The organism is Rhodanobacter sp. FW102-FHT14D06, assembly GCF_043950705.1.
Lineage (GTDB): Bacteria > Pseudomonadota > Gammaproteobacteria > Xanthomonadales > Rhodanobacteraceae > Rhodanobacter.
The window spans coordinates 1,933,691-1,990,488 of record NZ_CP170722.1; the positions used below are offsets into that span (position 1 = coordinate 1,933,691).

The window sequence follows — 56,798 nt, forward strand, 5'->3', positions numbered from 1 at the left end:
CCCTTGAGCACGTTCAGCGCCTGCGCCAGCGCGTAATCGCTGGTGGCCAGCCTGGCGTCGGCGGCGCTGCCGTCGTCGTCGATGTCGGTCGCCGTGGCTGCCTTCTCGTTGGCGAGGTGGTTGGGCAGATCCGCCTCGGAGCTGATCAGCACCGGCGGGTGGTCGGCCTGGCTCACCGCGAGGTCGGCCAGCGCGATGTCCGGCTTGATTCCCTCGGCCTGGATGGAGGTGCCGTTGGGCGTGTAGTAGCGCGCCGTGGTGATCTTCACCGCATGGTCGGCATCCAGCGGCAGCACGGTCTGCACCACGCCCTTGCCGAAGCTGCGCTGGCCCATGGTCAGCGCGCGGTGATTGTCTTTCAGTGCGCCGGAGACGATCTCGGCGGCCGAGGCGGTGCCGTGGTTGGTCAGCACGATCATCGGCGCGCCGTCCAGCAGGTCGCCGGGGTGGGCGCTGAAGCTCATGTTGGCGTCGGGCAGCCGCCCGCGCGTGGTCACGATGACGCCGCTGTCGAGGAAGTCGTCGCCGACGGCCACGGCCGCGGTGAGCAGGCCGCCGGGGTTGTTGCGCAGGTCCAGCACGGCGCCCTTCTGCGGGCCGTTCCTGGTGACCAGCTCGCCCAGTTTCTTCTGCAGGTCGGCGGCGGTGTCATCCTGGAACTGGCTGATGCGGATGTAGGCGTAGCCGGGTTCCAGTTCGCGCACCTTGACGCTGCTGACCGAGATCAGTTCGCGCACCAGCGGCATGTCGACCAGCTTGTCGCTGCCCTCGTGCATGATGGTGAGGGTGATCTTGCTGCCCGGCTTGCCGCGCAGCCGCTGGAACATCTCGTTGACGTTCTGCGGGTCGACCAGCTTGCCGTCGATCTTGACGATGTTGTCGCCCGGCTTGATGCCGGCGCGCGCGGCGGGCGTGTCGTCGATCGGCGAGACGATCCTGAGCCCGCCATCCACCTGCAACACCTCGATGCCCAGGCCGCTGTACTGGCCGGAGGTGTCCTCGCTGAGCTGCTGCAGGCCCTCCTTGTCGAGGTACTCGCTGTGCGGGTCGAGCCCGGCCAGCATGCCGGTGATGGCCGCCTTCATCAGGGTCTTGTTGTCGACCTTCTCGACGTAGGCCTGGCGCACCATCTGGTAGACGCGACTGAAATTGCGGATGTCCTGCAGGTCCACCGGATCGGCCGCGGCGGTGCTGCCGGCGCGCGCCGGTTCGCCCGCGCTGGCCGCGCTGGCGGGGGTGGTCTGCGCCTGACCGGCGCCGACGGCCAGCAGCGACAGGAAGGCCATGCAGGCGGCCGCTCTACGGTGGGAACAAGGCATGCAGTTGACTCCGCTCGACGGAAAGACGGCGCGCCGCAGCGCCGCCGAAGTATGGCAGGAGGTGGGACCGCCGGATCGCGCAACAATTCACCACGCCGTGCGGCGGTGCCTCAGCCGTGCTTGCGCAGCCAGCTGGCCGGGTCCACCGGCTGGCCATTCTTGCGCAGCTCGAAATACACGCCGGTGTTGACGCCGGTGACCGCGCTGGCGGTGCCGATCGCCTCGCCGGCCTCGACCTCGTCGCCAACGCCGTGCAGCAGGCTTTCGTTGTTGCCGTACATGCTCATCCAGCCGTTGCCGTGGTTGAGGATGAGCAGCATGCCGTAACCGCGCAGGAAGCCGGCGTAGATCACCCGCCCGCGCGCCACCGCGTGCACCTCGCTGCCGGCGGCGGCCTTGATCAGCACGCCGTTGCCGAACGGGTTGACCGCACCGCTGGCCGGCCACGGCAGCTTGCCGCGGATGTCGGCCGAGCGCGACGGCGGCGGCTGGCCGCGTTGCGGCGCGGCGGCCTCGTCGATGGCCTTCTGCAATTTGTCGAGCAGCTGGTTGAGCGATTGCGCGTTCTGTTTCATCGCGGCCAGGCGCTGCGCCTGGTCCTTGTACTTCGCGTCGGTTTCCGCGGCCAGCTTCTGCCGCACCGCGCGTTGCCGCGCCAGCTGCTGCGCCTGCTGTTCGCGCAGGGCCTTCGTCGCCTGCAGCGTCTGCTGCTGGGCCGCGATCGAGCTTTCCAGTTCCTGCAGGCGGGCCAGGTCGCCCATCAGTTTCTCCACGCGCTGCACGCGATCGCGCTGGAAATACTGCGAGTAGACCAGCGCGCGGGCGATCCGCGCCACGTCCTCGTCGCCGAGCAGCAGGCGCAGGTCCGAGCCGTGGCCCAGGGTGTAGGTGGCGCGCAGCAGGTCGGCGATCGCGGCGCGCTGGTGCTGCAGTTCGCCTTGCAGCGTGTCGCGCTGCTGTTGCAGCTCGTCGAGCTGCTTTTGTCCCGCCGCCAGTGCGGCATCGGTCTCGCGCACGGCCCTGGCTGCGGCGGCCAGCGCATTGGCCTGCTTCGCCAATTCCGCGTTCATGCTGTCGCGCCTGGCCGCGGTGTCGGCCTGCTCGGCGGCCAGCGCCTCCATCTTGCGGCGCAGGTCGGCCAGCTTCTGCCTGGCGGCGGCCTGTTCGGCGCGGCTCCCGTGCTGGCCGGCCGGCGCGGCGGGTGCGGCGTACGTCACGCCGAGGCAGGCAACGATGAGCAGCGCGCCGAGCACGCGGCGGATCGAACGGGATGGATTGCGCATCGGTCGATTATCACCGAGCCCGCGGCGCGGGGCGAGCGTGCCGGCGACGGTGCTATGTTGGCGCGACATCTGCGGCGCCACGGTGCGGCGCCGACGAAACGTCGAGAGAGGGTGTGGGTGCATGTGCGTGATCGCGTTTGCCTGGCAAGTCCATCCACGCTGGCGCCTGTTGCTGGCCGGCAACCGCGACGAGTTCCATGCGCGACCCAGCGCCGCGCTGGCGCGCTGGGACGACGCGCCGATCCTCGCCGGGCGCGATCTGCAGGCCGGCGGCAGCTGGCTCGGCGTATCCGATGCGGGGCGTTGCGCGGTGGTGACCAACGTGCGTGATCCGCGCGACCCGCAGCTCGGCGCCTCGCGCGGCCTGCTGATCCGCGACTACCTGACGGGCGCCGAGGATGCCGCCGCGCATGCGGAGCACCTGCTGCGCGTGGCTGCGGACTATCGCCCGTTCAACCTGCTCACCTTCGATGCGCAGGCGGCGTTCTATCTCGGCAACCGGCCGCAGCCGGAGGCGCAGGCGGTCATGCCCGGCGTGCACGGCCTGTCCAACGCCGACTTCAATACGCCGTGGCCGAAGACGCGCGCGCTGATGCAACGCCTGCAGCGCTGGATCGACGATGGCGACGACACCGACTTCGCCGCGCTGTTCGCCGCGCTGGCCGACGAGCAACTCGCGCCGGACGAGCATTTGCCGGACACCGGCGTCGGCCTCGAGCAGGAGCGCCGGCTCTCCAGTGCCTTCATCCGCGGCGCCGATTACGGCACCCGTGCCAGTACCGTGGTGGCGATCGACCATGACGGCGCCGGCGTGATCGCGGAGCGTCGCTTCGGTCCGCACGCGCGCTACCTCGGCGAAACCTTGCTGCGTTTCGGTGGCCGATTGCCGGCCTGAGCGGACAGCGTTCACCTACGCAGCCCGGCGGCGCAGCCGGCTGGGTGGGCCGCCGGGCGGCGGGCAGGCTGGTCCCCTGGTCCGGGTCGAGGGGATGGGCATGCGCAAGGGATGGCTTCTGCTGGCGGCGATCGTGCCGCTCGCCCACGGCGTGCACGCGGGTTGCCCGGACTGGCCGCCCGCGCGGGCGCAACAGGAGTTGCTGGCGCTGCACGATCGCCTCGACGGCTGGAACCACGCCTATCGCGTCGAGGGCGCCGCGCCGGTGGACGATGCGGTGTACGACCAGGCCTTGCAGCGGTTCGAGCAATGGCGCCGCTGCTTCCCCGGGCAGGCGCCGGCGGCGCTGAACCACCTGGGTGATGCCGGTGGCCGGGTCACTTCGCCGGTGGCGCAGACCGGCCTGGCCAAGCTGCCCGATGCCGCGGCCCTGGCGCAATGGATGCGCGCGCGTGGCGACCAGGATCTGTGGGTGCAACCGAAGGCGGACGGTGTCGCGGTCACGCTGCTCTACGTCGATGGACGCCTGCGCCAGGCCAGCAGTCGCGGCGACGGTTTGCACGGCTCGGACTGGACCGGACAGGCGCGGCGGATCGCCGCGATCCCCAGGTACCTGCCGCATGCGCCGGCGCGTGTGGTGCTGCAGGGCGAGCTGGTCTGGCGCCTGCCCGGCCACGTGCAGGCCACGGACGGCGGCCTCAACGCGCGTTCGGCGGTGGCCGCGGCGATGGCGCGCGATGAGCTCGGCGATGCGGCCGCGCACATCGGCCTGTTCGTGTGGGATTGGCCCAGCGGCCCGCCCGACATGCCGGCGCGGCTGGCAGGATTGCAGGCGATGGGGCTGGCCGACAGCGTGCGCTACACGCAACCGGTCGCCTCGCTGGCCGAGGTGGAGCGCTGGCGTGAGCAGTGGTATCACCACGCGATGCCGTTCGCGGCCGATGGCACCGTCGTGCGCCAGGGCCGGCGGCCAGCCGCCGCGAGCTGGCGTGCCGCGCCGCCGGAGTGGGCGGTGGCATGGAAGTATCCGGCTGCCTCCGCATTGGCCGAGGTGCGCGCGGTGGAATTCACCGTCGGTCGCAGCGGCCGCATCACGCCGGTGCTGCAGCTTGAACCGGTGCAACTGGACGACCATCGGGTGCAGCGCGTCAGCGTGGGCTCGCTCAAGCGCTGGCGCGAGCTCGACATCCGTCCCGGCGACCAGGTCGAGGTGGTGCTCGCGGGCTTGACCATTCCGCGCCTGCAGTCGGTCGCCTGGCGCGCGCTGCAGCGCGCGCCGGTGACGCCGCCGGACCCGCGCATGCACGGGCCGCTGACCTGCTGGCAGGCCACGCCGGGTTGCGAGCAGCAGTTTCTCGCCCGGCTGGCATGGCTCGGCGGCCACCACGGACTGCAGCTGGAAGGGTTGGGCGAGGGCACCTGGCGGGCGCTGGTCGACGCGGGCCTGGTACGTCATCTGCTGGACTGGATGAGTCTCGCGCCGTCGCAGCTGGCCGCCGTGCCCGGCCTCGGCGCGAACCGCGCGGCCGCGTTGGCGCGGGTCTTCGCCAGTGCGCGCGAGCGTCCGTTCGCGCGCTGGCTGCAGGCGCTGGGCGTGCCGGCCGGACAGGCGCGCGGAGCGGCCGACTGGCCGACGCTGGAGGCGCGCGGAGCAGACGATTGGCAGGCGCGGGAGGGCGTCGGTGCCGGCCGCGCGAACCAGCTGGTGGCGTTCTTCGATTGCGCCGAAGTTCGCGAGCAGGCCGCGCGCCTGCATGCAGCCGGCGTGCCCGGCTTCTGAAGCTCAGCTCTTCAGTTCGCCGTCGTGGTAATACCAGCGGCCGTCTTCGCGCACGAAATGGCTGGTCTCGTGCTGCCGCTGCGCGCGACCGCCGCCGAGGCGATAGCGGGCGACGAATTCCACCGTGGCGTGGTCGGCATCGATCATCTGCTGGCGCCGCACCTCCAGCCCCAGCCAGGTCGGCGCAGGTTGCTGCGCGGCCAGCCGCAGCGAGGCGGGCCGGGTGTCGGCGTGCCAGCTGGCCAGCAGGTAATCCTCGCGCTTGAGCACGTAGGCGCTGTAGCGCGAGCGCATCAGCTGCTCGGCGCTGGCAGCGGGGGCGCCGTCGTGCAGCGGGCCGCAACAGGCGGTGTAGCCGGCGGGGTTGCCGCAGGGGCAGGGGGTCAGCGTGTCGATCGACTTCATGCGGCCTTTGTACCTGCTTCGGCCCCGACTTGCAGGTTCAGCCGTGCATGCGCTGCCATACGCGGCAGCGGTTGTGCGCCGGCATCGCGACGTCGAGCAGCAGGTGGAAGCCCGCGGCCTCGGCCAGCGCGTCCACCGCCTCGGCGTTGCGGATCGCCATGTGCGCGCCGCGCGTGCGCAGCCAGGCGTCGAACGCGGCGTTGCTGGCGCTGGTGTAGCGGCCATGCTGGTTGAACGGCCCGTAGATCGCCAGCACCGCATCGGCGGTGGTGACCGCGGGCAGCCGGGCGAACAGCCGCTGCACTTCCGCCCAGCTCATGATGTGCAGCGTGTTGGCACTGAACACCGCATCGAAGGGGCCGGCCGGCCAGTCGCCATTGACGTCCAGCTCCAGTGGCGGCGGCGTATTCGGTAATGCCGCCTCATCCAGCCAGGCGCAGATGCCCGGGAGATTCTCGGCGCGGTCGGAGCATTGCCAGCTCAGCCAGGGCATCGCCGCGGCGAAATGCACCGCGTGCTGGCCGGTGCCGCTGCCGATCTCCAGCAGGTGCCGGCATCCGGCGACGTGCCGGCGCAGCACGCCGAGGATGGATTCGCGGTTGCGTTCGCACGCAGGCGAGTGGGGTTTGTCCACGCCCGCGTCGCGCTCAGGCGGGGCGACCGCGCAGCACGCGCGCCGGCAGCATCAGCAACGCGCCGAGGAAGGCGAACACCGCGCTCACGGTGATGCCGACCAGCCGCAGCGGCAGCAACACCAGCCACACGATCGGGTACAGCACCAGGGCGAGCAGGGCGATCGGCCAGCAGAACACCAGCAGCAACAGCCAGAGCAGGAAACCGACCATGCGTTGATCCTCCGCAGGGGTGGGGACGCCGGCCACTGTAGCGCAGCGCGCGGCGCGCGCGCAGATGACTCCCGACACCCCCCGCCGCGATTCAGGCCATCGGGCTCACGCCGATCAGCCACAGGTGCAGCCACAGCACGAAGGCGAGCCAGAGCGCGCCGCCGATCACCACGGTGAGCACGTCGCCCTGCACCGTGCCGGCAGCGTAGACGGCGGCTTCGCGGCGATCGCGCCGGCGCGAGACGGCGAACAGCACGACCGCCCACAGCAGGAACGCGCCGAACAGCACCATGTCGTGCAGCATGCCGGTGGCCAGCAGGTGGCCGAATGCCCACACCTTCACCGCCAGCACCTGCGGGTGATGCAGCTTCGCCTTGAAATGGTTGCGCGGCACCCGCGCCGCGATGAACAACACGAACGCCACCAGGGTGAACAGCGCATTGAGATGACGCAGCCACAGCGGCGGCACATACAGCAACACCGGTTGCTGGCGCGCCAGTCCGAAGCCCCAGCAGAGCAGTACGAAACCGGCGATCGCCACCGCGGCATACAGCGCCTTCCAGCGCATCAGGCCCATCCGCGCGATCTTCCGCCCCCGCCAGTCGTCGGCGAAGATGCGCAGCGAGTGGATGCCGAGGAACAGCACGAGGCCGAGAATCAACACGAGCATGGCGGGATGACTCCGATGGCGGCGACGAAGGTCGAGGATAGGCCAGCGCGGCGCCGCGGCCCAGTGACATCCGTCAGGCGACGGGTTCGACGTGCACGACCAGCGCCACCGCATTTGGGTGCAAGGTCATCGATGCCGCGCCCGACGAAGGTCGCCAGGCATCGCCTGCTTGCAGCGTACCGTCGACGCAGTCGATGGCGCCGCGGGCGCAGTACACCAGCACGGTGGCGGCGCCCGTCGCGTACGCTCCGGTATCCCGCCACACTTCGATGCCGCCGCGCGCGCGGCCGCGGCGCAGCATCAGGTTGAAGTCGCGGGTGGGGCCGCCGGCCAGTGCCACCTCGACCTTCGCCTCGCCGGGAAACGCGAACGGCACAAACGGAGCTGTCAGCGCGTGGCTGCGGCCGTCATCCAGCGTCATGGTGAAGCCGGCCCCGTCGAGAAGCGCGATCTGCCGGTCGATGCCGGGAAACGCGGAGAACGGCGCGGCGCTGTCGACCTCGGCGAGGCTGACGCGCCACAGGAAATCGTCCATGCCGGCGGCGGACGGCTGGACGGCTATTTCGCGGGTGCGGCCCAGGCCGTTCTTCCACGGCCGCAGCGGGCAGTCGGACAGGCGGACGATCATGCGGTTCTCTCGATGACGCGCTCGAACGGCGGCAATGCGCGCAGCATGCCGCTGCCGTAGCGCTTGGTGACCACGCGGCGGTCCAGCAACACGATGCGGCCGTGGTCGGTTTCGCTGCGGATCAGGCGGCCGCAGTACTGGGTGAGCAGGCGGGTAGCCTCGGGCACGCTGACCTCGATGAACGGGTTGCGGCCGCGCGATTCCAGCCACTCGGCGTAGGTCGCGCCGACCGGGTCGGTGGGCACGGCGAACGGCAACTGGGTGATCACCACCGTCTCGCACAGCTTGCCGGGCAGATCGAGGCCTTCGCCGAACGAGGCGAGGCCGAACAGCGTGCTGCCCTTGCCGGCCTCGATGTCGGCGCAGTGCTCGGCGACCAGTTGCGACTTGCCCAGCGACCCTTGCGCGCGGACCTTGCGCACGTGCGCGATCGGCAATTTCTGCAGCACGCGGTCGAGTTTCGCGCGCGAGGTGAACAGCACCAGGTTGCCGGCGTCCCAGTCGAGGTGGTCCGCCAGCCAGGCGCTGATTTCCTCGGCGTGCGCCTCGCGCGCGTCGGGAAGCGTGTGCATCGCGGGCACTTCCAGGCGTGCCTGCGCGGCGAGGTCGAACGGCGAGGGCAGGCTCAGCGTCACCGCATCGTCGGGCAGGCCCACGGCATCGGCGAAGCCGCGGAAGTTGCCGCCGGCACTGAGCGTGGCCGAGGTCATCACCACGCCGCTGGCGTTGTTCCACAGCACGTTGCGCAGCAGGCCCGCGGCGGAGACGGCCGAGGCATGGCAGACCAGTTGCTGGTCCGCGCCCAGGGTGACCCAGCGCGCCAGCGGCGGGGCGTTGTCCGGATCGTCGCTGGACCACGCGCGCCAGCAGGCGGCCTGCCGGCCGATGCGCTCCAGCGCGATGCCGAGCTCGCGCGACAAGGCCTCCTGGGTCGGTCCGCCGTCGGTCATCTCCACCACGGCGCGCCGCACCGCGGTGAGCCAGCGCTGCACCTCGCCGGTGAGCAGGTCGAGCGCGCGCGCATGCTCCACCCACGGCTCCGGCAGCTGGCCCAGCGAGCCGCGGTACATCGGTTCGGCCTCGGCCGGGTCGGGCAGCCAGGCGAGGCGGATTTCCTTCTCCAGCTCCTCCAGCGTGTTGCTCAGCTCCTGCAGCTTCTCGTCGCCCTGGTCCAGCGCGAGCTTGCCCAGGCGTTCCTTGTCGGTCAGCGAATAGGCCGCATGCACCTGCCGGCCGAGCCGGCTCAACTGGCGCACGGTGGCGGTCATGAAGACTTCGGCCGCGCCGCGTTCGATCGCCTTGCCGGGCACGTGGTGGCCTTCGTCGAAGATGTACAGCGTCTCGTCCGGGCGCGGCAGGATCACGCCGCCCCAGCTGTCGTCCTCGCCCGGCATGGTGAGATCGGCCAGCACCAGATCCTGGTTGGCCACGATGATGTCGGCGTCGTCGACCGCGCGGCGCGCGGCGAAGAACGGGCAGTTCATGAACTGCCCGCACTTGCGCCCGGTGCAGCCGCCGGCGCTGGTGGTGATCATCGGCCGCAGCAGGTCGCTGACCGGCTCCGGCGCGCTGTCCATGTCGCCGTTCCATTCGCCGCGGTCGAACGCGTCGCGCAGCTTGGCCAGCGACTGCTTGTCGCGCGGTTGCGGCGGCTTGTTCCACAGCAGCAGGTCGGCCTCGAAACCGGCCAGGCCAAGCTGCGCGTCGTGGATGCTGTTGGCCGCCATCAGCAGGTTGCGCGGGCACAGGTAGCGGCCGCGGCCCTTGGCCAGCGCCACCTTCGCTTCGATGTCGTTGAGTTTCAGGTACAGCGGAATGTCGCGCTGCACGAGCTGTTCCTGCAGCGCCACGGTGGCGGTGGCGATCAGCAGCTTCTTCTTCTGGAAGCGCGCCACTTCATGGCCGGCGACCAGGTAGGCCATCGACTTGCCGGTGCCGGTGGGCGCCTCGATCACCGCCACGCCGCCGGCGCTGGCCAGCGCCTTGGCGACCTCGGCGATCATGCGCCCCTGCGAGGCGCGCGCGCGAAAGCCCGGCAGGCCCTCCTTGATGCGGGCGTAGGCGGCACGAATGGCGTCCTTGGTGGAGTCGGCGAGCATGCGGGGTGACAGGTCCGTGACACGGTGCGGGGCCGGGGCGCGCCGCGTGTGTGCGCTGCCCTGCCGGCCGGCTGCCCAGTCTATCGGACATGTCAACGCGGCCGCGGCTTGCCGATGCCCCGCGGAATGTCGCACAGTGGCAGGCGCGTATGCTGGGCCGGGCCGCGGCTCGAACCTGATCCGGCGACATCCCGGCGACATCCCGGCGACAGGAAAGGGGGCACGATGGAGTCGATGTCCATCGACGACTCGCTGCAATTGAATTGGCTGACCCATCTGGTCGGCGCCCGCTCGCCAGCGGAAGTGGCTGCGGCAATCGCCGCGCTGGCACGAGACCGGCCCGGCTGCGAAGCCGCCAGCGTGTTGTGGCGGCTGCACGATCGGGCCGGCGTCTGCAGCATGCCGCCCATGCCGGTCGACGATGCCGATTGGCCGTGGATCGAACAGGCTGCCGGCACCGCCGGGGCACAGTGGCATGCGGACGGTCAGCGCGTGGCACTGCGCCTGTGCGAGCTGCCGCAGCCGGCCGTGCTGGTGCTGCGCCTGCAGCCTGCATGGGCGGGTCCCCGCTTTCTCGACGAGATGGCTGCGCTGCTGCGGCCGGCCCGCCTGCATCTGCAACGTGCGCTGGAATGGCTCGAACTGCAGCACTCGCACGAGCAACTGGAGCGCTCGGAGAACCTGCAGCGCGCCTTGTTCGCGATCTCCGACCTCGCCGGTTCCGAGCGCGACATGCCCACCGTGCTGCGCGGCATCCATGCCATCGTCAGCGGGCTGATGTACGCGGACAACTTCTTCATCGTGCTGCACGACGCCGCGCGTGACACGGTCCGTTTCCTGTACTACGTCGACGTGGAAGATCCCGTGGCGCCAGGCGGCGGCCTCGACATGCCGATCAGCGCGATCGAGCACACGCTGACCTGGTATGTGCTGCGCGACGGCAAGGCGCGCATGGGCGACGCCGAGGAGCTGCGCATCCAGGCGCAGGGCCCGGTGAAGGTGATCGGCACCGACAGCCGCGACTGGCTCGGCGTGCCGATGATGCGCGACGGCCGCCCCGGCGGGGCGCTGGTGGTGCAGAGCTACCGGCCCGAGATCGGCTACACCCCGGGCGACCTGGCGCTGCTGGAGTTCGTCGCCAGCCACATCCTGATCGCGCTGGAGCGCAAGCAGGGCAAGGAGGATCTGGAACAGCGCGTGCAGTTGCGTACCGCGCAACTGGCCGAAGCCAATCGCGGCCTGCAGCAGGAGATCGTCGAGCGGCAGCGCGCCGAGCACCTGCAGACCGCGCTGTTCCGCATCGCCGAACTGGCCACCGCGCACATCGACCATGGCGAGTTCTACCGCCGCGTGCACGGCGTGGTGGGCGAATTGCTCAACGCGCAGAACTTCTACATCGCGCTGCTCTCCGACGACCGCCAGCAGTTGCTGTTCCCCTACGCCGTCGACGCCAAGCTGCGTCCGCCGCCGAGCCGCCCGCTCGGCCGCGGGCTGAGCGAATACGTGCTGCGCCGGGGCACCGCATTGCGCGCCGACAACGCCGACATCGAGGAGCTGGAACGCAGCGGCGAGATCGTGGCCGGCCGTTCGGGCTCGCCTTCCACCTGCTGGCTCGGCGTGCCGTTGATCGTCGGCGACGAGGTCATCGGGCTGGTGACGGTGCAGAGCTACGACGCCGACGTCTCCTACGGTCCGTCCGAGCAGGAATTGCTGAGTTTCGTGGCCACCCAGGTCGCCAACAGCCTCACCCGCCGCCGTGCCGCCGAGGCCCTGCATCGCGCCTACGAGCAGCTGGAACACCGGGTGGAAGAGCGCACGCTGGCGCTGCGCAAGGAGATCATCGAGCGCGAACGCGTGCAGGATCAGCTCAAGCACCAGGTGATGCACGATCCGCTGACCGGCCTGCCCAATCGCAGCTATCTGCGCGACCGCATCGACCGCGTGCTGTCGACGCCGGCGTCAGGCACACGCCCGCGCTGCGCGCTGCTGTACATGGACGTGGACCGCTTCAAGATCATCAACGACAGCCTCGGCCACCTGGCCGGCGACGAGGTGCTGAGAGAGGTCGCCACGCGGTTGTCCGGCTGCGTGCGTCATCCGGACCTGGTGGCGCGGCTGTCGGGCGACGAGTTCGCCATCCTGCTGGAATCGGTGGAGCAGCCGGCCGACGCCAATGTCGTGGCGCAAAGGGTGATGGATGCGTTGGCCGAACCGATGCCCGCCGGCGGCAAGGAGTTGCAAGTGGCGGTCAGCGTCGGCATCGCCATCGGCGACGGCCGCTACCTGACCGCCGACGAGGTGCTGCGCGATGCCGACATCGCGCTGTATCGCGCCAAGGAACTCGGCCGCAAGCGCTATCAGCTGTTCGACGAGACGCTGGCGCGCAGCGTGGTCGACGTGCTGACGCTGGAAGGCGAGTTGCGCCAGGCATTGAAGCACGGCCAGTTCGAGCCGCATTTCCAGGCCATTTGCCGCCTGGAGGATCGCGCGGTGGTCGGCTACGAGGCGCTGATCCGCTGGAACCATCCGCAACGCGGCCTGCTGCTGCCGGGCGATTTCCTCAAGATCGCCGAGGACAGCGGGCTGATCGAGGCGATCGACTGGCACATGTTCGAGATCAGCTGCCAGCGCCTGCGCCGGCAGGAGCGCACCGACACCTTCATGACGCTCAACGTGTCGGCGATGCACCTGCGCCACGACAATTTCGACTCACGCCTGATCGAGCTGCTCGAACGCACCGGCCTGCCGCCCACGCGGGTGGTGGTGGAAGTCACCGAGGGCGCCCTGCTCGACGATCCGGAGCGCGTGCGCGCCACGCTGGAGCGCCTGCGCGCCGCCGGCGTCGGCGCGGCACTGGACGATTTCGGTACCGGCTATTCGTCGCTGAGCTATCTGCACTCGCTGCCGCTGCGCATCCTGAAGATCGACCGCGCGTTCGTGAACGAGCTGGACAAGGGCGCCAACACCAGCAGTACCACCGTGGTCGCAGCGGTGCTTGCGCTGGCCCGCGCGCTGGACATCGACGTGGTCGCCGAAGGCATCGAGACCGAGATCCAGTACGCAGCGCTGCACGCGATGGGCTGCGCCATGGGGCAGGGCTACTGGATCGGGCGGCCCGCGCCGTTCGAGTCCTGAATCGCGCGCCCTATCGCGCGGCGGCGATCTGCCGCAACGCCTGCTCGAACGCCTCCGGCGGCTGACCGCCGGAGATCAGGTGCTGGCCGTTGACGATGGTGGCCGGCACCGAGTGGATGCCGCGCGACATGAAAAACTGCTCCTGCGCGCGCACCTCGTCGGCAAATTCGTCGCTTTCGAGCAACTGCCGCGCCCGTTCGCCATCCAGCCCCGCTTCGACAGCCAGCCGCGCCAGCGTGTCGTGCGAACTCACGTCCTCGCCGTCGGTGAAATACGCGCGCAGCAGGATCTGCTTCAGCACCAGCTGCCGCCCTTCCAGCTCGGCCCAGTGCAGCAGCCGGTGCGCGTCGAAGGTGTTGTAGACGCGGCTGCGCCGGTCCATGTTGAAGGTGAAACCGAGTGCCGCGCCGCGCGCACGGATCGCCTCGCGATTGGCGTCGATCTGCTCGGCCGAACTGCCGTACTTGCGCCGCAGGTGCTCGGTGGAATCCTCGCCTTCCGCCGCCATCTGCGGATTCAGCTCGAACGGCTGGAAGTGGATTTCCGCGGACACCTCGCCATCGAGCTTCGCCAGCGCATGCTGCAATGACGCCAGGCCCACGGCGCACCAGGGACAGGACACGTCGGAGACGAAATCGATGCGCAGCGGAACGGGAATCGCTGACGTGGACATGGGATACCTCGCAAATCCGGGGGGAGGCAGCGGCGCTGCGGACCCGACCCAAGATGCGGCCGGGGCGCGGCACAATCAATCGTCTGCGCGAACCCGGCTTTTCGCCATGTCCAGTGCCAGCGCCTCGGCCACCTTGATGCCGTCCACAGCGGCGGAAAGGATGCCGCCGGCGTAGCCGGCGCCTTCGCCGGCGGGGTAGAGGCCACGGACGTTGAGGCTCTGCAGGCTGTCGTCGCGCGTGATGCGGACGGGCGAGGAGGTGCGCGTTTCCACGCCGGTGAGGATCGCGTCGTGCATCGCGTAGCCGCGGATCTGGCGCTCGAACGCGGGCAGCGCTTCGCGGATCGCGGCGATGGCGTAGTCGGGCAGCGCGCTGTCGAGGCTGCCCAGGGTGACGCCGGGCTTGTAGGAGGGCTGCACGTCGCCCCATTCGCGTGATGCGCGACCGGCGAGGAAGTCGCCGACCAGCTGCGCGGGCGCGTTGTAGTTCTCGCCGCCGAGGGTGAAGGCGTGGCTTTCCAGTGCACGCTGCAGCGCGATGCCGGCGAGCGGGCCTTCACCGTACGGCGCGAAGTCGGACGGCTCGATGCCGACCACCACCGCCGCGTTCGCGTTGCGCTCGTTGCGCGAGTACTGGCTCATGCCGTTGGTGACCACGCGCCCCGGCTCGCTGGTGGCGGCCACCACGGTGCCGCCGGGGCACATGCAGAAGCTGTACACCGAGCGGCCGCGTCCACCCTGATTTCCCTTGCCGTGATGCACCAGCTTGTAGTCGGCCGCGCCGAGGATCGGATGGCCGGCCTGCGGCCCGAAGCGGGCGCGGTCGATCACCGACTGCGGGTGCTCGATGCGGAAGCCGATCGAGAACGGCTTGGCCTCCACGTATACGCCGCGCGCGTGCAGCATCTCGAACGTATCGCGCGCGCTGTGGCCGAGTGCCAGCACCACGTGATCGGATCGCAACTGCTCGCCGCTGGCCAGGGTGACGCCGCGAATCTGCTGTTGGCCGTCCGCGCGCGGTTCGAGCAGCAGATCGTCCACGCGCTGGCTGAAACGGATCTCGCCGCCCAGCGACTCGATCGTCGCGCGCATGTTCTCCACCATCGACACCAGCCGGAACGTGCCGATGTGCGGCTTGCTGACGTAGAGGATCTCCTCCGGCGCGCCGGCCTTCACGAACTCGGTGAGCACCTTGCGGCCATGGTGCTGCGGGTCGCGGATCTGGCTGTGCAGCTTGCCGTCGGAAAAGGTGCCGGCGCCGCCCTCGCCGAACTGCACGTTGGATTCCGGGTGCAGCTCGCGCTTGCGCCACAGGTCCCAGGTGTCCTTCGTGCGCTCGCGCACTTCCTTGCCGCGGTCGAGGATGACCGGGCGGAAACCCATTTGCGCCAGGATCAGGCCGGCGAACAGGCCGCAGGGGCCGAAGCCGATCACCAGCGGGCGGTGTTCGAACCGCGGCGGCGCCTCGGCCACGAAGTGGTAGCGGGTGTCCGGCGTGGGCTGCACGTGCGCGTCGTCGGCGAAGCGTTGCAGCAGTTCGGCTTCGCGCGGGGTGTCGATGTCCAGCGCGTAGATCAGCGTGATCGCGCCACGCTTGCGCGCGTCGTAGCCGCGGCGGGCGATGGTGTAGCCGGTCAGCTCGCCGGGTTCGAGCTCAAGCCGCCTGGCGATGGCAGCGGCAAGCGCGGCCTCGCCGTGGTCGAGCGGCAGCTTGAGGTCGGTGAGTCGCAGCATGCGTGGGGTCCGGTGCGCCGATGGCGCGCGCAATTCCCGGCGCCTTCGATGGGCCGGCCATTGTCGACGCCTTGCGTGCGGCCGACAAGGCGGCCGGCGAGCGGAAACTGACGCTGCGGGTCACTCAGGCCGCCAGCAGGGTCAGGAACTGCTCACCGGTTGCCCGCGGGTGCAGCAGGATGAAGCGCGTGTGCGCCGGGTCCGTGTGCTTGCGTGCCGCGGCGACGCAAACCTCGCCATCCTCCGCGATGATGGCGGGGGGCGTGGCACGCTGCTCATCCCAGGGCGCGCGGCACAGTTGGCCGTGTTGCGGGCCGCCGGCGATGATGCATTCAAAAATCCTGTTCATGGAAAGTCACTCGAAGGGGAAGAACCGTGGGGACGAGTGACAGCAAGCAGGGGGCGCGCCAGCAGCGGGCAGGCAAAGGTGGTGTGCGTCACAGTTTGGGACATGCGCCGCCAGTCGCGGCTGATCGCCGTGGTTTCAACGAGTGGAGCGGCTGGGGCGACTGCTTGCGGTGGCGAGTCCGGCCTCCGCCCGGACTCGCTCCCGCAGGACGGAGTTCGCCCGCTCAGGCTTCGCCGATGAAGTCTTTCTTGCCGATGTCGGTGCCCGCTTCGCGCAGGATGTTGTAGGCGGTGGTGCAGTGGAAGAACAGGTTGGGGATGGTGAAGCCGAACAGGTACGCCTGACCCTCGAGCGTGACTTCGCCGGCGCGTGTCTTCATCACGACGGTGCGGGTCTCGCTGCCGTCGATCTGTTCGGCGCTGAAGCTCTTGACGTAATCGATCGCCCGCGCGATGCGGTCGTAGGCCTGGGGCAAGGTGGTCTCGTTGTCCTCGAAGGACTTCGGTTCGACGCCGGCGAGGCGCGCCGCGCCGCGCGTGGCCATGTCGCAGGCGATCTGGATCTGCTTGATCAGCGGCAGCATGTCCGGGATCAGGCGCACCTGCAGCAGCACTTCGCCGCTGACGTTCTTCGAAATCGCATGTTGCTCGCCCTTCTGCAGCACATGGGTGAGGTTGCCCAGCGCGCGGACGAAGACGGGGACGGAGGCCTGGTACATGGAAAGTGTCATGGTTTTTCTTCCTGTGGGTGGACCGCCTGCGGCGGATGGGTGGGTGTTGCCGGATGGATGGCGGGCAGTGCCGGCGCGTCGCCGGGCAGCGATTCGGCCGTGACGTGGGCGGCGGGTTGCGGCAGGCGCCGGGTGGCCCGCGCGGCGATCACCAGGCCCGCCAGCATCAGGCCCGCCGACAGCACGAAGGCGGCGCCGGGCAGGTGCAGCGGCGAGCCCGGCGCGATCGACAGCGCAAACACCTGGGCGAACAGGTACGGGCCGAAGATGCCGGCAAAACTGCCCAGGCTGCCGATCGCGCCCTGCAGTCGACCCTGCTCGGAAGGGTCGACCTGCTGCGTCATCAGGGACTGGATCGGCGGCATCGCCAGGCCCCACAGGGCCAGCAGGGGGATGCCGAACAGGAAGGCCCAGCCGACATCGGCCACGCCCATCACCAGGAACGCGCCCACGCCGAACAGCATGCCGGCCAGCAGCACGCGGCGTTCGCCGAAGCGCGGCGCCAGCTTGCCGGTGAGCACCGCCTGCACGAAGCCGTCGCAGGCGCCGACCAGCATCAGCACGTAGCCCACCGCCTGCGGGCCCCAGTGGTAGCGGTAATCCGCGTACAGCACGAACACCGTCTGCAACACGTAGTGGGCGAGGTAGACCAGGAACAGCACGATGGCCAGGTGGAACACCTGCCGCTGGCGGCGCAGCAGCTTCAGCGAGCCGAACGGATGCGCGCTGTGCAGCTCGATGCGCGCGGTGCGGCGTTCGGCCGGCAGCGACTCGGGCAGGATGAAGCAGCCGTACAGGAAGTTGCACAGCGCCAGCCCGGCCGCCACCCAGAACGGCAGCCGCAGCGCGATGCCGCCCAGGAAACCGCCCAGCCCCGGGCCGATGATGAAGCCCAGTCCGAACGCGCTGCCGAGGATGCCGAACGCGGCGGCGCGCTTCTCCTTCGGCACGATGTCCGCGATGTACGCGTTGGCGGTGCTGAAGCTGGCCGCCGTCATGCCCAGCAGCACGCGCGCGGCGAACAGCAGCCACAGCGTGGGCGCCAGCGCCAGGATCACGAAATCCACGGCCAGGCCGAGGTTGGAAACCAGGATCACCGGCCGCCGCCCGAAACGGTCCGACAGCGCGCCCTGCACCGGCGAGAACACGAACTGCACGATCGCGAACACCGTGCTGAAGATGCCCACCCACCACGCCGCCCGGGCGATGCCGCCGCCGGCCAGCTGCTCGATCAGGTGCGGCAGCACCGGGATGATGATGCCGAACGCCAGCATGTCGAGCAGCACGGTAACGTAGATGAAGGCCAGCGCGGCGCGATGGCGCGGAGCGACAGGCATCGACGGCTGGTCCATGGACGTGGCGAAGCGAGGGGAAGGCGACGATAACCCACGCCTGCCGCGGCCGCATGTGCAACCGGTCAGGTATCCCCGTGCCGCCGGAGCGATACCATGCAACATTCTCTCGCCAGGACACGATCATGCTGCGACGCCTGCTTCCCGCCTGCCTGCTGCTCGCGCTGTCCGCCTGCTCCTCCCATCCCGACGCCGCGCAGCCGGTGTCGAAGGAAGAGCTGGCGCCCGCGCCGACGACCTCCGTGGTCGCGCCCGCTGCCATCGAGACGGCGGCACAGGTGCAGCGGCATCTGTCCGACTACGCCACGGTGAAACTCACGGCGGACCTGTCGGCGTTCGATGCCGGGCAGAAGCAGATGATCGCCCTGCTGGTGGAGGCCGCCGACAGCATGAACGCGCTGTACTGGAAGCAGAGCTGGGGCGACCGTGACGCGCTGCTGGCGAAGATCGGCGACCCGGCGGTGCGCGAATTCGCCGAGATCAACTACGGCCCGTGGGACCGGCTGGACAACGACAAGCCCTTCGTCGACGGCATCGGACCGCGCCCGGCCGGCGCGCAGTTCTACCCGGCCGACATGACGAAGGAGCAGTTCGAGCAGTCGCCGCTCAAGGACAAGACCGCGCTGTACACCCTGCTGCGCCGCGACGCGCAGGGCCAGCTGGTCACCGTGCCCTACCACGAGGCGTACAAGGCCGAACTGGAAAAGACTGCCGGCCTGCTGCGCGAAGCCGCGAAACTGGCAAAGGACGCCGGCTTCCGGAAGTACCTGACGATGCGCGCCGACGCGCTGCTGAGCGACGACTACCAGCCCAGCGACTTCGCCTGGATGGACATGAAGAGCAACCCGGTCGACATCGTGATCGGTCCGATCGAGACCTACGAGGACCAGCTCTACGGCTACAAGGCCAGCTACGAATCCTACGTGCTGATCAAGGACCAGGCGTGGAGCGCGAAGCTCGCGCGCTTCGCCAAATACCTGCCCGAACTGCAGCGCGGCTTGCCGGTGGCCGACAAGTACAAGGCCGAGAAGCCCGGCTCCGACGCCGACCTCAACGCCTACTTCGCGGTCTACTACGGCGGCGACGCCAACGTCGGCGCCAAGACCATCGCGATCAACCTGCCCAACGACGAGCAGGTGCAGCTGAAGAAGGGCACGCGCCGGCTGCAGCTGGAAAACGTGATGCAGGCGAAGTTCGACAAGATCATGCTGCCGATCGCCCATGAACTGATCGCCGAGGATCAGCAGAAGAACCTCACCTTCGACGCATTCTTCCAGAACACCATGTTCCACGAAGTGGCGCACGGCCTGGGCATCAAGAACACGCTGGACGGCAAAGGCACCGTGCGCAAGGCGCTGAAGGACCAGGCCTCCAGCTTCGAGGAAGGCAAGGCCGACATCCTCGGCCTGTACATGGTCAGCAAGCTGGCCGACAAGGGCGAGCTGGACAAGTCGAAGCTGATGGACAACTACGTCACCTTCCTCGCCGGCATCCTGCGCTCGGTGCGCTTCGGCGCCAGCGACGCGCATGCCAAGGCGAACATGGTGCGCTTCAACTTCTTCAAGCAGCAGGGCGCGTTCAGCCGTGACGAGAACACTGGCCGCTACCGCGTCGACTTCGACAAGATGACCGCGGCGATGAACGCGCTGTCGGCCAAGCTGCTGACCATCCAGGGCGACGGCGACTACGAAGCGGCCAAGCGGCTCACCGACCAGATGGGCGCCGTCGACGCCGAGCTGGCCGGCGACCTGAAGCGGCTCGACCAGGCGCATATCCCGGTCGACATCCGCTTCGAGCAGGGTCTGGACGTGCTCGGCCTCAAGCAGCCCTGAGTCGCCCGCCAGCGGGCTCCTACGACGATGGTCTCGCCGCGATCCAGTCAGCCACCGCTTGCGGATGTTCGAGCTGCAGGTGGTGGCCGCCGTCCATGTGGGTGACGGCGATGTCCCCCACGCAGGCGGCGCGCGCCTGCATCATCGCGGCCGGCAGGTACGGCGTCGCCGGCCGCGCCAGCAGCAGCGCGGTGGGCGCGGTGATGCCGCGCAACAGCGCGTGCACCTGGGACTCGGCCAGGCGCACGGCGCTGGGGCGGGTCAAGCGCGGGTCGCTGCGCCAGCACCAGCCGCCGTCGGTTTCGAGCAGGCCGCGCTCGACGATCGACCGTGCCTGTTCGGCGGGCAGGCCACTGGCGATGCTGCGTGCGCTGATCGCCTGGGCGACGTCGCGGAACACCCGCAGCGGCTTGCCGTTGCTCTCGCGTGGCGCCAGCGCGTCACGGAAGCGCTGCAGCGTGTGCGAACCGTCGTCGCCGAGCGGGCCGAGGCCTTCGATCAGCAGCAGGCGCTCGATCCGCTCGGGCCGCGCCGCAGCGACCAGGCTGGCGATGCCGGCACCCAGCGAGTGGCCGAGCAACGCGTAGCGATCCAGCTGCAGCGCGTCGACGGCTGACAGCACCGCCTGCACGTGGTCGACGTAGTGGTAGCTGGCGCCGGCGGGGAGATGGCCGGAATGGCCATGGCCCGGCAGGTCCAGCGCGATCACCCGCCAGCGCGCGGCCAATCGCGGCGCCAGGCGCGCGAAGCTTCCGGCGTTGTCGAGCCAGCCGTGCAGGGCCAGCAGCGGTGGCAACGTGGCCTCGCCCCAGACTTGCGCTGCCAGCGTCGACGCGGGCAGCGCGATGCGCCGCTCGACCGGTTCGGTCATGCGCCGCCTTCCGGCCAGCCACCGAGGTGTCGGTGTATCAGCGCGGCGAGGCCGGCCACCTGTTCGGCGCTGTCGTTCAGTGCGGGGATGTAGCGCAGCGTCTCGCCGCCGGCTTCGGTGAAGAAGTCGCGGTTCTGCATCGCGATCTCCTCCAGCGTCTCCAGGCAGTCCACCGCGAAGCCGGGGCAGGCCACGTCGAGCCTGCGCACGCCGTCGGCAGCGAGCCGGCGCACGGTGGCGTCGGTGTACGGCTGCAGCCAGCGCTCGCGCCCCACCCGCGACTGGAAACTGACGACCATGTCCGCTTCGCCCAGCTGCAACCGTTCCCGCAGCAGTTGCGCGGTGCGCCGGCATTGTTCTGCGTAGGGATCGCCGAGCCGCACGTAGCGTTCGGGAATGCCGTGGAACGACAGCAGCAGTTTCTCGCCGCGGCCGTTGGCCGCCCACCAGCGTTCGATGCTGGTGGCCAGCGCTTCGATGTGGCCGTCGTCGTCGTGGTAATCGTTGACCAGGCGCAGCTCCGGCGGCCAGCGCAGCGTCTTGAGCGCGTCGGCGACGGCGTCGATGACGGAACCGGTGGAGGTCGCCGAGTATTGCGGGTACAGCGGCAGCACCAGCAGCCGGCGCACGCCCTCGCGCTGCAGCTGTTCGACGGCGCGTATCACCGACGGCTCGCCATAGCGCATCGCCAGTGCCACCCGCAGCCTGCCGGGTTGCCGGCGATCGAACTCGGCCTGCAGCGCCGCGGCCAGCGCCTCGCTGAGGTAGCGCAAGGGTGAGCCGCGTTCGTCCCAGATCCGCGCATAGGCGTGCGCGGAACGTTTCGGCCGCACGCGCAGGATCACCCCGTGCAGGATCGGCCACCACCGCCAGCGCGGGTAATCGATCACCCGGCGGTCACCGAGGAACTCGGCCAGGTAGGGGCGCACGGCGGCGGCGGTCGGCGCGGTCGGCGTGCCCAGGTTGACCAGCAGCACGCCAGCCTGAACGGTGGCCGGTGCGGCCTCGTGGGAATGGCCGGCAACGCCGGTATAGTGATCGGGCAAGGGCATCGTGACAGTCGTGAAGCGGCGCGGTCGTACCGGCCACAAACCGCAGTCTGCCACAAGCACGCCGGCAGCCGACGCCCGACGAAATCATCTCAAGCCTATGGAGCTCCCATGTCCAAGACCATGCTGCCCCACGTGTTGCTGATCGGCCTTGCCCTGCTGCTGCCGCTGACCGCGGCGCACGCCGAGGACCCGCCGCTGGTGCGCGCGACCAATGCGGTGACGGTGCTCAACGAAATCATGCAGGCGCCCGACAAGGCGATTCCGCGCGACCTGCTGCGCGACGCCAGGGCGATCGCGGTGATTCCCGGCATGCTCAAGGTCGGTTTCGTCTTCGGCGGCCGCCGCGGCGAAGGCCTGGTCTCGGTCAAGGCCGCGGACGGCACCTGGTCCAACCCCAGCTTCATCACCATGACCGGCGGCAGCGTGGGCTTCCAGGCCGGCGTGTCGTCCACCGACGTGGTGCTGGTGTTCCGCACCCAGAAGGGCGTCGATTCGATCGTGAACGGCAAGTTCACCCTGGGCGCCGATGCCGCTGCCGCCGCCGGCCCGGTCGGACGCACCGCGCACGCCTCGACCGATGCGCAACTGAAGGCGGAGATCTACTCCTACTCGCGCAGCCGCGGCCTGTTCGCCGGTGTCGCACTGGATGGCGCGGCGCTGCGCATCGACTATGATGCGAATGCCGCCGTGTATGGCGCGGGCATCACGCCGCGCCGCATTTTCGAAGGCGGCGTCAGCAACGTTCCCGCGCCGGTCGTGAAGTTCCGCGACCAGCTCGAGGAGTACACTTCACAGTAACTGACGGCGCGATTGGCGCCAGCTTTGTTCGGCTGGAATCGGCCTCGAGGTTGACCATGGGTTTTGACAGCGTCTGGCATTGGCTCATTTTCCTGGTGATCGTGCTGCTGCTCTTCGGCACCAAGAAAATCCGCAACCTGGGTCCCGACCTGGGCGAGGCCATCCGCGGCTTCAAGAAGGGCCTCAGCGGCGACGACGAGGCGAAGAAGAAGGACGACGAGGACGCCCGCCGCAAGGAGGCCGAGCAGTTGCGCGCCGATCCCAAGCCGGCCGATCCCGCCGCGACGCAGAGTCAGCGCGACTCCAGCGAAACCCGCTAGGCCGGCGGCGGCTGGTGCGCGACGATGATCGAGTTCAGCCTCGGCAAACTGGTCCTGCTCGCGTTGATCGCCCTGATCGTGCTCGGCCCGGAGAAGTTGCCCGGTGCGGCGCGCACCGCCGGCGCGCTGATGCGCCGCGTGCGCCGCGGCTGGGACGACGTGCGCGCCGAGGTGGAGCGCGAATTGCAGGTCGAGGAGATCCGCCGCGCCGCGCGCGAGGCGGCGGCGCAGGCCGAAGCCGCGCAGCAGCAGGTCAAGGACGGCGTGGGCCAGGTGCGCGAACCGCTGGCGCAGATCGTCGGTGAAGTCGCCGCAGCCGGCGAATCGCTGAACGAGCCGGTCGCCGCTCCCGCGGAGGAGCCCGCCGAACCCGGCCCGCAGGCCGAATTGCCACTGGGCGAGCCGACGGCCGACCGACCCGCGGCCCCGACCCGCCAGGTGGCCCATGGCGACCGCTGACACACCCGAATCCGGGCCGGAGGGCGACCTGCAGCAGGGGCTGTTCTCCCATCTGCTCGAACTGCGCACGCGCCTGCTCAAGTCGCTGGCCGCGCTGGTGCTGGTACTGCTGGCGCTGGTGCCGTTCGCCAACCGGCTCTATTCGCAACTGGCTGCGCCGCTGGTGGCGCGCCTGCCCGAAGGCGCGCACCTGATCGCCACCGGCGTCACCAGCCCGTTCATCACGCCGTTGAAGCTGGCCTTCTACCTGGCGCTGTTCATCAGCATGCCGGTGATCCTGTACCAGTTGTGGGCGTTCGTCAGCCCCGGCCTGTACAAGCACGAGAAACGCCTGGCGCGGCCGCTGCTGGTGGCGGCGATGGCGCTGTTCTATCTCGGCTGCGCGTTTGCCTATTTCCTGGTGCTGCCGGCGGCGTTCCGCTTCCTGGTGGCGGTCACGCCCAATGGCGTGGAGATGATGACCGACATCAGCCAGTACCTGGATTTCGTGATGCTGATGTTCTTCGCCTTCGGCCTGTGTTTCGAGGTGCCGGTGGCGGTGGTGGTGCTGGCGGCGATCGGCGTGGTGGATCTGGACAAGCTGCGCAGCGGCCGCCGCTACGCGATCGTGGGCGCCTTCGGCGTGGCCGCGGTGATCACGCCGCCGGACATCACCTCGATGCTGATGCTGGGCATCCCGATGTGCCTGCTGTACGAGGTGGGCGTGCTGGCGGTGCGCTGGCTGATCCCGCCGCGTTCGCCGGCACCGGACGCTGACTGAAGTCCGTCAGTACAGGTCGATCGGGTCGACGTCCAGCGACCAGCGCACCTTGCGTGCGGTCGGCAGTGCGCCCAGCGCCAGTTGCCACGGCCGCAACACGTTGCGCAAGCCCGCGCGACTGGCCGATTCGATCAGCAACTGGCCACGCTGGCGCCCGGCGCGCAGCGCCATCGGCGCCGGCATCGGGCCGGCGATCTGCAGCGCCGCGCCGGCGGGCAGCGCGGCATGAGCGGCGGCAAGGAACGCATCGACCGCCTCGCGCGCGGTCGCCTCGGCACGCAGCAGCACCTGGTGGCTGAAGGGTGGCAGCCCGGTCAGCCGGCGCTCGGCCAGCAGCTCGCGCGCCGTGGCCGCGTAGCCGTGGGCGAGCAGGTTGCGCAGCAGCGGGTGGTCGGGCTGGTGCGTCTGCAGCAGCACCTGCCCGGGCTTGCGCGCGCGGCCGGCGCGGCCGGCGACCTGCACCACCAGTTGCGCCAGCCGTTCCTCGGCGCGGAAGTCCACGCTGTGCAGGCCCTCGTCCACGCCGACGATCGCGACCAGGGTGAGGTTGGGCAGGTCGTGGCCCTTGGCCAGCATCTGGGTGCCGACCAGGATCGCCGGCTGGGCGTCGTCCAGCGTCGCCAGCATCGTCTCGAGGGCATCCTTGCGCCGGGTGGTTTCGCGATCCACGCGCAGCACCGGCACTCCGGGGAAGTGCGCCAGCAGCGCTTCTTCCAGCCGTTCGGTGCCGTGGCCCTGGGCGGTCAGTTCAACGGCGCCGCAGGCCGGGCACGCCGTGGGCATGCGCTGGCGGCGGTCGCAGTGATGGCAGATCAGCTGGCGCCGCCCCGCGTGCAGGGTCAGCGGGCGCTGGCAGCTCGGGCATTCGGCGTGCCAGCCGCAGGCGTGGCACAGCAGCACCGGCGCATAGCCGCGGCGGTTGCGGAATACCAGCGCCTGCTCGCCGCGCGCGATCGTCTCGGCCACCGCACTCAGCAGCGCCGGCGACAAGCCGTGCTGCAGCCGCTGGGCGCGGATGTCGATGATCTGCACCTGCGGCGCCCGCACCGCGCCGGGTCGCGCGCGCAGGTGCAGCTGGCGGTAGCGGCCGGCCTCGGCGTTGGCCAACGACTCCAGTGACGGCGTGCCCGAGCCCAGCAGCACCGGGACGCCCAGCGCGCGGGCGCGCACCACGGCCAGGTCGCGGGCGTGGTAGCGAAAGCCTTCCTGCTGCTTGTAGGAGGCGTCGTGCTCCTCGTCGACGATGATCAGGCCGGCCTGCGGCAGCGGCGTGAAGATCGCCGAACGCGTGCCCAGGATCACCCGCGCGGTGCCGGCACGGGCACGCAGCCAGGCGCGCGCGCGGTTGCCTTCGGCGAGATTGGAGTGCAGCACCTCCACCGCCACGCCCAGCCGCTCGCGCAGGCGGCGCACGGTCTGCGGCGCCAGGCCGATCTCCGGCACCAGCAGCAGCGCCTGGCGGCCTTGCGCCAGCACCTGCTCGATCAGCGCCAGGTAGACCTCGGTCTTGCCGCTGCCGGTGACGCCATCGAGCAGGAACGGCTGGTACTGGCCGAGGCTGGCCCCGACGGCGGCCACCGCTTGCTGCTGCTCGTCGCTGAGGACGGGAGCCGTCGATGGGGGGGCACGCGGTTCGGTCGGCGGTCGGTCGCGGCGCTCGACCAGGTTGGCAGCGGCGAGGCGCCGGGCGGCCTCGCGCCAGCCGCTCTGGCGCTCGTTGAGCTCCTGCGCGCCGAGCGCGCCGTCAGCCAGCAGAGCCAGCAGGGCGCGGCTGCCGCCGCGGCGACTGCCGGCCGCGAGCGCTTCGCGGCCGGTTGCGGTGAGCGCCCAGTATTCCTCGCCGATTGCCGGCAGCGGCCGGGCTTCGCGCAGCGCCAGCGGCAGCGCATTGGTGCAGACCTCGCCCGGCGCGCCCAGCCAGTAGTCGGTGGCCCAGGCCAGCGTCTGCAGCAGTTCGGCGTCGAGCAGGGGGTCGTCGTCCAGCGCCCGCAGCACCGGTTTGAGCCGGGGGCCGTCCAGCGTCGATTCGACACCGCTCTCCACCACCACGCCGACCAGCTTGTCGCGGCCGAACGGCACCAGCACCCGGCTGCCCGGGTGCGGCACATCCCCGGCGGGCGGCAGGTAGTCGAACAGGGTGGGCAGCGGCAGCGGCAGGGCGACGCGAAGAACGGTCGGCATGGGGACCTCGATGGCGTCCGCCAGTGTAACCGAGGGTGCTTTTCGGCCCGCCCCGCCGGCACCCGCAGCGACCCGTCGAGTTGCGTGCACTTGCTGGCCGAAGGTCGAGAAGTTCCGGGTAAGTTGCTATGGCTACGGTGTTTTCATGCTTATCCACAATCGCTGTGGATAACTCTGTGGATGCGGCGGGGAGCGCAGCCCGCGAAGCCCGTCGTGGCGCCTTCCGTGACGGCTTGGTGAGCTTTTCGTCATGAATAAAACCGGATTTTATTCAACGACTTGCAAAACGGGTTCGGTCACCGTTCACAGAATCGACAAATGCCCGTCACATCCTTGCCGGGCGTTGCGGTGCTGTGCAAAACCTCCCCGGGCGCTCATTCCGCCAAGCCCATCGCGGCGGCGCCGAGGATGGCGAACGCCAACAGCCAGCAGTAGCACCAGCCGACCACCAGATACTTCAGCACCGTCATCGGCCAGCCCTGCCGGTAGACGCGCTTCTGCATCACCAGCAGGTAGATCGGCGCCCAGATCCAGAGTGCGTTGATCAGCCAGCCCAGCGGCGTGGAAAGCCAGGGCGCGTGTGGCTCCAGCGCCACCGCCAGCAACTGGAACAGCACCCCCAGCAGCAGGCACAGGAACAGGAAGGCGTGGCTGTGCAGGGCCACGATGAGATGCTCGACGTACAGGCGGCGGCGGAACAGGTACATCACCTTCAGCAGCAGGGCGAACGCCGGCAGCATGAAGAACATCGTCCCCGGCAGGGCGGCGAGCACCTGGCCCAGCAGGCGTGCCTTGACGGCGGAATGATCGCCCGGACCGCGCATGGCGGCGAGGTTGTCGTGCATGCGCTGCAACGACCGGTTCATCCGCGTGTTGAGGAAATCGGGCAGCCAGCTCACGTGGACCGGGTATTTCTGCGCGTCCCAGGCCATGTCCAGCGGATTGTGCCGGGCCGCTTCGGAGGGCGCGCGCGGGGCCGGCAGCGCGGGCAGGTCGGCAACCGTCTGCGGCACCACCGCGGTGGTGTCGCCCAGCGCGATGCGCCGCTGCATCGCCTCGCGGGTCAGTTGCAGGCGCGCCTTGTCCAGTTGCTGCGCGGCCAGCGAACCGACCACCGGGATCTGCTCGGTCGGCGCGAACTGCTTGAGCTGCTTCTTCAGCAGGCGATCCACCTCGGCCGGGGTTTTCGCATCCTGGAAGCTCGCGCCGGCCACGGTCACCTTCATCGGCGTGTCCGCGGCGCCGCCGGTATCCAGCGCCATCGGCAGCAGGAAGAATGCGGCCAGGCACAACAGGAACATGGTGCGGAACGGCGCCAGGTAGCGCACGCGGCGGCCGGCGAAGTACTCCAGGGTGAGGAAGCCCGGCCGCAGCAGGAGCGGCGGCAAGGTGTGCACCACGCGGCCGTCCCAGTTGGCCACCAGGTCGAGTGTGTCCTCCAGCATGCCGTGCACCGGCCGCAGCACGCTGCGTACCGATTGTCCGCAGGCGTGGCAGAACTCGCCCTGCAGCACGGCGCCGCAATTGGCACAGTGGCTTTCGGTGGGCAAGGTGAGGGCTTGCGGCATCGGGGTCCCCGGGCAACGGCGCCGCCGATCTTCGCACAGGCGGGCCGCGTCGTACCCATGACCGATGGCTCGGGTAAAATGCGCGGCCCTGGAGTCAGATCGTGTCATGAATCCGTTTCGTCCCGAGCGTGCGCGCCTGCGGCATGAGGTGCGCGCCACCGTGCGCCTGGCGCTGCCGTTGATCGCCGCGCAGCTGGCGGCGGTCGGCAGCAACGTGATCGACGCGGTGCTGGCCGGCCACGTCAGCGCGCACGTGCTGGGCGCGGTGGCGGTGGGCGCCAGCATCTGGTCGCTGGCGATCGTCTGCGGCATCGGCATGATGATGGCGGTGCCGCCGTCGGTGGCGCAGCTGGACGGTGCCGGTCGGCGCCATGAGGTCGGCGCGGTGTTCCACCAGGCGCTGTGGCTGGCGCTGGGCATGGGCGCGCTGCTCTGGTTCGCGGTGCGCCATGCGGAGCCGCTGATCGAGCTGATCGGGGTGACCGCGAGCCTGCGCCACGACGTGCAGCGCTTCCTGCTGGCCATCAGCTGGGGCGCGCCGGCGCTGACTTGCTATTTCGCCTTGCGCGGCCTGTCCGAAGGCCTGTCGATGACGCGGCCGTCGATGTACTTCAGCCTCGGCGGGCTGGTGCTGCTGGTGCCGCTGGGCTATGTATTGATGTTCGGCAAGCTGGGCATCCCGCCGCAGGGCGCGCACGGCTGCGGCGTGGCCACCGCGATCGTGCTGTGGCTGGAGTTGCTGGCGTTCGGCATCTACGTGATCTTCCGGCGCAACTACCGCGGGCTGGGCCTGTTCGAGCGCTTCGAGTGGCCGGACCTGCACCGGATCGGCCAACTGGTGCATATCGGGGCACCGATGGCGGTGACGCTGCTGGCCGAGGCCGGATTGTTCGTGGCCACCGCGCTGATCATCGCCACCCTGGGCGAGGACGTGATCGCCAGCCACCAGGTGGCCATCAACATCGCCTCGCTGTTCTTCATGATCCCGCTGGGCCTGGCGATGGCAATCACCGTGCGGGTGGGCAACGCGGTGGGTCGCGGCGACGAGCAGGGGGTGCGCTACGCCGGCTTCTGCGGCATCGGCCTGACGCTCGGGACGCAACTGCTGTCGGCGGCGCTGATGCTGAGCCTGCCGCACTTCATCGCGTCGCTGTATACGCACGACAACCGGGTGATCGCGCTGGCCGCGCAGCTGATCATGCTGGCCGGACTGTTCCAGTTCTCCGATGGCGTCCAGGTCGCCGCCAACGGCGCGCTGCGCGGGTTGAAGGACACCCGCGTGCCGATGGCGATCACCTTGTTCTCGTACTGGGTGGTGGGCATGCCGGTGGGCTGGTGGCTGGCCTTCCACCACGGCATGGGCGCGCGCGGCATGTGGGTCGGCCTGATCGCGGGCCTGTCGGTGGCGGCGGTGATGCTGTTCGTGCGGTTCTGGCGCAGCGCGTGGAAGCAGCGCTGGCGAGCGGCCGCCATGACCGCCGTGGCCCGACCGGTTACGCTTGACGCCTGATCTCCGGGACCCTTTCCATGACTCCACCCCTGCCGCCCCCGTCCCGCCGCCGCAGCGCGCTGCAGCAACTGGGGCACGGTCTCAACGTGGTGCGGCTGATCATCATCAACGTGGTGTTCTTCGCGTTCCTGGCGATCGTGCTCATTCTGGTGGTGGCCGTGACCGCCGCCGACGAGCATGGCGTACTGCCGGGCAGCGTGCTGGTGCTCAAGCCGCAGGGGCAACTGGTCGAGCAATACAGCGCCGCGCCGCTGCAGCGGGCGATGTCGCGGCTCTCCGGCGAAGACGTCAGTCAGGTGCAACTGCGCGATCTGGTCGGCGCGATCGACGCCGCGGCGAAGGATGTGCGGATCAGCCGCATCCTGCTCTTGCCAGGCGATCTGGACAGCAGCGGCTTCGCGGCGTTGCGCGAGGTGGGCGCGGCGCTGGACCGTTTCCGTGCCGCCGGCAAGCCGGTGATCGCCTGGGGCGTCAATCTCGACCAGGGCCAGTATTACCTCGCTGCCCACGCCGACCGGGTGCTGCTCGACCCGCAGGGCGGCGTGATGCTCACCGGGCTGGCCAACTACCGCCTGTTCTACAAGGATCTGCTCGACAAGCTCGGCGTCGACGTGCACCTGTTCCGCGTCGGCGAGTTCAAGAGCGCGGCCGAACCGTACATCCTCGACCACGCCTCGGCCGAGGCGAAGCAGGCCGACAGCTACTGGATGGACGGCTTGTGGGACGGCTACCTCGACGAGGTGGCCGGCCTGCGCAAGATCGACCCGGCCGCGCTGCGCGACGACGTCGACAACCTGCCGCAGCACATCGCCAGCACCCAGGGCGATCTGGCCAAACTGGCGCTGGACCAGCATCTGATCGACGGCACCGCCACCCGCGCCGAGCTGATCGCGATGCTGCGCGGGCAAGGCGTGCCGGCCGGGGAGAAGCAGCGGGGCTTCCGCCAGGTCGATCTGGCGCGCTACCTCGACCACCTGCCGCGCGAGGGCAAGCTGCTCGCGCCCGGCGTGACGGTCGTGGTGGCCGAAGGCGAGATCGTCGGCGGCAAGCGCGCGCCGGGCACGATCGGCGGCGAGTCCACCGCCGCGCTGATCCGCGCCGCGCGCGAGGACCACCGCACCAAGGCATTGGTGCTGCGCGTGAATTCGCCCGGCGGCGAGGTCTACGCCGCCGAGGAAATTCGCCGCGAAGTGGCGCAGACCCGCGCGGCCGGCATCCCGGTGGTGGTGTCGATGGGCAACGTGGCGGCCAGCGGCGGCTACTGGATCTCGATGAACGCCAATCGCATCCTGGCCGAGCCGAACACCATCACCGGCTCGATCGGCATCTTCGGCATGTATTACACGGTGCCCGGCACGCTGGCCAAGCTCGGCATCCACAGCGACGGCGTCGCCACCGGCCCGATGGCCGGAGCCTTCGACATCACCCGCCCGCTCGATCCGAAGGTCGGCACGGTGATCCAGGCCGTCATCGACAAGGGCTACCGCGATTTCGTCGGCAAGGTCGCCGCGGCTCGCGGCAAGACGTACCAGGCCATCGACGCGATCGCGCAGGGCCGCGTGTGGACCGGCCGTCAGGCACTCGAGCGCGGCCTCGTCGACCGGCTCGGCGGGCTGCGCGACGCCGTGATCGAGGCCGCGACGCTGGCCAAGCTCGGCAAGGATTATCCGGTGCGCTACGAGGAGGCCCCGCTGGGCGGTTTCGAGCGCTTCCTGGTCAACCTCAACCACGAGGCCGCCACGCGCGTGTTGCAATCGTGGGGCGTGCGCCTGCCGCGCTGGTTCGCGCAATTGCCCGAGCTGGCGCCGGAGCTTGAGCTGCTGCGCCACGCCAGGGCCGGTACGCCGAACATCTACGCCGACTGCCTGTGCAGTCCGCGCTGAGGCGCGGGCGTTACTGCTGTTGCGCCTCGATCTGCTTGCGCTGCTCCTCGGCGTGCTTGTCGACCAGTTTCTGCACGTCCTTCGCCCGCTGCTCGTCCGCCTTCAGCGCATCGAAGGGCGTGCTGGCGGCAGCGGCGGGCTTGGCCTCCGGCTCGGGCGGCTTGTTCGAACAGGCGGCCAGGGCCAGCACGCAAAGCAGGATCGGCAGCGGCTTCATTGAGCGGTTCTCGGCGAGATGACGCCGCGAGTGTCCCGCCGCGCGACGCGGCAGGCAAGCTGTTGCCGGCAGCCGCGCGCGAGCACGGACACGTTGCTAAGCTGGCGCCATGAACAGCCTCCCGTACAACCGCGCGGACGCGTGGCAACTGCGCGGGCATACCGCCCTGGTGACCGGCGCGAGCAAGGGCATCGGCCTGGCCACGGCGCGCGAACTGGCCGGTCTCGGCGCCGACCTGCTGCTGGTGGCGCGCGACGAGGACTACCTGGAGCAGGTGCGCGTCGAGCTGGCCGAGGACTTTCCCGCGGTCCAGGTGCTGGCCTGCGGCGCCGACCTGGCGGAGGCAGAGGAGCGCCTGGCGGTGTTCGACTGGATCGCCGACCTGGGCGCGCCGCTGTCACTGCTGGTCAACAACGCCGGCGGCAACCAGCCCGCCGCCACGCTGGATTACACCGACGAAGCCTGCCAGGCCATCTTCGAGCAGAACCTGTTCTCCGCCTTCGCGATGTGCCGGCTGGCCCATCCGCATCTGGTCCAGCATGCCAATGCGGCGATCGTCAACGTCGGTTCGGTTTCGGCGGTCACCCACGTGCGCACCGGCTCGCCCTACGGCATGAGCAAGGCGGCCCTGCACCAGCTCACCCGCAACCTCGCGGCGGAGTGGGCAGTCGACGGCATCCGCGTCAACGCGGTCGCACCGTGGTACATCCGCACCCAGCGCTCGGAGCCCGCGCTGGCCGACCCGGATTACCTGGACGAGGTGCTCGACCGCACCCCGCTGCGGCGGATCGGCGAGCCCGAGGAGGTCGCCGCCGCGATCGCCTTCCTGTGCCTGCCAGCCGCCGGTTACGTCACCGGCCAGGTGCTGGCAGTGGATGGCGGATTCCTCTCGTACGGGTTCTGAGCCGCGCAGCGCGGCGGCCTCAGAACTCCGGTTCGTGCTCCTCGGCCACCAGGCCCAGGGTCACGGCGCCTTCGCCGACATTCACCATGCCGGTGATGCTCATCGGGGCTTCCATCAGTTCGACGCCGCTTTCTTCGCACGCCGCGCGCAGCTCGGCGTACCCGGGGAACTGGTCCAGCACGGCCAGGTCCCCGCCGTAGCTGACGCAGACCAACGGCACCAGCAGGCCGGCCCTGACCCGCTTGGCGGCGTAGCCGAACAGGGCTTCGGCGCCCTGCTCGAAGCCGCGCACCTTGCCCACCGGGCCGGTCTCGCCGCGGAAGCAGCGCAGGATCGGCTTGATGTCCAGTGCCGAACCCAGCATCGCGGTGAACAGGCTGACGCTGCGATCGTTCTTCTTCTTGGCACGCGCGCGAATGTAATAAAGGTCGCGCGGCAGCATGTAGCCGTAGGTGTGGTTGGCGAGATCCAGCAACCGCTCGCGGATCGCCGCGGGTGCGGCGCCGGCGGCGATCATGCGGGTGGCCGCGTACACCACCGGTGCGGCGCCGGCGAAGATGTTGCGGGTGTCGATCACGCGCATCATGAACGGTCCGGCCACCCCGGCCTGCTCGCGGACCTGGCGGTAGTTTTTCAGGATGGCGAAGCTCGCCTTGTTGACGTTGTCGTTGATCGGGCTGCGCGTGGCGGTGATGGTCAGGCAGAACACGCAATCCTGTTCCAGCACCAGCTTGCCCAGGAACAACTGCTGCACGTCCTCCACCGGGCAGGGCTCGGTCTCTGCCGAATGGCTGCGGCTGCCCAGCCGGCGAGCGATGAATCGCTGCAATTCGCCGGGCTTGCGATCGTCCATGAACGTTTCGCCGTCGATCTTCACCGTGATCGGCATGACGGCGATGTTGTTCCGTTCCAGGAAGGACTGCGACAGGTCGCAGGCCGCGTCGATTGCCAAGCCCATTCGCATCATGTCGCCCCCGCCATGAGTGACCATCAGAACATAGCACGTAGCCTGCCACACCAAGGCCGTCAGCGGAGCACGTGCGACCTTTTTGCGGTACGGCTGGCCGGGCGGTGGCGCGTCCTGCCCCTGCTTCTCGCGGCGGCCCGATGCTGTATTGCAGCATCGGGCCGCCGCGCCGCTTTTCACGGCCGAAATGCTGAAGCGGCCGCGCCAGACGGTTCAACAAAGGCTGAATGACGACGCTTCGCCAAGTGTATGATGTCGGTTCACATAGCGTTATTTGCCTGTTAGTATCGGCGCGGATCGGGAGCTCATGGGTCCGAAATCCATCGGTCTGAGAACAGGTCGGGTTGTACTTCTGGGCTGAGCGGTGCAGGCCCATGACAAAAATCAATTCGGAGGGTGTCGTAATGAAACTTGGGGTCAAGAAACTTTCTTCGGCAGTTCGCCTGGCGCTTTCGCTGGGTGCTGTCATTGCGGTCGGTGCTTCCGGCACGGCCTTCGCCCAGGACACGGGCAACCAGGATGCGGCCAACCAGCCCAGCACCCAGAAGGCACAGACGCTGCAGACGGTGGTGGTCACCGGTTCCAACATTCGCCGTGTCGACCTGGAAACCTCCAACCCGGTGGTTGTCATGGACGCGCAGGAGATCAAGGCCACTGGCGCGCTGACCGTGGGCGACCTGGTGCAGGAACTGCCCTCCGTCACCGGCGGCGTGGTCAACCCGCAGGTCAACAACGCCGGCGGCACCGGCGGCTCCTCGATCGGCCTGCGCGGCCTGGGTTCGCAGCGCACCTTGATCCTGGTTGATGGTCGCCGCGTGGTGAACACCGATCCGAACACGATCCCGGTCGACATGATCGAGCGCGTTGAAGTGCTGACGAGCGGCGCGTCCGCCGTCTACGGCTCCGACGCGATCGCGGGCGTGGTCAACTTCGTGCTCAAGAAGGACTACCAGGGCGCGCAGTTCTCGGCGACCTACGGCGAGTCCGATCGCAACGACGGCAAGTCCACCGGCTACTCCTTCACGTTCGGTCAGACCGGCGACAAGGGCAGCATCATGGGTGGCATCGACTACAACAAGACCGATGGCGTGGAGGCTTCGAACCGCGACTTCTCGAAGAACTCGGTCTCGATCACCGGCAGCCCGAACAGCGCGATCTACTCGTACATCGGCGGTTCCAGCTTCCCGGCCTACGGCAACATCCAGTTGCCGGCCGCGCTGCAGGCCCAGTACGGCTGCAAGAACGTGGCGCTGAATCCGGGTGCCAGCGGCCAGAACGTCAACACCGACTACCACTGCTTCGGCAACAGCGACAAGTACAACTACGCCACGGTCAACCTGATCCAGACCCCGCAGGAGCGCACCAGCGGCTTCATCAAGGGCACCTACAACCTGACGGATCATGTCGAGGCCTACCTGACCGCGTACCACAACAAGACGACCTCCGGCTTCCAGCTGGCCCCGTCGCTGTTCGGCGTCGTCTATGGCGGTTACATCTCCAAGGACAGCTACTACAACCCGTTCGGCGTGGACTTCAACCCGGATGGCAATGACTTCCGCCTGCGCCTGGTGTCCGCCGGCAACCGTTCGGCCAACTTCGGCCTGACCACCGACCAGGTGGCGACGGGCCTGAAGGGTGACTTCACCATCTTCGACCAGAACTGGACCTGGGATGCCGGCTACAACTACGGCCATCTTTCCTCGAACACGATCACCCGCGGCCTGCCCAACGTCGACCTGATGAACAAGGATCTCGGTCCGTCGTTCATGGACACCGACGGTGTCGTGAAGTGCGGCACGCCGGGCAACATCATTGCCGGTTGCACTCCGTTCAATCCGTTCAACCAGTTCGATCCGAACTCGGTCGCCGTGCTGCAGAAGATCGCCTCGCCGGCCATCAACAACCAGATCGACATCCAGAAGACCTACTCCGCCAACCTCACCGGCGGTCTGTTCGACCTGCCGGCCGGCACGGTGCAGCTCGCCTTGGGTGCGGAGTACCGCAAGGAGTACACCCACAGCACGATCGATCCGGTGCTGCTGCTCGACCCGGAAACCGGCAACTGCACCCTGGGCAGCCAGTGCAGCTCGCCCATCCAGGGTGGCTACAACGTGAAGGAAGGCCACGCCGAGTTGTTCATCCCGGTCCTCAGCAATCTGCCGGGCATCCAGGCGCTGAACGTCACCATCGGTGACCGCTACTCCAAGTACAGCACCTTCGGCAGCACCAACAACTTCAAGTTTGCGCTGGAATACCGGCCGATCCAGGACCTGCTGCTGCGTGGCACGGTGGCCGACGTCTTCCGCGCACCGACCACGTCCGACGTGTTCGGCGCGCCGATCAGCGATGCGCCGAAGCTCAGCAACGATCCCTGCGACGGCATCACCACCGCCGGCAACCCGGCCTGCGTGGGCGTGCCGACCGACGGCACCTTCGTCGATCGCGACGTGGCCCTGGGCCAGCAGAGCAAGGGCATCGCCGCCGGCTCGAAGTACTTCAACTTCCCGCTCGGGCCGGAGCGGGGTCGCTCGTTCGACTTCGGCGCGGTCTACTCGCCGAGCTGGGCTCCGGGCCTGTCGATGAGCGCGGACTACTGGCGCCTGTACCTGACCGACACGATCACCTCGATCGGTGCCCAGACGGTGCTTGACCAGTGCTATGCCGGCAACACCAAGTTCTGCCCGCTGATCACGCGCAAGCCGCTCAGCTCCAACGACCCGGGCCAGATCATCCAGATCGGCGAGCCGACCGGTAACCTGGGCCGTACCGACGCCAGCGGCGTGGACTTCTCGGTGCGCTACAAGCTGCCGCAGTTCAGCTTCGGCAACTTCGTGGTGGGCGTGGACGGCACCTACCTTACCCGTTACGACCAGCAGACGGCGCCGGGTTCGGACGCCAACGTCACCTATCATGACGCCGGTTACTTCGGCTTCTACGGTTCGCCGGAATCGGCTTCCTGCCCGAGCGGTGGCGGCGTCTGCCTGTTCCCGCGCTGGCGCGGCAAGGGCTTCGTGAACTGGAACCTGGGCAACTGGGATGCGTCCTGGCGCATGCGTTACATCGGTGGGTTCCAGATGGGCCGCGCAGTCCCGGGCTACGCCGCTTCGCCGATCCCGAGCTACCCCAACTACGTGATGAAGTTCGGTTCGACGATCTACAGCGACGTGTCGATCGGCTACAACATCGAGCCGCTCAACACCCGCGTGTCGTTCGGCGTGAACAACGTCGCCGACAAGCAGCCGCCGTTCCTGTATGCGAACAACACGCTCAACGCCAACACCGACCCCAGCGACTTCGACCTGCAGGGTCGCTACTTCTGGGGCCGCGTGGAAGTGAAGTTCTGATCGTTCGCGTCGGCTTCGGCTGACAACGTTGCAACGAGCCGCGCAGGGTTCCTGCGCGGCTCTTTTTTTGGTGCCATCGTGACCAACCAAGACATCATCGCTGCTCTGCAAACCGGCCGTCCGGACGTCGCCGAAGCGTTGTGCCGCCAGGCGCTGGCGCAAGGCGGAGACGACCCTGACACCTTGTTCCTGCTGGCTCTCGCGCTATCGCATCAGAACAGGCGGGCCGACGCCCTGCCGGTCTACGCCCGGCTGGTGGAGCTGTGCCCCGGGGACGCGGTCCACTGGGGCAACTACGCCACCGTGCTGCGCCAGGACGGACAGCTGGCCGAGGCGGCGCGTGCCGTCGACATGGCGCTGCGGCTGGCGCCGGACAATGCGGAGCAATGGATCAACCGCGGTCTGCTGCAGTTCCACGACCGGGACTTCCTGGCGGCGCGGGACTCCCTGCTCAAGGCCACGGTGCTGGCGCCGGACTCGGTCGCGGCACGCATCCATGCCGCGCGCGCCTGCGCGGTCTGCCGCGATTACCGGGCCGACCAGCTCACCGAGCACTGGCGCGAGTGGATGCCCCTGGATGACGAGCTGCAGGCCCAACTGGCGGATCTCAAACTGGTCATGGGCGATGCCAACGCGTCGCGGGTGCTGCTGGAAGACCTTTGCGCCCGCTCCACGCCCTCACTGGGCGCGCGGTTGCTGCTGGCGGCGGTCTACGAGCGGGTCAACCAGCTCGACCGCTCGCGCGCCGTGATGCAGGAGATCAGCGCTCAGGCCGGGAAGCTCGACGACGCCCAGCGACGCGACCTTGCCCATCTGTCCGCCGCACTGGAGGCGCGCAGCGGCAATCATGCCGGCGCGCGCGAGCTGCTGGAGCAGACCGGTCCGCGCCACGACTACGATTTCGCGCACTATTTCGCGCTCGCCGAGGCTTGCGACAAGCTCGGTGACGTCGAGGCCACCCTGGCTGCGCTGGCCGAGGCGCATGCCCTTCAGGTAGAGGAGCTGAAGCAGGCGGTGCCGGCGCGATTCGAACCCGGCGCACCGCTTCTGCCGGCTGCCGTCGCCCGCGTGACGCGGGAGGATTACCAGCGCTGGCCACACCTGTCCGCCCCGGAGTCGAAGGATTCGCCCGTATTCATCGTCGGCTTCCCGCGCTCCGGCACCACCCTGCTCGAGCAGATGCTGGATGCCCATCCGACCTTGCAGTCGATGGACGAGCGGCCGTTCTTCAACCTGCTCGCCGACCAACTCGCGGACCATGGCCTGCACATGCCCGCCGATATCGCCCGGCTCGACCAGCATGCCTGCGACGAACTGCGCAAGGGCTACGTCTCCATGGTGTGCTCGAAGATCGCCCGGCGCTGGGACAGTCGCCTGGTCGACAAGAACCCGTTGAACATGCTGTGGCTGCCGATGATCCACCGCCTGTTCCCGCAAGCACGGTTCATCCTGGCCCTGCGCCATCCCTGCGACGTGCTGATCAGCAACTACATGCAGAACTATCGTGCCAGCGTGCTGGCGGCGGCCGGTGCCTCACTTGAGCGCCTGGCACAGGCCTACGTCGAGGCGATGCAGTCGTGGCTCCACCACGTCGAGGTTTTCCAGCCTTCGGTGCTGGTCTCGCGCTACGAGGACCTGGTGACCGATCCGGCGGCGCAGACGCAACGCATCGGTGATTTCCTTGGCCTGGACGATGCCTCGCCGCTGCTCGATTTCGACAGGCACGCGCGGCAGAAGGGCTACATCGCCACGCCCAGCTATACGCAGGTGATCCAGCCGGTCAACCGCAAGGGTCTGGGCCGCTGGCTGCGCTACGGCGAGGCGCTGGCGCCGGCCCAGGCGATCCTGCGGCCCATGCTCGACCACTGGGGCTACACGACGGAAGGCGGTCACTGAGCCGCATCCGCGGTCCGCGAAAAGAAGCACGCCCGTGGCTTTCGATCGCAGGTCCGGCGCGTGCACGCTCCTGCCCGCCCGAATCAGGCGCGCTGGCCTCGCGGCGGATGCCGTGCCGTTTCGGTGCAGGCTCAGTCCTCGGCGATCTGCATGAGCTCGGGCAGGAACGGCGCGTAACAGCGCCACCGATCGACCGAGTGCGTGTGGACCGGCTGGCGCGCCTGCCACAGGCTGGCGGTGCTGATCGCGTGATCGTCGTCGGTGCGTGCGACCCGGGATAGCGGCAAGCCGAGCCATTGCGTCAGCCCGTCCAGGCATGTCGTCGGGTCCGCCGTCAGCTCCTCGTAGCGGATCGTTCGCACGGCGTGCGGGTAGCGTGCCTGCCAGCCGGCCATCAATTGACGCGCGCCGCGGATGTAGGCCGCGATGTCGGCGAAGTCGCAGGAGAAATCCAGGCTGCGGTCGTGGAACGACTGCATCCACAGCGACAGCGCGATGTCGCGCGCGCGACGCTGGCACTGGATGATCCTCGCGTTCGGGAACAAGGACAGGATCAGGTCGACATGCAGGAAGTTGCGCGGCTGCTTGTCGATGAACCAGCGCGCCGCGGGCGCATCGTCCTGGCGCAGCTGTGCGGCGTATGTCGCTGCGGCGTCAGCCAGTCGTTGCCGATAATCCCCGCCCTCCGTGCCGTCGATCCGTTCGGCCAGCGCGGGCAGCCACGGCGATTCGCCGCGATGGCAGACCAGCGCATGCTCCGCCAGCTGTCGCGCCACCAGGGTGGTACCCGAACGCGGTACTCCGACGATGAACACGGGCGTCCAGCCCGGCTCGGGCTCAAGGGTGACCGCGGGCAGCCGACGCTTGCGCCGAACCTCGATGCTCCGCGCCCATCGCTTGCGCGACCAGTGCGCCTTGGCCGCGGCGCGGGAATTGGCGTCGCGCAGGAAGTGCGCCGCCTGGGCGTACTCGCCGATGTCGTCATGGGCCTTGCCCAGCGCAAACAGCAGCGACGTGCGGGCGTCGTCGTTCAACGGCGCGGCCAGGTAGCGGCGAAACAGGGCAAAGTCAGGATGACCGGCATCGGCATAGCGTTGCAGCCCCGCCAGCCCCTGCGGCACGTGCCAGTCGGGAGCCTGCGGGCTGTTGGCCGCCACGAAGGCATAGCGCTCGCGCGCCACGTCGAAGCGGCCCAGTTGCGCCTGCAGCATGCCGGCGTAGGCATGCAGCCGCGGATCGGCATTACCGGCCGCGATCTCCACCTCCGCAAGGTCCGCCGCATCGTGCTTGCGCCCGCAGTCGTCCAGCAACTCGATGGCCTGGATGCGCTGTTCGAGGTCGCCCCCGGACGCAGGGAACGCACCGCGCATCACGTCGGCGACCGCGCGCATGCGGCCCTGGCCCTTCAGCAGCCGCGCCAGCGCGAAACTGCTGGCCAACTGCGCCGAGGGTTCCGCCAGCAGCGCCCGCAGCAGCTCTTCGGCGGCGCGGGCGTCGCCACGCTGGAGCAGCAGGCCCGCCTGCGCCTGACGCAATGCAGTGGAGCGGGGATGGGCCTGCAGTGCATGCTGCAGCATGTTCCACGTGCAGCGGTCGCGTTCCAGCATCAGGCGCTGGATCAGCGCCAGCCACTCGGCGTCGGTGGCGTCAGTCCAGGCCTGGAGCAGCAGCTTGCCGTCGTCCGGCGTCGACGCGGCCCGCCGCAGATGTTCGGTCAAGGCCTGTTCGCGCCGGGCGGCGCCTGAACCGGGCTTGTCGGTCGCGCTCATCCCGGCTCAGTGGACCGCGGACTTCCACGGCGCCAATCCGAGCGCCCGGCGCAGCGGATCGAGCAGCTCGGCGTAAGCCGCGGTGTGCGCGGTGTCGCGCCGCAGCGGCTGACGCACCTGGCTGGCGCTGGGCGAGCGCACCTCGCGGCTGCTTTCGTGGAAGCGTTCGCAAGCCTCCTCGTAGGGCAGGTCGCAGAAATCCAGCAGCGCACGGATATGCTGCGGCGGATCGGCCTGCAGTTCCTCGTGGCGGAACTCCAGCACGTGCTGCGGATGCAGCCGCTGCCAATGCGTGAGGCTGCGATCGAAATCGCCCCAGAAGCTGGCCAGATCGTCGAAGTCGCGGGTGTACTCGTTGTTCTCCAGGCGTTGCCGGTAGCACGAGAAGCAGGTCTCGAGCGGATCGCGCCGACAGCCGATGATGCGTGCCTGCGGCAGCATGGCGCGGATCGCGCCGGCATAGATCCAGTTGCTGGGGAGCTTGTCGGTGAACATCGGACGATGGCGCCGCCAGTGTGCGGTCCGCTCGAGGTAACGCTGGCCCAGTCGCTGCCAGTCGGCCGGCTGCATGGCTTTCACCCACTGCGGGAAAGGTTGTCCGCGCCGACGCGATTCCTCGGCCAGCACCTGCGGGAGGTCGGACAGCTCGCCGGCGCCCTCCACCCGGGAATGCGAGGCGAGGATCTGCTCGACCAGGGTGGAGCCGGAGCGCGGCAGGCCGACGATGAAGATCACCTCCCTTCCCAGCTCGCCGGGCGCGCCTTCGGGCGGCGGGTCGAACGCCTGGTTGAGCGCCGTCACGCTGGCGGAGAACGCGCCGCGATCCCAGTGCCGGCGGCGTCGCGCCAGGTTGTTGGCCTGCTCGATGGCCCGCAGGGCGGCTGCCGGGTGACCATGATCGTGCAGCGCGGCGGCCAGCGCGAAGCCGGTCGCGATCAGGTCGTCGTCGCTGTTGCGCCGGTCCTGCAGCGTCGCCTGCATGCTGGCGATGTCTTCCTCGCTGAACTGGCCGCTGCGCAGGTCGGCCAGGCCCCACCATGCCATGCCCGCGCCGGGGTTCTCGGCCAGCACGCGCCGATACTCGGCCGCGGCCTCGTCAGCACGACCCTGCATGCGCAGGATGTCGGCAAGCAGCGCACGTGCCTGCATGTGGCGCGGTTCCAGCTCTACGGCGCGTTGCAGCGCCGCGGTGGCCTCGTCGTTGCGCACCGAGCGCGTCAGCATCACGCCCAGGTTGTACCAGGCCATGCCCAGCGTCGGCTGCAGCTCGCAGCTGCGCCGCAGCGATTCGATTGCCGCGTCGTAATCGCCCGCCTGGCCTTGCAGGCTGCCCAGCGTGTTGTGGTAGACCGGGTCGTCGGGCCGCATGGCCATGGCGTCGCGCATGACGGCGATGGCGTCGCGGTGCTGACCGCGCATGCCGAGGATGCCGGCGTGCATGCGCAGGATTTCCGGATGGTGCGCCTCGTTGCGCTCGATGCCCGCCAATTGCCGCATCGCCTCCTCCACGCGTCCCGCGTCGAGCGACTCGCCCGCCGCGACGACGCGGCGGGCGGTGGTCGGGGTAAGTCCATCCAGCCGCGTTGCCATGCTTTCTCCACGATCCGGTTTGGGTGAGCCGTGGCCGAAGGCGCGTCCAGCGCAGTCCGGCTGCCACCATCGAGCGGCAATGAACGCGTATTATGCCCGTTTGGCTCCCGCCCCGTGCTGGCGCACGGCAGCACTCCAAGGCACTGTTCCATGGACATGACCCACCCGCTGACTCCCGAAGCCTGCCGCCGCGCCGCCCACGAGCGGTTGCAACGGCGTGACCCGGAAACGGCCGAGCAGTTCTTCCGTCACCTGCTGGAACTGCTGCCGCACGATGTCGAGGCGCTGAGTTTCCTGGCCAGCCGCCATTACGCGCGCGGCGAGCTGGTTCCGGCGAGGGATCTGTCATTGCACGCTGTCGCGCGGGAACCGGAGCGGGTCGACCTGTTGCAACTGCTGGGGGCAGTGCAACTGGCCAATGGCGATTTCGGCGACGCCGCCGGCACGCTGCAGCGCAGCCTGCAACTGGCGCCGCAGGCATTTGTCGCGCGGCTGCAGCTGGGCGTGGCCCAGGAACAGCTCGGGCGCGCGCACGATGCGCTGGTGACCTGGTACACCGCCATCCGCACGGCGCAGAACCAGGGCCGCTGGACGAACGACCAGACCACCGCACCGGCCGTGCGCGAGCTGGTGAAGTACGCCATCAACTACGTGAACCGCGAACGTCGCCGCTTGTTCAGCGAGGTGCTGGAGCCGCTGCGCGATCGTTACGGCGCGTCGGAGCTGACCCGCGTCGAGCAAAGCCTTTCGATCTATCTTGGCGAGCAGCCGGCGAACATCCCCGACGCCCGCCAGCAGCCGAAATTCCTCTACTTCGCCGGCGTGCCGAGCCAGCCCTACTACGAGCGCTCGCGTTTCCCGTGGCTGGAAGCGCTCGAGCAGGCAACCGGCGATATTCGGGGCGAACTGGAAGAGCAGCTGGGCGCAGCGCGCGATCTCGAACCCTTCCTGGGCACGTCCGCCGGCCCGGCGACCGGCGAGATGCTGAAGTCGTGGGGCAAGGACGATGCGGCGTGGGACGCGTACTTCTTCTACCGCCACGGCAAGCGCTACGACGACCATTGCGCGGCTTGCCCGATCACCGTCGGCATCCTCGACAGTTTGCCGCTGGTGCGCATCCGCGACCACGCGCCGGAGACGCTGTTCTCGGTGCTGCGCCCGGGCACGCACATCCTGCCGCATCGCGGGGTCACCAACACCCGGCTGGTCACCCATCTGCCGCTGATCGTGCCGGAGCATTGCGCCATCAACGTCGGTGGCCAGGAGCATGCCTGGCAGCCCGGCAAGTGCGTGACGTTCGACGACACCTTCCTGCACGAGGCATGGAACCGCAGCGGTGAAACCCGCGTGGTACTGATCCTGGACAGCTGGAACCCCGACCTGAGCGAGGCCGAGCGGGCCGCGGTGACCGACCTGGTCGAGGCGATCAGCGATTTCAACGACGCCAGCGCCCCGCCTGCACAAGCCTGATGGCGTCCGGCCGCCCGGGCCGGCGGAGAGCCGGCCGGGGTGGGCGAAGGCGTGCTTACTTCGCGCCGGGGAAGGTCAGGCTGAGTCCCTCGCCCTGCACGGTGGAAACCCAGTCGATCACGATGCCGCGCGCGCGCTGGGCGCTGGCGGGGTCGAAATGCACTTCCAGTCCGTTGGACTGCGTCACCACGTCGTGTTCGCCGGCCGGCGCCAGCTGGAAGCCGGCGCCGTGATCCGGACCGATCTCCAGGTGCAGGACCATGCCTTGCGCATTGGCCGTGCCCTGGCGGATCGCCTCGGCGGCGGCGTCGGTGATGGTGATTTCCGGCGGGGTGCGATCCGGTGCCGGCATGCCGAACACCGCATGCAGCTCGCCGCTGCGGTACATCTGGCTGATGATGTCGGCGCCGCCGATCAGCTCGCCGCCGACGTACAGCTGCGGGATCGTGGGCCACTCGCCGTAGAGCTTGATGCCCTCGCGGATCTCCGGGTCGTCCAGCACGTTGACCGTGTGGTACTCCGGCAGCAGCTCGTTGAGCGTGTTGGTTGCGGCGGCGGAGAAACCGCACATCGGCTGGTGGCGGTCGCCTTTCATGAACAGCACCACGCGGTGCTCCTTGAGCAGGCCTTCGATGCGTTCGCGGGTGGTGTTGTCCAGTGACATGCAGGGCTCCGGGGAAAGGGGCAAATGATACGCCGTGGAGATGACGGCGGGCAGCGAAGCTTTCAAGGTTGCCGCGACAACGCCGCACGCGCGGCTGGCGCGATCGCGTCTGCCCACAGCGCATATTGCTCCGCCGACGGATGCAGGCCATCCGCGGCGACCAGCTCGGGATGCCGGCGCGAGATCGGGGTGATGTCGACGAAGCGGACGCCGCGGCTTGCCGCCAGGCCGCGGGCACACGCGTTGAAATCGTCCAGTTCGCGGGCGGTCCGCGCCGCATCGCGGCCTTGTTCGCGGGCAAAGGGGGTGACGCCCCAATCGGGGATGGAGACCACCAGCGTCCGCGCGACGCACCCGCCGGCCAGCGCGATGGCGCGTTCGAGCAAGGCGGCGAACTGCGCCGCGTATTCATCGAGGCTGCGGCCGCGATACTGGTTGTTGACGCCGATCTGCAGGGTGACCAGATCGTAGGGCGGCGCCAGCGCGGCCTGGTCCATGCCTCGTGCCAGCTCGTCGGTGGTCCAGCCGGTGACGGCCACGAGGCATGGCTCGTCGACCGCCACGCCGCCGCGGCGCAGCTGCTGCGCCAGCACCGCGGGCCAGCACGCGTTCGCGGCCACGGCTTCGCCGACGGTGTAGGAATCGCCGAGCGCGAGGTGACGCAGCGGCGAGCGGGATGCGGGCATCGGCAAGCCTCAGGCCGCGATGACGGCGTTGTCCGCCTGTTCGCGCGCCATCCGCTGCAGCACCTGCTCGATCCGCACGAACACCTCGTGCAGCTGCGCGGGCGGCGGCAGCAGGGTCAGCCGGAAGTGGCGGCTGCGCGACACGTTGAAGCTGCTGCCGGGCACCACCAGCACCGACTCCTCTTCGAGCAGGCGCAGGGCGAAGGATTCGTCGTCGAACTGCGGGATGCGTTCGGCGCGCACCGCGGGGAACGCATACAACGCGCCGGCCGGCGCCACCAGGTCGAGGTGTTCGCTGGCGGCGACTCCCTGCAGCACCGCCGCGCGCGCCTCGTGCAGGCGCCCGCCCGGCGCGGTCAGGGCGCCGATCGTCGGCGCGTCCTGCAAGGCGGGCGGCACCGCCCACTGCGCGGTCACGTTGGCGCACAGGCGCAATGCGGCCAGCAGTTGCAGCGCGTCGCGATACACCGACGTTCCCGCGGGCGCGCCGGACAGGCTCATCCAGCCGACCCGATAGCCGCAGGCGCGATGCACCTTGCTGAGCCCGCCGAAGCTCAGGCAGGGCAGTTCGCCGGCGACTTCCGCCAGTGGCTGGAAGTGCGCGCCGTCGTAGAGGATCTCGTCGTAGATTTCATCGGCGAGCAGCAACAGGCCGTGCCGCGCTGCGACTTCGGCCAGCCGCTGCAGCAGCTCGCGCGGATAGACCGCGCCGGTCGGGTTGTTGGGGTTGATGAGTACCAGCGCGCGGGTGCGCGGGGTGACCAGCGCCTCCACCTCGTCCGGGTCGGGCAGGTGGCCGCGGCTGGCCGGGCAGCGGTAGTACTGCGGCCGTCCGCCGTTGAGGATGGTGGCCGCGCTCCACAGCGGGTAGTCCGGGCTCGGCAGCAGCACCTCGTCGCCGGGCTGCAGCAGAGCCCGCAAAGCCAGGTCGATCAGTTCGCTGACCCCATTGCCGATGAAGATGCGCTCGGGCTGCACGTGCCGCGCTCCGCGGCTGCGTTGCTGCGCGGCGATCGCCTCGCGCGCCGCTTCCAGTCCCTGCTCGTGGCCGTAGGCGTCGCTCTCGTGCAGGTGGCTGGCGATCGCCTCGCGCAGGTGCGCCGGCGCCTCGAAGCCGTAGCGGCCGGGGTTGCCGATATTCAGCTTGATGATGTCGCGTCCGGCGGATTCCAGCTCGCGGGCACGGCGGGTCAGCGCACCGCGGATCTCGTAGCGCACGTCTGCCAGGTGCGCACTGGGGATGATCGGAGCCAACGCCTGGGTTCCTTTGCGGGTGGGAAACGGCGCGAACGCCGGCGACGTGGATGCTAGCAGCGTGATGCAGTGCAGCGCGAGCCGATCGGCGGGCGCGACGCTGGCCATCGTCGGGCCGTGGCCGGGCAGGGCATAATCGCCCCACCATGCCAGGCAAGCCTCGCCATGAGTGATGTCGAAACGATCGAGCGGCTGCGGCATATCGGCTGGCGCGGCGACCGCCTGCCGGCCGGCGGCCTGCGCCTGGCGCGGGTGGTGGCGCAGCATCGCGCCGGTTATGAACTGCACGATGGCCACGCACTGTTCGGCGCGCAGCCGGACGGCCGCTTCCTCAAGCGCGGCATCGACCCCGCCGAGCGACCGGTGGTGGGCGATTTCGTGGAGGTGGCCGACGGCACGCCGCCGCACATCGTCAGCGTGGGAGCGCGCCGCAGCATGTTGTCGCGCGCCGCCGCGGGCGAGCGCTACGAGCGCCAGCTGATCGCCACCAATGTCGACTACGTGCTGGTGCTGACCGGGCTGGACGGCGACTTCAACCCCGCCCGCATCGAGCGCTACCTGTCGCTGACCGAAGGCTCCGGCGCGCAGCCGGTGGTGCTGCTGAGCAAGCTGGACAAGCACGAGGATGCGGCGGCGAAGGTCGCCGCGCTGCGCGCGCGCCTGCCGCAGGACACGCCGATCCATGCGCTCAACTGCAAGGACCCCGCCAGCGCGCAGGAGCTGGCGCGCTACCTGCAGCCGGGTGACAGCGCGGTGCTGGTGGGCTCCTCCGGCGCCGGCAAATCGACGTTGACGAATACCTTGTTCGGCACCGCGACCATGGCCACCGCCGCCGTGCGCAGCCACGACAGCCGCGGTCGCCACACCACCACCCACCGCGCGCTGCTGCAGTTGCCCTCGGGCGGTTGCCTGATCGACACCCCCGGCATGCGCGAGCTGAAACTGACCGGCGAGGAGCAGCTCGACCTGTTCGCCGACATCGAGGCGCTCGCCGAGCAGTGCCGCTTCGCCGATTGCGGCCACGGCAGCGAGCCCGGTTGCGCGGTGCAGGTGGCGCTGGACACCGGCGAGCTGGGCGCCGAGCGCTGGCGCAGTTATCTCAAGCTGCACGACGAGCGGGAGGAACAGGCTGCCACCCTCGAAGCGCGATTGCGCCGTCAGCGCGGCGGCCGCCCGCTGGAGCCGCCGCGCGGCCACCGCGTCAAGCGCGAGCGGGAGTAGTTCGATGGCGCGCGGGGGCAGCTCGGGAAGAATTCGCGCCGACGGTGCGCGGCGTGCCGGGGTCTCGCGATGAACGCGGCCATTGCACCGGAGCTGCAACGCTACGCGGCGCTGGACCAGCGCTTGCTGGCGGCGGTGCGCGGCATCCACATATTGCCCACGGTGGCGTGGCCCGCGTCGCTGGAAAACCGCATGATCGAGGCCTACGGCCAGGGCCGCTTCAGCCTGCCGGCGGTGTCCTACCAGGTGCCCGGACTGGCGGCGGCGCGCACCGAACTGGCGGCGATCGAGACGGCGGCGGTGGAGGTCGGCGCGGGCGATCCGCTGGGCGAGTACCTGCGCCGCACCGCCGAGTCCTGGCAGGTCGCCGCGCAGATGCTCGAAGCGGTGGGTACGGCCGGCGTGACCGCGCCGTCGATCGCGCTGTACGGCAAGCCGGACGACCGCATCCCCGGCAGCCAGCGCAGCAACCTGGATGCCGCGCGCTATTTCGTCGAGCTGTCCGACGAACTGGGTGCCGACCTGCTCGCCGACGACGGCGGCGACATCGACGCGGAGGTGCTGCGCGCGGCGCTGGCCGAGACGCTGGATGTCTTCTTCGGCGACGGCACGATCCGCGTCGAGGTCGATCCCGAGCTCACCGCCAAGGCCGCGGCCGGCGCCACCCGCATCCGCCTGCGCGGCGGCGCCACCTTCAGCCAGTACGACCACCACCAGTTGCTGGCGCACGAGGCCTTCGTGCATTCGCTGACCGCGCTGAACGGCCGGCGCCAGCCGTTGCTGGCGTCGCTGGGGCGCACCTCGCCGCGGGTCACCGCCACCCAGGAAGGGCTGGCGGTATTCGCCGAGCTGATGTCGGGGGCGATCGACATCGCCCGGCTGAAACGCATCAGCCTGCGCATCGTGGCGATCGACATGGCACTGGGCGGCGCCGATTTCGTCGAGGTCTATCGCTACTTCCATGCGCGCGGGCAGAGCGTGGCCGACAGCTTCCACTCGGCGCAGCGGGTGTTCCGTGGCGTGCCGCCGGGCGGCGGCGCGGTGTTCGCCAAGGACAACGTCTACCTGTCCGGCCTGCTCACCGTGCACACGTTCTTCCGCTGGGCCCTGCGCCAGCGCCGGCTGGATCTGCTGCGCTATCTGTTCGCCGGCAAGCTGGCGCTGCACGACGTGATCAGCCTGCAGCCGCATTTCGCCTCCGGCGCGATCGTGCCGCCGCGCTGGCTGCCGCCATGGATGCAGCACGTGCACGGGCTGGCCGGAAAGCTGGCGTTCTCGGTGTTCATCAACGGCATCCACATGGATCGGGTGCGCGAGGACGACCTGCTGCCGGGCGCGTGAGGGCGCCGGGCGTGGGCCAGCGACGCAGGCCCAGGTGCTAACATTCTCGCCAGCCATCCGCGCTCGCGCGATGGCGCCCACTCACTGGAAAAAAGCCCCTCCCATGGCCCTCCCCGAAGAACTGCGCCTCGCCGCGCTGGAGTATCACCGTCATCCGCGGCCGGGCAAGATCAAGATCACCCCGACCACCGCCCTGCTGACCCAGCGCGACCTGTCGCTGGCGTATTCGCCGGGCGTGGCGGCGGCGTGCGACGCGATCGTCGAGGACCCCGCGACGGCGGCGGAGTACACCGTACGCTCCAACCTGGTGGCGGTGATCACCAACGGCACCGCGGTGCTTGGTCTGGGCGACATCGGGCCGCTGGCGGCCAAGCCGGTGATGGAAGGCAAGGGCATCCTGTTCCAGAAGTTCGCCGGCATCGACGTGTTCGACATCGAGATCGACGAGAACGACCCGGACAAGCTGGTCGAGATCATCGCCAGCCTGGAGCCCACCTTCGGCGGCATCAACCTGGAGGACATCAAGGCGCCGGAGTGCTTCATCGTCGAGCGCAAGCTGCGCGAGCGGATGAAGATCCCGGTGTTCCACGACGACCAGCACGGCACCGCGATCATCGTCGGCGCCGCCCTGGTCAATGCGCTGGAGGTGGTCGGCAAGAACATCGCGGACATCAAGCTCGCCACCACCGGCGCCGGTGCAGCCGGCATCGCCTGCCTCGACATGCTGGTGGCGCTGGGCGTGCGGCCGGAGAACATCCTCGCGTTCGACCGCGAGGGCGTGATCCACACCGGCCGCAGCAACCTCGACCCGGACAAGGCGCGCTACGCGCGCGACACGCCCAAGCGCAGCCTGGCCGAGATCGTGGCGGGGGCGGACGTGTTCCTGGGCCTGTCCGCCGGCGGCATCCTCAAGCCGGAGATGGTCGCCACGATGGCCGAGCGCCCGGTGATCCTGGCGCTGGCCAACCCGAACCCCGAGATCACCCCGGAAGACGCCAAGGCGGTGCGGCCGGACTGCATCATCGCCACCGGCCGTTCGGATTATCCGAACCAGGTCAACAACGCGCTGTGCTTCCCCTACATCTTCCGCGGTGCGCTGGACGTGGGCGCCACCGTGATCAACGAGGCGATGAAGACCGCCTGCGTGCGCGCGATCGCCGCGCTGGCACGCATGGAGGCCTCCGACCTGGGCAGTGCCTACGGCGGCGAGATCCCCTGTTTCGGCCCGGAATACCTGATCCCGCGCCCGTTCGACCGGCGCCTGCTGGTGATGCTGGCGCCCGCGGTGGCGCAGGCCGCGATGGATTCGGGCGTGGCCACCCGGCCGATCGTGGACATGGACGCCTACAAGGAGAAACTCGGCCAGTTCATCTACCGCACCGGCCTGCTGATGAAGCCGGTGTACGAGCGCGCCCGCGCCGATCCCAAGCGGGTGGTGTACGCCGAGGGCGAGGAGGAGATCGTGCTGCGCGCGGTGCAGACGGTGATCGACGAGCGCATCGCGCGGCCGATCCTGATCGGCCGCCCGGACGTGATCGACACGCGCATCCAGCGGCTGGGCCTGCGCATGCGCGCCGGCGTGGATTTCGAGCTGACCAACATCCACGACGACCCGCGCTTCAACGACTACTGGCAGCAGTACCACGCCATGACCGAACGGCGCGGGGTCAGCCCGGCGGCGGCGAAGAACCTGCTGCGCTCGCGGCCGACCCTGATCGCCGCGATGATGGTCGAACGCGGCGAGGCGGACGCCATGATCTGCGGCATCGTGGGTCGCTACCACAAGAAACTCGGCTACCTGCGCAGCGTGTTCGGGCTCGACCCGGGCGTGTCGTGCACCTCGGCGATGAGCGGCGTGATCAACGACAAGGGCGCGTGGTTCTTCCTCGACACCCACGTGCAGGTCGATCCCACCGCCGAGCAGATCGCCGAGGCGACGCTGCAGGCCTGCTACCGGCTGAAGAACTTCGGCATCGAGCCCAAGGTGGCGCTGCTCTCGCACTCCAACTACGGCAGCCACGACAACCCCAGCGCGGCGAAGATGCGCAAGGCCTGGCAGATCCTCAAGGCGCGCGCGCCCAAGCTGGACATGGACGGCGAGATGCAGGCCGACACCGCCTGGGACGAGGCGCTGCGCCAGCGCATGTTCCCGCACACCACGCTCAGCGGTCGCGCCAACCTGTTCGTGATGCCGAACCTGGACGCGGCCAACATCGCCTACAACATCGTGCGGGTGATGACCGACGGCGTCTCGATCGGGCCGATCCTGATGGGCGTCAACCGCTCCGCGCACATCCTCACGCCAGCCTCCACCGTGCGCCGCATCGTCAACATGACCGCGGTGGCCGCGGTCGATGCGCAGATCCGCGCCGCGCAGGGCAGCCGGCGCGGTTGATCGGAACACACCACCACCGGCAGGGACGCAGCGCATGGCACGCAGTTTGACGGGCGGCATGATGGAGCAACTGCGCCAGATGGCGAAACGCATCGCGCCGTTGTACTGGCTCGTCGGTGCCGCGAGGTACGCGCAGTTCCGCCTGCAGCTGGCGCGGGCGAACTGGACGGACCCCGGCGTGCCGGTGCTGGGCCTCCCGCCGCCCATGCTGCGCTACCGGGTGCACCGCGCTTTCGATTCGGCCAGCTACCTGGCCAATGGCCGCCGCATCGCGCGCTGCCTGCTCGACACGCTGGCCGCGCATGGCGTGGTGCCGGAGCGCCTGGTCGTGCTGGACTTTGCCTGCGGGCCGGGCCGGGTCATCGGCGAACTGGCGGCTGCCGCCAGTTCCTGCGACATGCACGGCTCGGACATCGACGCGGAGGCCATCGACTGGGCGCGGAAAAATCTTTCCGCCGTGGCCCGGTTCGCGACCAACAGCCCGGCCACGCCGACGGCTTATGCCAGCGGGATGTTCGACGTTATCTACAGCGTGTCGCTGTTCACCCATTTGGATGCGCCGGCGCAGGACGAGTGGCTCGCCGAAATGGCGCGACTGCTGAAACCCGGTGGCCTGCTGCTCGCCACCACCCACGGCCGTTCCGCCACCGGCAGCTGCACCGCGGCGGAACTCGCCACGCTGGCGCGCGACGGGTTCGCCTATCGCACTGACCGCAAGGGTCGTTTCAAGGTTGACGGCCTGCCCGATTTCTACCAGACCACGTTCCACACCGTGGACTATGTGCGCCGGCACTGGGCACGCCATCTTGTCGTGGTCGAGCACATCGAAGGCGGCCTGAACGGAAACCAGGACATCGTCGTGCTGCGCAAGCCCGTGCTGTCCCCATGCGGCGCGCAACCGCCCGTGCAGGCCGGCTAGCCGTCCCTCTCCCGCGGGAAACCGCCTTCGCCGGCTGATGCCGGCGCCATTGGCAGGCATCCGGGCAAACAACTAAACTCATGTGTTGTCGCGCCGCGGCCCCGGCGGCGCGAACCTTTTGCAGGCACACCCCACGGTGCCGTGGAGAACCCCGATGGACCAGCTCGACGAAATCCTGGACCAGGATCTTGACCCCACCGAAACCCGCGAGTGGATCGATTCGCTCGATGCGGTGATACAGCACGACGGTACCGAGCGCGCGCATTACCTGCTGGAGAAGATGGTCGACACCACCCGTCGCTCGGGTGGCTACCTGCCGTTCAACCCGACCACCGAATACGTCAACACGATCCCGCCCGGGATGGAGGCCAAGAGCCCCGGCGATGCGGCGATGGAGTGGCGCATCCGCTGCCTGATCCGCTGGAACGCGATGGCGATGGTGGTGCGTGCCAACCGCCGGCCCGGTTCGCTGGGCGGCCACATCGCCAGCTTCGCCTCCTCGGCCACGCTGTACGACGTGGGCTTCAACCATTTCTGGCGCGCCCCCAGCGTCGACCACCCCGGCGACCTGATCGGCTACCAGGGCCACATCAGCCCCGGCATCTATGCGCGCTCCTTCCTCGAAGGCCGCATCAGTGAGGAGCGGCTCGACCTGTTCCGCGCCGACGTGGTCGGCGGCGAGCAGTCGCTCACCTCCTATCCGCACCCGTGGCTGATGCCGGACTACTGGCAGGTGCCCACCGTGTCGATGGGGCTGGGTCCGATCCAGGCGATCTACCAGGCGCAGTTCTTCCGCTACCTGGAGAACCGCGGCCTGATACCCAAGACCGACCGCAAGATATGGTGCTTCCTCGGCGACGGCGAAGTGGACGAGCCGGAATCGCTGGGCGCGATCTCGCTGGCCGGCCGCGAAGGCCTGGACAACCTGATCTTCGTGATCAACTGCAACCTGCAGCGGCTGGACGGCCCGGTGCGCGGCAACGGCAAGATCATCCAGGAGCTGGAGGGCGTGTTCCGCGGCGCCGGCTGGAACGCCATCAAGGTGATCTGGGGCAGCTACTGGGATGCGCTGCTGGCGCGTGACAAGGACGGCACGCTGCGCAAGCTGATGATGGAAACCGTGGACGGCGAATACCAGGCCTGCAAGGCCTTCGGCGGCGCCTACACGCGCGAGCATTTCTTCGGCAAGTACCCGCAGACCCGCGAGATGGTGGCCAACTTCAGCGATGACGACGTCTGGCGCCTGAATCGCGGCGGCCACGATCCGCACAAGGTCTACGCCGCCTACCACGCGGCGGTGAACACCAAGGGCATGCCCACGGTGATCCTGGCCAAGACGGTGAAGGGTTACGGCATGGGCATCGGCTCGGGCGAGGCGGAGAACCCCACCCATCAGCAGAAGAAGATGACCGGCGATGCCGTGCGCACGTTCCGCGATCGTTTCCAGATTCCGGTGCCCGACGACAAGCTGGACAGCGTGCCGTACTACCACCCCGGCCCGAACTCGCCGGAGGTGGAATACATGCTGGAACGCCGTCGCGCGCTGGGCGGCTTCCTGCCGCAGCGCCGCCGCCGCACCGACGTGCCGTGCAAGGCGCCGGAGTTGTCCGCGTTCGAGCAGATCACCAAGGGCAGCGGCGAGCGCGAGATCTCCAACACCATGGCGCTGGTGCGCGGCATGAACCTGTTGCTGCGCGACAAGCAGCTCGGCCCGCGCGTGGTGCCGATCGTGGCCGACGAGGCGCGCACCTTCGGCATGGAGGGCATGTTCCGGCAGATCGGCATCTACGCGCCGTTCGGCCAGAAGTATCGTCCGCAGGATGCCGACCAGCTGCTGTACTACCGCGAGGCGCAGGACGGCCAGGTGCTGCAGGAAGGCATCTCCGAGGCTGGCGGCGTGTCGGCGTGGATCGCGGCGGGCACCAGCTATTCGCTGTCCAACCAGCCGATGCTGCCGTTCTTCATCTACTACTCGTTCTTCGGCTTCCGGCGCATCGGCGACCTGATCTGGGCCGCTGGCGACCAGCGCGCGCGCGGCTTCCTGGTCGGCGCCACCGCCGGCGCCAGTTTCCCCGGCGAAGGCCTGCAGCATTCGGACTGTGCCTCGCACCTGATGGCCGGCACCTTCCCCAACTGCCGCGCCTACGACCCGACCTGGTCGTACGAGGTGGCGGTGTTGCTGCACCACGGCGTCAAGGAGATGTACGAAGAGCAGCAGGACGTCTTCTATTACATCACCACCACCAACGAGAACTATGTCCACCCGGACATGCCCGAGGGCTGCTACGACGGCATCGTCAAGGGCATGTATCTGTTCCGGGACTCGGGATTGGGGAATCGGGATTCAGGCAAGGGCAAGAGCAAGGGCAAGAACGGCGCGCCGTGCGTGCAGCTGATGGCGGCGGGCGGTTCGCTGATCGAGGCGATTGCGGCGGCCGAGCTGCTGGATGCCGACTTCGGCGTGAAGGCCGACATCTGGTCCTGCCCCAGCTTCAGCGAACTGTCGCGCGACGGCTTCGACTGCGAGCGCTGGAACCGCCTGCATCCGGAAGCGAAGCAGCGCGTGCCGCACGTCACCGCCAACCTGGCCGGGCGCGACGGCCCGGTGATCGCCGCCAGCGAATACGTGCGCGGCGTGGTCGACCAGGTGCGCGCTTTCGTGCCCGAGGGTCGCTCGTTCACCGCCCTGGGCGCCGACGGCTATGGTCGCTCCGATACCCGCGAGCACCTGCGCGAGTTCTTCGAGATCAGCCGCTACTGGATCGCCCACGCCGCGCTGGCCGCGCTGGCAAAGGAAGGCAAGGTCAACGCCAAGGACGTCAGCCGCGCGATCAAGGAGTACAAGCTCGATCCGGACAAGCCCAATCCGCTGACCGTGTGATCGCCCGCGATACGGGCCGGGGAAGCCGCCTTTCGGGGCGGCTTTTTCTTGCGCGCTATTTCGCCAGCGCCTGCTGGATCGCTTCCAGTGCGTGGCCGCGGGTCTCGATGCCGCGACGGGCGAGCATCGCCGCGGCGACCGCCATCGGCAGCGCGATCAGCAGCGCCGACAGCGCGAAATGCTCGAACAACCCGGCCACGCCGACCACCGCGCCGAGGATGCCGCCGAACTTCGAGCCGCCGGCGATCAGCCCGGCACCGCTGCTGCGCAGGTGCGCGGGATAGATCTCCGCCGCGTACGGGATCAGCGTGGCGATCACCCCGCTGATGCTCAGCAGCAACAGCACCGTGGCGGTGGTGGTCAGCGCCGGCGAGCGCAACTGCATGGCCCCAATCATGCAGAACAGCAGCAGCGCCGCGGCCGTCAGCGCGATGAACAGCACCAGCGTGCGGATGCTGCTCCAGCGCTGGTAGCCCCACACCACCAGGCCGATGCCGGGCAGGGCGAGGATCGCCGAGCGCGCCAGCAGCGCCGCGCTGGCCTGGGCGTCGAGGCCCAGCGTGACCAGGTTCGCCGGCAGCCACAGCAGGAAGCCGAAGTTGGCCAGGCCCCAGGCGACGGCGCAGGTCAGCAGGCCCCAGGTGATCGCCGCGTGGCGGCCACGCAGCAACTGGCGCATGCCGACGCGCGCCGCGATCGTCGGCGCGACGACCACGCCGGCACTCAAGGCGTCGGTCGATGCCGCCTGGCCCGAGAAGCGGCGCAGCACCGCGCGCGCCTGGTCCTCCAGGCCACTCAGCGCGAGAAAGCGCGGCGACTCGGGAATGTAGCGGTTGAGCAGCACGATCAGCGCACCGGTGGGCAGGTTCAGCAGCCACAGCGAGCGCCAGCTGTAGGTCGGCTCGAACAGCGTCGCCGCGCCGGAAGCGAGCAGGTAGCCGGCCGAGGTGCCGACGCCGCCGAGCGCCACCAGCAACCAGCCGCGATGGCGGGTGGGGATGGTCTCGGCCATCAGGGTGAAGGTGATCGGCAACATGCCGCCGGCGGCGGCGCCCATCATGAAGCACATCACCAGGTTGCCGCCGAACGCCGGCATCGCGCCGCAGATGGCCGTGCCCATGAACATCAGCGCCGACAGCAGGATCGCCGCGCGGCGGCCGAACAGATCGCCCAGCCGGCCCCACACCACCGAGCCGACCACGGTGCCGGTCAGCGCCGACAAGGCCAGGAAGCCCGCGGTGGAACCGCTGATGCCGTACTCGGCCGCCATGCCCGGCATCGCGAAGCCGATCGTGGCCGGCTTCATCACGTCCACCGCCAGCGCGACGGTGAGCACGCCGACCAGCTTCCAGTGCTCGCGGTTGAGCGGCACGTTGTCGGCGACGTGGAACGACACCGCGCCGCGATCCGGATGGGCGGTGCGGCGCATCTGCTCCATCCGCGGCATCAGCCCGTAGGCCGCCAGCAGCACGCCCAGCGGCACCAGCGCCATGCCGGCGAGCATCAGGCCGTCCATCGGCATGCCGGCGAGCCGGTAGTGCATCGGCGCGGCCATCGCCAGCATCGGCAGATGCGCCAGCACGCCGGCGATCACCGCGGCACAGCCAAGCCAGAATGCGACCGGGTGATGGAAAGTGAGATCGGTGCGAGCCATGCGACGACCGCCGGAAGGGCAAGTCGCAGCTTAGCAGCGACTCGGCGGCATGCCGCCACGACGCCGGCCATTACCGGTGCCGGGGCGGCTTGCGCGTGGTTCAGTGGTTCATTCGTCGTCGCTGCGGAATGCGCGACGCAACAGCAGGAACGCGCCGATGGTGCCGGCGATGATCGCGACCGTGGCCACCGGATGCCGCTGCACCTGGCGGCGTGCGCGGCGATAGCGGTAGTTCGCCTCGTCGGCGAGATCGCCGGCGACGCGCGTCAATTGCCGCCGGTAGTCGCTGCCGCGGTCGGAGAAGCGGTCGCGGATGCGCTGGCCGTGCCGGAACAGGCCACGCATCGCGCTGCCGGCGCCGTCGGCGTATTCGTGCGCACGGTCGCCGGCACGCTCGGCGGCGACCTCCGCGGCATCGCGAAGATGCTGCTCGATTTCCCGGTGATGCATGGCGGTCTCCTTCAGGTACAGCGGGAACGCCAATCTGCCTGTGGC

44 protein-coding genes and 1 pseudogene (1 of these 45 cut by a window edge) are annotated in these 56,798 nt (G+C 69.2%); 19 read left to right on the plus strand and 26 right to left on the minus strand.

The window, feature by feature from the left end; translation table 11 throughout:
• Both ACFCQI_RS08725 and ACFCQI_RS08730 read right to left on the minus strand, forming a co-directional pair.
• Positions 1 to 1,319, minus strand: the 5' portion of a protein-coding gene (locus ACFCQI_RS08725) for a S41 family peptidase (RefSeq protein ID WP_395121050.1). Its footprint begins 37 nt before the window's first position; only the first 1,319 of its 1,356 coding nucleotides appear in the window; its start codon is at positions 1,317 to 1,319; the stop codon falls past the left edge of the window.
• Positions 1,320 to 1,429: 110 nt separating this feature from the next.
• Positions 1,430 to 2,602, minus strand: a complete 1,173-nt coding sequence (locus tag ACFCQI_RS08730; RefSeq protein WP_395121051.1) for a murein hydrolase activator EnvC family protein — start codon at positions 2,600 to 2,602, stop codon at positions 1,430 to 1,432.
• 121 nt (positions 2,603 to 2,723) lie between these two features.
• On the opposite strand from ACFCQI_RS08730, the gene ACFCQI_RS08735 reads away from it, so the two are divergent.
• Both ACFCQI_RS08735 and ligB read left to right on the plus strand, forming a co-directional pair.
• On the plus strand, positions 2,724 to 3,497 hold the full coding sequence (locus ACFCQI_RS08735) for an NRDE family protein (RefSeq protein ID WP_395121052.1): 774 nt from the start codon (positions 2,724 to 2,726) through the stop codon (positions 3,495 to 3,497).
• Positions 3,498 to 3,597: 100 nt separating this feature from the next.
• Entirely contained in the window at positions 3,598 to 5,277 is a 1,680-nt protein-coding gene (gene ligB / locus ACFCQI_RS08740; RefSeq protein ID WP_395121053.1) for an NAD-dependent DNA ligase LigB, read from the plus strand.
• A gap of 3 nt (positions 5,278 to 5,280) precedes the next feature.
• Here ligB and ACFCQI_RS08745 read toward each other — a convergent pair whose 3' ends face one another.
• From ACFCQI_RS08745 to dinG, 6 genes are all read right to left on the minus strand, one after another.
• Entirely contained in the window at positions 5,281 to 5,682 is a 402-nt protein-coding gene (locus tag ACFCQI_RS08745) for a YchJ family protein (RefSeq protein ID WP_395121054.1), read from the minus strand.
• 37 nt (positions 5,683 to 5,719) lie between these two features.
• Positions 5,720 to 6,316, minus strand: coding sequence for a DUF938 domain-containing protein (locus tag ACFCQI_RS08750; RefSeq protein ID WP_395121055.1), 597 nt, complete (start codon positions 6,314 to 6,316; stop codon positions 5,720 to 5,722).
• 13 nt (positions 6,317 to 6,329) lie between these two features.
• Positions 6,330 to 6,527, minus strand: a complete 198-nt coding sequence (locus tag ACFCQI_RS08755; protein ID WP_395121056.1) for a hypothetical protein — start codon at positions 6,525 to 6,527, stop codon at positions 6,330 to 6,332.
• 91 nt (positions 6,528 to 6,618) lie between these two features.
• Entirely contained in the window at positions 6,619 to 7,197 is a 579-nt protein-coding gene (locus ACFCQI_RS08760) for an NnrU family protein (RefSeq protein ID WP_395121057.1), read from the minus strand.
• Positions 7,198 to 7,270: 73 nt separating this feature from the next.
• Positions 7,271 to 7,825 (minus strand): HutD family protein, encoded by a 555-nt coding sequence (locus tag ACFCQI_RS08765; protein WP_395121058.1) that lies wholly within the window; start codon positions 7,823 to 7,825, stop codon positions 7,271 to 7,273.
• Complete coding sequence (gene dinG, locus ACFCQI_RS08770; RefSeq protein ID WP_395121059.1) at positions 7,822 to 9,924, minus strand: ATP-dependent DNA helicase DinG; 2,103 nt, start codon at positions 9,922 to 9,924, stop codon at positions 7,822 to 7,824. Before dinG ends, ACFCQI_RS08765 begins: the two co-directional genes overlap by 4 nt.
• A gap of 234 nt (positions 9,925 to 10,158) precedes the next feature.
• Between dinG and ACFCQI_RS08775 the strand changes: the two genes are divergently transcribed.
• On the plus strand, positions 10,159 to 13,059 hold the full coding sequence (locus ACFCQI_RS08775; RefSeq protein ID WP_395121060.1) for an EAL domain-containing protein: 2,901 nt from the start codon (positions 10,159 to 10,161) through the stop codon (positions 13,057 to 13,059).
• Between the two features lie 10 nt (positions 13,060 to 13,069).
• Here the strand turns inward: ACFCQI_RS08775 and ACFCQI_RS08780 are convergent, their stop codons facing one another.
• The 5 genes from ACFCQI_RS08780 to ACFCQI_RS08800 all read right to left on the minus strand — a co-directional run bounded on the left by ACFCQI_RS08780 (position 13,070) and on the right by ACFCQI_RS08800 (position 17,897).
• Positions 13,070 to 13,732, minus strand: coding sequence for a DsbA family oxidoreductase (locus tag ACFCQI_RS08780; protein ID WP_395121061.1), 663 nt, complete (start codon positions 13,730 to 13,732; stop codon positions 13,070 to 13,072).
• 75 nt (positions 13,733 to 13,807) lie between these two features.
• A complete protein-coding gene (locus tag ACFCQI_RS08785; protein WP_395121062.1) occupies positions 13,808 to 15,466 on the minus strand; it encodes an NAD(P)/FAD-dependent oxidoreductase in 1,659 nt (552 codons plus the stop codon).
• 124 nt (positions 15,467 to 15,590) lie between these two features.
• Positions 15,591 to 15,815, minus strand: coding sequence for a hypothetical protein (locus ACFCQI_RS08790; RefSeq protein ID WP_395121063.1), 225 nt, complete (start codon positions 15,813 to 15,815; stop codon positions 15,591 to 15,593).
• Positions 15,816 to 16,038: 223 nt separating this feature from the next.
• Positions 16,039 to 16,545, minus strand: coding sequence for a DUF1993 family protein (locus tag ACFCQI_RS08795; RefSeq protein ID WP_395121064.1), 507 nt, complete (start codon positions 16,543 to 16,545; stop codon positions 16,039 to 16,041).
• Positions 16,542 to 17,897, minus strand: a complete 1,356-nt coding sequence (locus ACFCQI_RS08800; RefSeq protein ID WP_395121065.1) for a TCR/Tet family MFS transporter — start codon at positions 17,895 to 17,897, stop codon at positions 16,542 to 16,544. The genes ACFCQI_RS08795 and ACFCQI_RS08800 overlap by 4 nt, the downstream gene beginning before the upstream one ends.
• Before the next feature lie 125 nt (positions 17,898 to 18,022).
• On the opposite strand from ACFCQI_RS08800, the gene ACFCQI_RS08805 reads away from it, so the two are divergent.
• Positions 18,023 to 19,729 (plus strand): Zn-dependent hydrolase, encoded by a 1,707-nt coding sequence (locus ACFCQI_RS08805; protein WP_395121066.1) that lies wholly within the window; start codon positions 18,023 to 18,025, stop codon positions 19,727 to 19,729.
• 19 nt (positions 19,730 to 19,748) lie between these two features.
• On the opposite strand, the gene ACFCQI_RS08810 is transcribed toward ACFCQI_RS08805, so the two are convergent.
• Positions 19,749 to 20,600, minus strand: coding sequence for an alpha/beta fold hydrolase (locus ACFCQI_RS08810; protein ID WP_395121067.1), 852 nt, complete (start codon positions 20,598 to 20,600; stop codon positions 19,749 to 19,751).
• Complete coding sequence (hemH, locus tag ACFCQI_RS08815) at positions 20,597 to 21,652, minus strand: ferrochelatase (protein WP_395121068.1); 1,056 nt, start codon at positions 21,650 to 21,652, stop codon at positions 20,597 to 20,599. Before hemH ends, ACFCQI_RS08810 begins: the two co-directional genes overlap by 4 nt.
• Positions 21,653 to 21,760: 108 nt before the next feature.
• On the opposite strand from hemH, the gene ACFCQI_RS08820 reads away from it, so the two are divergent.
• From ACFCQI_RS08820 to tatC, 4 genes are read left to right on the plus strand one after another with little or no spacing between them, the layout of a single operon-like run.
• Positions 21,761 to 22,450, plus strand: a complete 690-nt coding sequence (locus ACFCQI_RS08820) for a lipid-binding SYLF domain-containing protein (RefSeq protein ID WP_395121069.1) — start codon at positions 21,761 to 21,763, stop codon at positions 22,448 to 22,450.
• Positions 22,451 to 22,506: 56 nt separating this feature from the next.
• Positions 22,507 to 22,770: a Sec-independent protein translocase subunit TatA gene (gene tatA / locus ACFCQI_RS08825; RefSeq protein WP_395121070.1), complete on the plus strand. Its 264-nt coding sequence runs from the start codon at positions 22,507 to 22,509 to the stop codon at positions 22,768 to 22,770.
• A 24-nt stretch (positions 22,771 to 22,794) separates the two neighbouring features.
• On the plus strand, positions 22,795 to 23,229 hold the full coding sequence (tatB, locus tag ACFCQI_RS08830; protein WP_395121071.1) for a Sec-independent protein translocase protein TatB: 435 nt from the start codon (positions 22,795 to 22,797) through the stop codon (positions 23,227 to 23,229).
• Positions 23,216 to 23,989 (plus strand): twin-arginine translocase subunit TatC, encoded by a 774-nt coding sequence (gene tatC, locus ACFCQI_RS08835; RefSeq protein ID WP_395121072.1) that lies wholly within the window; start codon positions 23,216 to 23,218, stop codon positions 23,987 to 23,989. Before tatB ends, tatC begins: the two co-directional genes overlap by 14 nt.
• Before the next feature lie 6 nt (positions 23,990 to 23,995).
• On the opposite strand, the gene ACFCQI_RS08840 is transcribed toward tatC, so the two are convergent.
• Positions 23,996 to 26,170 (minus strand): primosomal protein N', encoded by a 2,175-nt coding sequence (locus tag ACFCQI_RS08840; RefSeq protein ID WP_395121073.1) that lies wholly within the window; start codon positions 26,168 to 26,170, stop codon positions 23,996 to 23,998.
• 374 nt (positions 26,171 to 26,544) lie between these two features.
• Positions 26,545 to 27,738 (minus strand): DUF3667 domain-containing protein, encoded by a 1,194-nt coding sequence (locus ACFCQI_RS08845; RefSeq protein WP_395121074.1) that lies wholly within the window; start codon positions 27,736 to 27,738, stop codon positions 26,545 to 26,547.
• Positions 27,739 to 27,844: 106 nt separating this feature from the next.
• On the opposite strand from ACFCQI_RS08845, the gene ACFCQI_RS08850 reads away from it, so the two are divergent.
• Together ACFCQI_RS08850 and sppA are read left to right on the plus strand one after the other, a co-directional pair.
• Positions 27,845 to 29,248 (plus strand): MATE family efflux transporter, encoded by a 1,404-nt coding sequence (locus tag ACFCQI_RS08850; RefSeq protein WP_395121075.1) that lies wholly within the window; start codon positions 27,845 to 27,847, stop codon positions 29,246 to 29,248.
• Positions 29,249 to 29,265: 17 nt separating this feature from the next.
• The gene (sppA, locus tag ACFCQI_RS08855; RefSeq protein ID WP_395121076.1) at positions 29,266 to 31,131 is read left to right on the plus strand and encodes a signal peptide peptidase SppA; all 1,866 of its coding nucleotides are present in this window, start codon (positions 29,266 to 29,268) and stop codon (positions 31,129 to 31,131) included.
• 10 nt (positions 31,132 to 31,141) lie between these two features.
• Here sppA and ACFCQI_RS08860 read toward each other — a convergent pair whose 3' ends face one another.
• Positions 31,142 to 31,348 carry a hypothetical protein gene (locus ACFCQI_RS08860; protein ID WP_395121077.1) on the minus strand — a complete coding sequence of 69 codons (207 nt, stop codon included), beginning with the start codon at positions 31,346 to 31,348 and terminating at the stop codon, positions 31,142 to 31,144.
• A gap of 109 nt (positions 31,349 to 31,457) precedes the next feature.
• Between ACFCQI_RS08860 and ACFCQI_RS08865 the strand changes: the two genes are divergently transcribed.
• A complete protein-coding gene (locus ACFCQI_RS08865; protein WP_136257229.1) occupies positions 31,458 to 32,252 on the plus strand; it encodes an SDR family oxidoreductase in 795 nt (264 codons plus the stop codon).
• Between the two features lie 19 nt (positions 32,253 to 32,271).
• Here the strand turns inward: ACFCQI_RS08865 and ACFCQI_RS08870 are convergent, their stop codons facing one another.
• The gene (locus ACFCQI_RS08870) at positions 32,272 to 33,216 is read right to left on the minus strand and encodes a DegV family protein (protein WP_395121320.1); all 945 of its coding nucleotides are present in this window, start codon (positions 33,214 to 33,216) and stop codon (positions 32,272 to 32,274) included.
• Positions 33,217 to 33,623: 407 nt separating this feature from the next.
• Between ACFCQI_RS08870 and ACFCQI_RS08875 the strand changes: the two genes are divergently transcribed.
• Together ACFCQI_RS08875 and ACFCQI_RS08880 are read left to right on the plus strand one after the other, a co-directional pair.
• Positions 33,624 to 36,563, plus strand: coding sequence for a TonB-dependent receptor plug domain-containing protein (locus ACFCQI_RS08875; RefSeq protein WP_395121078.1), 2,940 nt, complete (start codon positions 33,624 to 33,626; stop codon positions 36,561 to 36,563).
• A 78-nt stretch (positions 36,564 to 36,641) separates the two neighbouring features.
• Entirely contained in the window at positions 36,642 to 38,459 is a 1,818-nt protein-coding gene (locus ACFCQI_RS08880) for a sulfotransferase (protein WP_395121079.1), read from the plus strand.
• 131 nt (positions 38,460 to 38,590) lie between these two features.
• Here the strand turns inward: ACFCQI_RS08880 and ACFCQI_RS08885 are convergent, their stop codons facing one another.
• Together ACFCQI_RS08885 and ACFCQI_RS08890 are read right to left on the minus strand one after the other, a co-directional pair.
• The gene (locus ACFCQI_RS08885; RefSeq protein ID WP_395121080.1) at positions 38,591 to 40,228 is read right to left on the minus strand and encodes a tetratricopeptide repeat-containing sulfotransferase family protein; all 1,638 of its coding nucleotides are present in this window, start codon (positions 40,226 to 40,228) and stop codon (positions 38,591 to 38,593) included.
• Between the two features lie 6 nt (positions 40,229 to 40,234).
• Positions 40,235 to 41,818 (minus strand): tetratricopeptide repeat-containing sulfotransferase family protein, encoded by a 1,584-nt coding sequence (locus tag ACFCQI_RS08890; RefSeq protein ID WP_395121081.1) that lies wholly within the window; start codon positions 41,816 to 41,818, stop codon positions 40,235 to 40,237.
• 150 nt (positions 41,819 to 41,968) lie between these two features.
• On the opposite strand from ACFCQI_RS08890, the gene ACFCQI_RS08895 reads away from it, so the two are divergent.
• The gene (locus ACFCQI_RS08895; protein WP_395121082.1) at positions 41,969 to 43,288 is read left to right on the plus strand and encodes an aspartyl/asparaginyl beta-hydroxylase domain-containing protein; all 1,320 of its coding nucleotides are present in this window, start codon (positions 41,969 to 41,971) and stop codon (positions 43,286 to 43,288) included.
• 61 nt (positions 43,289 to 43,349) lie between these two features.
• Here the strand turns inward: ACFCQI_RS08895 and grxD are convergent.
• From grxD to ACFCQI_RS08910, 3 genes and pseudogenes are all read right to left on the minus strand, one after another.
• Positions 43,350 to 43,952, minus strand: a pseudogene (gene grxD, locus ACFCQI_RS08900) (Grx4 family monothiol glutaredoxin); the annotation flags it as partial.
• A gap of 62 nt (positions 43,953 to 44,014) precedes the next feature.
• Complete coding sequence (locus tag ACFCQI_RS08905) at positions 44,015 to 44,638, minus strand: SGNH/GDSL hydrolase family protein (RefSeq protein WP_395121083.1); 624 nt, start codon at positions 44,636 to 44,638, stop codon at positions 44,015 to 44,017.
• A 9-nt stretch (positions 44,639 to 44,647) separates the two neighbouring features.
• Entirely contained in the window at positions 44,648 to 45,892 is a 1,245-nt protein-coding gene (locus tag ACFCQI_RS08910) for an aminotransferase class I/II-fold pyridoxal phosphate-dependent enzyme (RefSeq protein WP_395121084.1), read from the minus strand.
• A 165-nt stretch (positions 45,893 to 46,057) separates the two neighbouring features.
• On the opposite strand from ACFCQI_RS08910, the gene rsgA reads away from it, so the two are divergent.
• The 5 genes from rsgA (at position 46,058) to aceE (ending at position 54,649) form a co-directional block, all read left to right on the plus strand.
• Entirely contained in the window at positions 46,058 to 47,113 is a 1,056-nt protein-coding gene (rsgA, locus tag ACFCQI_RS08915) for a ribosome small subunit-dependent GTPase A (RefSeq protein WP_395121085.1), read from the plus strand.
• Positions 47,114 to 47,182: 69 nt separating this feature from the next.
• A complete protein-coding gene (locus tag ACFCQI_RS08920) occupies positions 47,183 to 48,454 on the plus strand; it encodes a flavohemoglobin expression-modulating QEGLA motif protein (RefSeq protein WP_395121086.1) in 1,272 nt (423 codons plus the stop codon).
• 103 nt (positions 48,455 to 48,557) lie between these two features.
• Positions 48,558 to 50,849 (plus strand): NADP-dependent malic enzyme, encoded by a 2,292-nt coding sequence (locus tag ACFCQI_RS08925; RefSeq protein WP_395121087.1) that lies wholly within the window; start codon positions 48,558 to 48,560, stop codon positions 50,847 to 50,849.
• A gap of 34 nt (positions 50,850 to 50,883) precedes the next feature.
• Complete coding sequence (locus ACFCQI_RS08930) at positions 50,884 to 51,768, plus strand: class I SAM-dependent methyltransferase (RefSeq protein WP_395121088.1); 885 nt, start codon at positions 50,884 to 50,886, stop codon at positions 51,766 to 51,768.
• Between the two features lie 154 nt (positions 51,769 to 51,922).
• A complete protein-coding gene (aceE, locus tag ACFCQI_RS08935; RefSeq protein WP_395121089.1) occupies positions 51,923 to 54,649 on the plus strand; it encodes a pyruvate dehydrogenase (acetyl-transferring), homodimeric type in 2,727 nt (908 codons plus the stop codon).
• A gap of 55 nt (positions 54,650 to 54,704) precedes the next feature.
• On the opposite strand, the gene ACFCQI_RS08940 is transcribed toward aceE, so the two are convergent.
• Positions 54,705 to 56,303, minus strand: coding sequence for an MFS transporter (locus ACFCQI_RS08940; RefSeq protein ID WP_395121090.1), 1,599 nt, complete (start codon positions 56,301 to 56,303; stop codon positions 54,705 to 54,707).
• Between the two features lie 108 nt (positions 56,304 to 56,411).
• On the minus strand, positions 56,412 to 56,753 hold the full coding sequence (locus ACFCQI_RS08945; protein WP_395121091.1) for a hypothetical protein: 342 nt from the start codon (positions 56,751 to 56,753) through the stop codon (positions 56,412 to 56,414).
• Positions 56,754 to 56,798: the final 45 nt, after the last annotated feature.

Excerpts from the sequence above, each read along its gene's own strand:
- ACFCQI_RS08730 (WP_395121051.1), bottom strand. The coding sequence starts at position 2,602 with ATGCGCAATCCATCCCGTTCGATCCGCCGCGTGCTCGGCGCGCTGCTC.
- ACFCQI_RS08735 (WP_395121052.1), top strand. The coding sequence starts at position 2,724 with ATGTGCGTGATCGCGTTTGCCTGGCAAGTCCATCCACGCTGGCGCCTG.
- ligB (WP_395121053.1), top strand. The coding sequence starts at position 3,598 with ATGCGCAAGGGATGGCTTCTGCTGGCGGCGATCGTGCCGCTCGCCCAC.
- ACFCQI_RS08745 (WP_395121054.1), bottom strand. The coding sequence starts at position 5,682 with ATGAAGTCGATCGACACGCTGACCCCCTGCCCCTGCGGCAACCCCGCC.
- ACFCQI_RS08755 (WP_395121056.1), bottom strand. The coding sequence starts at position 6,527 with ATGGTCGGTTTCCTGCTCTGGCTGTTGCTGCTGGTGTTCTGCTGGCCG.
- ACFCQI_RS08760 (WP_395121057.1), bottom strand. The coding sequence starts at position 7,197 with ATGCTCGTGTTGATTCTCGGCCTCGTGCTGTTCCTCGGCATCCACTCG.
- ACFCQI_RS08765 (WP_395121058.1), bottom strand. The coding sequence starts at position 7,825 with ATGATCGTCCGCCTGTCCGACTGCCCGCTGCGGCCGTGGAAGAACGGC.
- dinG (WP_395121059.1), bottom strand. The coding sequence starts at position 9,924 with ATGCTCGCCGACTCCACCAAGGACGCCATTCGTGCCGCCTACGCCCGC.
- ACFCQI_RS08775 (WP_395121060.1), top strand. The coding sequence starts at position 10,159 with ATGTCCATCGACGACTCGCTGCAATTGAATTGGCTGACCCATCTGGTC.
- ACFCQI_RS08780 (WP_395121061.1), bottom strand. The coding sequence starts at position 13,732 with ATGTCCACGTCAGCGATTCCCGTTCCGCTGCGCATCGATTTCGTCTCC.
- ACFCQI_RS08785 (WP_395121062.1), bottom strand. The coding sequence starts at position 15,466 with ATGCTGCGACTCACCGACCTCAAGCTGCCGCTCGACCACGGCGAGGCC.
- ACFCQI_RS08790 (WP_395121063.1), bottom strand. The coding sequence starts at position 15,815 with ATGAACAGGATTTTTGAATGCATCATCGCCGGCGGCCCGCAACACGGC.
- ACFCQI_RS08795 (WP_395121064.1), bottom strand. The coding sequence starts at position 16,545 with ATGACACTTTCCATGTACCAGGCCTCCGTCCCCGTCTTCGTCCGCGCG.
- ACFCQI_RS08800 (WP_395121065.1), bottom strand. The coding sequence starts at position 17,897 with ATGGACCAGCCGTCGATGCCTGTCGCTCCGCGCCATCGCGCCGCGCTG.
- ACFCQI_RS08805 (WP_395121066.1), top strand. The coding sequence starts at position 18,023 with ATGCTGCGACGCCTGCTTCCCGCCTGCCTGCTGCTCGCGCTGTCCGCC.
- ACFCQI_RS08810 (WP_395121067.1), bottom strand. The coding sequence starts at position 20,600 with ATGACCGAACCGGTCGAGCGGCGCATCGCGCTGCCCGCGTCGACGCTG.
- hemH (WP_395121068.1), bottom strand. The coding sequence starts at position 21,652 with ATGCCCTTGCCCGATCACTATACCGGCGTTGCCGGCCATTCCCACGAG.
- ACFCQI_RS08820 (WP_395121069.1), top strand. The coding sequence starts at position 21,761 with ATGTCCAAGACCATGCTGCCCCACGTGTTGCTGATCGGCCTTGCCCTG.
- tatA (WP_395121070.1), top strand. The coding sequence starts at position 22,507 with ATGGGTTTTGACAGCGTCTGGCATTGGCTCATTTTCCTGGTGATCGTG.
- tatB (WP_395121071.1), top strand. The coding sequence starts at position 22,795 with ATGATCGAGTTCAGCCTCGGCAAACTGGTCCTGCTCGCGTTGATCGCC.
- tatC (WP_395121072.1), top strand. The coding sequence starts at position 23,216 with ATGGCGACCGCTGACACACCCGAATCCGGGCCGGAGGGCGACCTGCAG.
- ACFCQI_RS08840 (WP_395121073.1), bottom strand. The coding sequence starts at position 26,170 with ATGCCGACCGTTCTTCGCGTCGCCCTGCCGCTGCCGCTGCCCACCCTG.
- ACFCQI_RS08845 (WP_395121074.1), bottom strand. The coding sequence starts at position 27,738 with ATGCCGCAAGCCCTCACCTTGCCCACCGAAAGCCACTGTGCCAATTGC.
- ACFCQI_RS08850 (WP_395121075.1), top strand. The coding sequence starts at position 27,845 with ATGAATCCGTTTCGTCCCGAGCGTGCGCGCCTGCGGCATGAGGTGCGC.
- sppA (WP_395121076.1), top strand. The coding sequence starts at position 29,266 with ATGACTCCACCCCTGCCGCCCCCGTCCCGCCGCCGCAGCGCGCTGCAG.
- ACFCQI_RS08860 (WP_395121077.1), bottom strand. The coding sequence starts at position 31,348 with ATGAAGCCGCTGCCGATCCTGCTTTGCGTGCTGGCCCTGGCCGCCTGT.
- ACFCQI_RS08865 (WP_136257229.1), top strand. The coding sequence starts at position 31,458 with ATGAACAGCCTCCCGTACAACCGCGCGGACGCGTGGCAACTGCGCGGG.
- ACFCQI_RS08870 (WP_395121320.1), bottom strand. The coding sequence starts at position 33,216 with ATGCGAATGGGCTTGGCAATCGACGCGGCCTGCGACCTGTCGCAGTCC.
- ACFCQI_RS08875 (WP_395121078.1), top strand. The coding sequence starts at position 33,624 with ATGAAACTTGGGGTCAAGAAACTTTCTTCGGCAGTTCGCCTGGCGCTT.
- ACFCQI_RS08885 (WP_395121080.1), bottom strand. The coding sequence starts at position 40,228 with ATGAGCGCGACCGACAAGCCCGGTTCAGGCGCCGCCCGGCGCGAACAG.
- ACFCQI_RS08890 (WP_395121081.1), bottom strand. The coding sequence starts at position 41,818 with ATGGCAACGCGGCTGGATGGACTTACCCCGACCACCGCCCGCCGCGTC.
- ACFCQI_RS08895 (WP_395121082.1), top strand. The coding sequence starts at position 41,969 with ATGGACATGACCCACCCGCTGACTCCCGAAGCCTGCCGCCGCGCCGCC.
- ACFCQI_RS08905 (WP_395121083.1), bottom strand. The coding sequence starts at position 44,638 with ATGCCCGCATCCCGCTCGCCGCTGCGTCACCTCGCGCTCGGCGATTCC.
- rsgA (WP_395121085.1), top strand. The coding sequence starts at position 46,058 with ATGAGTGATGTCGAAACGATCGAGCGGCTGCGGCATATCGGCTGGCGC.
- ACFCQI_RS08920 (WP_395121086.1), top strand. The coding sequence starts at position 47,183 with ATGAACGCGGCCATTGCACCGGAGCTGCAACGCTACGCGGCGCTGGAC.
- ACFCQI_RS08925 (WP_395121087.1), top strand. The coding sequence starts at position 48,558 with ATGGCCCTCCCCGAAGAACTGCGCCTCGCCGCGCTGGAGTATCACCGT.
- ACFCQI_RS08930 (WP_395121088.1), top strand. The coding sequence starts at position 50,884 with ATGGCACGCAGTTTGACGGGCGGCATGATGGAGCAACTGCGCCAGATG.
- aceE (WP_395121089.1), top strand. The coding sequence starts at position 51,923 with ATGGACCAGCTCGACGAAATCCTGGACCAGGATCTTGACCCCACCGAA.
- ACFCQI_RS08940 (WP_395121090.1), bottom strand. The coding sequence starts at position 56,303 with ATGGCTCGCACCGATCTCACTTTCCATCACCCGGTCGCATTCTGGCTT.
- ACFCQI_RS08945 (WP_395121091.1), bottom strand. The coding sequence starts at position 56,753 with ATGCATCACCGGGAAATCGAGCAGCATCTTCGCGATGCCGCGGAGGTC.